Origin of the sequence: Huijunlia imazamoxiresistens (genome assembly GCF_037132455.1) — a bacterium.
GTDB lineage: Bacteria > Bacteroidota > Bacteroidia > Chitinophagales > Chitinophagaceae > Flavisolibacter > Flavisolibacter imazamoxiresistens.
Window position 1 is genome coordinate 114,257 of the sequence record NZ_JBBBEI010000012.1, and the last position, 57,671, is coordinate 171,927.

Consider the following 57,671-nt stretch of genomic DNA (forward strand, 5'->3'; position numbering starts at 1 on the left):
GTGAAAATAGCGGCTGGGCGGAAAAAGGGATTGCATGGGTGTTGAAAAGCCTTTCGATCCTGTTGAATTTCCCCTTCCTTAGGGATAATTTCAATTTCACTTAGGTTGACCGCGAACGGGGAAGCCCGCAGGGCTTCAACAAAAGAAGCCCCGGGTGAAACCCGGGGTCAGCCGTAGTTCACCACCACAACCCCAACGGGGTTGCATGTGTCCTGGTCGGTTTACATCGGGTTTTTATTTCGAAGGATTCTTCGCAAACGCTCCTTGATTGGGTACCGTCTCCGGATCGCGGGTCCCACATTCAACCCCATCCGGGGTTGTGGGAGGTGAACTACGGCTGACCCCGGGTTGCACCCGGGGCTATTCACAGTGAAGCCCTGCGGGCTTCCCCGTTCGCGGTCAACCTTAGTGAGAATGGCGCTACAGCGCATCGGCCACGCAGCGGAAACCTGTATGCTCCAGGCCGGTATCGGGGCTGCTTTTCATTCTTTTGGCCGTACGGTAGCCGCTGCAATAGCTGTCATTGCACAGGAAGGAACCGCCCCGGAGGCATTTTTTCGGCGTATAAGGGTCTTCGGGATCATAGCTGGCGGCCGGCCCCCGGGGGTTGTCGGCCACCCGGTGCGCAAATGTTTGATAGTAGCGGGCATCGTACCAGTCGCTGCACCATTCCCATACGTTGCCCGACAGGTCGAACAGGCCGTAGCCGTTGGGGGCATAGGACCCGACCGGGGCCGTGGTCAGATAGCCATCCTCCAGTGAATTATGGTATGGGAACTGTCCGTCCCAGCTGTTCATTTTGGGCGCTCCCTGGTGCCGGTCTTCCCGGCCCCAGGCATAGACCGCTTCCTGCAGGCCGCCCCTGGCGGCATATTCCCATTCCGCCTCCGTGGGCAGGCGCTTGCCGGCCCACCGGCAATACGCCTGGGCATCTTCCCAGGCCACCTGCACTACGGGATGGGCTTCTTTGCCTTCCAGGTCGCTGCCGGGTCCCTCGGGATGCCGCCAGGAGGCGCCTTGTTTCCAGCGCCACCACTGGCTGTAATGGGCCAGGTCTACGGGTCCGGCGGTAGCCTGGAACACCAGGGAGGCCGGCACCAGCAGGCTGTCGGCGGGCCGGGGCGTTCCGGGAGGAAGCGTTTTTTTCAGCTCCTCCCAGTCGGGCTTCCGCTCGGCCACCGTTACATAGCCGGTGGCGGCAACAAAGGCCGCAAACTGGGCGTTGGTGACTTCCGTGGCATCCATCCAAAAAGACTTCACCCGGACCTGGTGCCGGGGGGATCCGTCTGCCCCGTCCCGGTCGCCACCCCGGAAGAAGGTACCGCCCGGGAGCAATACCATTCCTTTTTTAGAGCTGTCGCCGGGAGTAACAGGCTGGGCGGCGCTGAACCTTAGGGAACGGGCTGGCACTTTCATACACGAAACCAGGCCATCGTTTTTGGCGGCCCTGCCCGAAGGGTTTTCCGTGCAGGCCGGGCACAGGAGCAGCAGGCTTATTAAAAGAGAAAGCAGTGGGGGAAAATGCATTTTGTACAAGCGTTTAGCAGGTATAGGTTGCAGGGGAATAGATTAAACCCGGAAGGACGCTCAACTGTTCCTGCAGCACCTCCAGTTTCCAGGGCTTGGCAAAAAAGTACCGGATTCCGGCCGCATAGGCCGCCGCCACAATGGCGGGCAAATGACCCGTACTCCACATCACCACCGGGATGGCCCGGAAAACCGGGTGGGCCTGGAGCAGCGCCAGCAGTTCAATCCCATTTTCCCGGGGAAGGTTATAATCCATGACGATCAGGGAAGGGCGCCATTCTTCCACCTCTTCCAGCAGGCCATCGCCTTCCGGCAGGCTGCGTAGGGAGACCTGGGGCGCTACGGCCGCCAGCGCTTCCTCGAAAAATCGGCAATCATCCGGGTCGTCATCGACCAGCAATACATGGGTTACAAAAGTTGGTGTGGCCATAGCTTATCGTTTTTGAAGAAAGGATTCCGGCCACGAATGTACCCGGCCCGCCTAAAAACGGGTTTCGATCCTGTCCAAATGCCTTCCGATCCTGGTGAATCTTCCCGCTGCCCGGCCGCTGGCCGTTTACCCGCCTGCTTATTCCGAAAGAAATCCGGCCCTTTCAACCAGCCTTAAAGCATTTCAATCAATAGTGAAAGGGCCTGCCTGCCCGCGCAGATAATTTTACAGCGGTCGTCCAACGATTTCATTTTCAAAAAAACCACACATGAACAGACAATTAAGTACCCTGGTTACCGGCCTCGGCCTCCTGGCCGCCCTTGCCGGCCGCACCCAGGAGACACCGGGCAACGATGCCTGGCTGCTCCATTCGAAGCAGGTGATCGCCCAACAGCTTACCCGGGCAGCCGCCACGTATACGCCCGGCCAAAACCCCCGCTCCATCAACCCCGACGGCTCGGTGCGGCTGGCGCCCTACACCGACTGGACCACCGGCTTCTTCCCCGGATCCCTCTGGTACGGCTATGAACTTACCGGCGCTCAACAGCTGGCGGACCAGGCGCGGCGCTTTACCCTGGCCCTGGATTCCGCCCAGTACCTCACCCATACCCACGACCTCGGCTTTATGCTGTATTGCTCTTACGGCAATGCGCTGCGGATCACCCGGGACTCGGCGGCCTACCTGCCCCCGTTGAAAACCGGCGCGCAAAACCTGTTTAACCGCTTCAACCCTAAAGTAGGCGTCATCCGTTCCTGGGACTTTTCCTGGTGGCATTACCCGGTAATTATCGACAACATGATGAACCTGGAGTATTTATACTGGGCCGCCGGCGCCTTCAACCAGCCCCGGTACGCCGGCGCCGCCACGACGCATGCCCTGACCACGAAGAAAAACCATTTCCGGAAAAATTTCAGCTCGTACCACGTGGTGGACTACGATCCCCAAACAGGCAAGGTATTGCGCAAAGGCACCCACCAGGGGCTGACCGACGAGTCCTCCTGGGCCAGGGGACAGGCCTGGGGCCTGTATGGCTATACCATGTGCTATAAGAACACTAAAAACGCCGATTTTTTGAAACAGGCCCAAAAGATCGCCGCCTTTATCATGCACCACCCCCGCACCCCGGCGGACAAGATCCCGGTTTGGGACTACGATGTCCATAATGCCCTGGAGAACGAAGAACGCTGCCCCCGCGATGCCTCGGCGGCCGCCGTCATCGCCTCCGCCCTGCTCGACCTGAGCGCCCAGGTAACGGACGGCCAGCACTATTTCGATTATGCCGAAGCCATCCTGAAATCCCTGTCCTCGGATGCCTACCTGGCAAAACCGGGAGCGAACCAGTACTTTATTTTAAAGCACAGCGTGGGCGCCCTGCTGTACAATTCCGAGATCGACACGCCGCTGGATTATGCCGACTACTATTACCTCGAAGCCCTGAAGCGCTACGAGGCCCTGAAAAGCAAACAGCCCACGGTGAAACAGTAGCCCTCCGAGGTTCGGCAAGCCCCCTTTCAGGTGCTTGCCGAACCTGCTCTTCGTACCCCAATTCCCCATTCACCTTTCTTAAAAAGATTGCTCATGCACCTGAAAAAAACAACGATCCTCTCCTTTATCCTGTCGGCGGCCCTGCAGTTGCACGCCCAGGAACGGCCGATAGCCAAGGAAAGCTTTGCCCTCCTCAACCTGAATTACCCCGGGCTGGAAAAAGTAAGCCGGCTGGTAGCCGGCGCCCGGTATAACGAAGCCGCCGCGGCCCTGCTCGACTACTACCGGGAGAAAGCCGCCGGTAAAGAAGCGGATTTCAGCAATGCGGAAAAGCCTGCCGACATTCACGAGCCCATCGACAGCGCCACCCGGGAAATGGCCGACAAGGCGCTGTTGCACCAGTTCAAACCGCATAAGGGCTACGGCTTTTTCCCCTACGGACAGGACATCAACTGGCAATTCTGGCCGGTCAAGGACAACGAGGTCCGCTGGCAGCTGCACCGGGTAAAATGGTGGCAGTCCCTGGCACTGGTGTATCATGCCACCAAAGACGAACGCTACGCAAACGAATGGTTTTTTGAATTCTCGGACTGGGCCCGCAAAAACCCCCTGGGACTGTCGGCCGACAACGACAGCTTTGCCTGGCGGCCGCTGGAGATCTCCGACAGGATCCAGAGCCTGGTGCCCACCCTGTCGCTGTTTTTAACCTCCCCGAACATGACGCCGGGCTTCCTGGTGGATTTTTTAAACAGCTACCACCAGCAGGCCGACTACCTGAACGGCCATTTCGCCCAAAAGGGCAACCACCGCTTATTTGAAGCGCAGCGCACCCTGTTTGCCGGCGCCTCCTTTCCCGAATTCAAAAACGCACCCGGCTGGCGCAAACACGGCATCGAGGTGCTGAATACGGAAATCAACAAACAGGTCTTCCCCGACGGGCTGCAGTTCGAGCTGTCGCCGGTTTACCATGTAGCCTCCATCGACATCTTTTTGAAAGCCTACCGGGCCGCCATGTCCGTGCACCTGGAAAAGGAGTTCCCCGAAAGCTATAAAAAAACCGTGGAGAACATGATCATGGCCAATATCCACATCACGTTCCCGGATTACAACGCGCCCATGTTCGGCGACTCCTGGCTCATCAACAAAAAGGACCGGATAAAGCAGTACCGGTCGTGGTCGGAGGTATTTCCTAAAAACGACGTCATCCGGTACTGGGCCACCGAAGGCAGGGAAGGCAAACTGCCGGCTTATTTTTCCAAAGGCCTGACCCACGCGGGGTTTTATACGTTCCGCAACGGCTGGACGCGCCCCGCCACGATCCTGATCCTGAAGGCCGGGCCGTCGGCAGGCTTCCATTCCCAGCCCGACAACGGCACCTTTGAGCTGTGGGTCAAGGGCCGCAACTTCACCCCCGATGCCGGCGTCTACGTGTACAGCGGCGATGCGGAGATCATGAAGCTCCGCGAAGCCTACCGCCAGACGAGGGTGCACCAGACCCTCACCCTGGACAACCGCAACCAGGAGCGCACCCATGCCCGCCTGCACCGGTTTAGCGCCGGCAACGACCTCGATGTGCTGAGCTATACCAATCCCTCCTACGGCAACCTGGAGCACCGCCGCAGCGTGCTGTTCATCGACCGCCAATATTTCCTGATCATCGACAAGGCCGCCGGATCCGCCAAAGGTACCCTGGACGTGCACTTTACCTTAAAAGAAGACAGCCGCCCCCTTTATGATACGGTAAAGAAAAGGGCGGTCACCCGCTACCCGGACGGTAACAATTTGCTCATTCAAAACCTCAACAGCGACAAGGTGGCCCTCCGGGAAGAGGAAGGCAAGGTTTCCTACGCGTACCGGCAGGAACAGCAGCGTCCCGCCTTTGCCTTTGAAAAGACCAAGGGCCGGGAGGCCACCCAAACCTTCGTAACGGTGCTCTACCCCTTCGAAGGGGAGACAGCACCGCCCATCAGCCTGAAGGAACAGGCAGGCAACGACTTCGCCAGCGGCCGGATCCGCCTCAGCCTGACCATCGGCGGACGGGAAAAGACGATCCGCGCCGACCTGGGAAACTAATCTTCCACCGCTTTAACCTCTATACGACATATGAAAAATTTCTAAACAAGCGCCACCATGACAAAACGATTCTTTGCCTTATGCTTCACCCTTGCCCTTTCCCGGGCACAGGCACAAAATACCCAATGGGTATATGATTTCGGCACGGCCGCGGCCGCGCCCTACTCGTCCACCACCTACAGCACCGGCTATTTGCCCGCTCCCCAGGCGGGCGGCGGAACGGCGGGCGTTCGCGCCTGTTCGGCCACGGACGGGCCGGTGGAACTGGTGACCGCCGGCCTGGCCGGCGGCGCCGGGGCCGAACTGAAAATGACCGGGGGCACGACGGTCAACGGCGCCAAATTCGGGCTGGCCGCTTACAGCGGCACCACCGTCGGCACCTTCCAGTGTACCTTGAATATGGCCACCGGCACCAACGGGCGTTACGTCATCTTCTGCGGCAACGGCAGCAATTTTGCCAACGGCAATGGCCTCAATATCGCCCAGGTTTTTGCCGCCCTGCGCCTGTCGCCCAACGCCACCGGGGTAGCGCTCGAATGGCTGTCCAATGCCAGCACCAGCGCTCCCTACACCACCAGCGGGCTTGCCCAGACCAGCATTTCCAAAAACCAGGTATACCTGCTGCGGTTCTTTATGAACAACGGATATACCAACGCCCTTTATACCACCGGCAGCGGCGCCGGACTGGTCACCCACAGCCTGGCGGCCGGGACCTTCGATATCTGGCTGGATGACACAAAGATCCTGGCCAATGCCGATGGGGCCGCCGGCATGCTGCCGCAGGGAACCGCCGTGAACAGCATGAACCTGTTCAACTCGGTTTTGGGCAGCTCCGCCCCCACGCTCCATGTGGACGACATCCGTTATGCGAACTTTTTGCCGGATGCCACGCCGCCCCCGAACCAGGCACCGGCCGTATCCCTTACGGCCCCGGCACCCAATGCCCCCTTTTCCTCTCCTGCCCTGGTCGGCCTGGGCGCCGATGCCGCGGACGCCGACGGGACCATTACCAAAGTGGAATTCTTTCACGGCGCCAACAAGCTGGGTGAGGATATGACCCCTCCCTATAACCTGGATTGGAGCAATGTTCCTTCCGGCACTTATTCCCTGACGGCCAAAGCTACCGACAACAGCGGGGCGGTCACCACATCTGCCCCGGTAACCATAACCGTGGCGGACAACGGACCCCTCGGCGGCATTGGGGCCCGGTACCGCAGCTGGCTGCTGGATGAGGGCGCCGATTACAGCATTGCCGCCGTCAGGGACCGGTACAACCGGTTCATCAGCTCCGGCCTTTCGGCCCGTAACCTGTCGGGTTACGATCTCCTCCAGCCCGGCGCTGCCTGGAACTTTCGCACCAGCAGTGCCGATGAGACTTCCTTTTCCAACCTAGTGGAACAGAAGCTGATCCGGCTGGTGTTCCTCTACCAGTTGAAAGGACCCGCTTCCGCTCCGAACCCGAATTACCACAGCCCCACGCTGAAGGACACGATCCTGTCGGTCTTCAACTACCTCCAGGCAAAGGGTGTCGGCAGCACGACGGATTTCGTGATTGACGAAACCGGGGCCACCGAATCGGTGGACATCAACAACAGCGTGGCGCTGCGCACCTCGTCTTATGCCACGGCGGTCCTGCTGATGAAGGACGAACTGAAGGCGGCGGGCGCCTTCCCCCACCACCTAGCCACCCTGCAGGCGCTCACCTATTTCCTGGACCCTGCGTTTCCAGGCTTCCGTTTTACCTATCCCGGCTTCAACACCGACGTGGTACGGGTGTCCACCCAGCAACGGCTTTGCTACATCCTGGCGCAGGACGACACCTGCAGCAACCGTACGGCCAACATGGACCACCTGAAAAATTTTCTGGACAACGCTGTACAGATCAGCCGGGGCTGGAGCGACTGCATCAAACCGGATTTTTCCACGTACCACCACCGCGGCGTATATTCCAATACCTATGGCGAAAATGCCCTGCACCAGGTGGCGATCCTGAACCTGATGGTAAAAGGGACGCCCTACGAGCTGGACGCAACGGCCCAAAGCAACCTGAAAGCAGCCGCCCTGGCCTATAACCAATTTTGCCAGGGTTTCGAGATGCCCCGAAGCCTCGGCGGACGCTTCCCGTTGAACACCGACGCTGCCAACGATATCCGGCCCACCTATGCCTACCTGTACCTGGCCGACCCGGTTGCCAACGAGGATGCCGGGAGGGAATTTGTACGGCTGTGGAATATTTCGACCGCTGCCAATACCGCCCTCATCCAATCCAACACGCTCAGCATCAACCCGTTTCACAGCGTGGGCGGGATACAGCAAATGTGCGCTGTGCTGAATGCCGGCCTGAGCCCCCTGCCCGAATGCCTGCAGGGACAGTTCAATTTTCCCTACGCCGGCCTGAGCGTCCATAAACACAACGGCTACCAGGTAAGCGTGAAGGGCACCAGCAAGTATATCTGGCATTACGAGAACAGCGCCACGGAAAACATTTTTGGCCGGTACACGTCGGCCGGGTCCCTGGAGATCCTGGCGACCGGAAGCCCGCTGACCCATGAAAGCAACGGCTATACCGAAAACGGTTGGGACTGGTCGCGCACGCCGGGGGTGACCGCCGCCTACCTGCCCCTGAGCGTGCTGGGAACCGGCACCCACCGTCTGTTCAGCGGCAAAAGCTTCCTGGCCCATGCCTCCCTGGACAACGAGGGTGTATTTGCCATGGACTACCAGGATAAGAACTCCGCCACCCCCATGACCGGCCGGAAAACGGTCTTTTTCTTCAAGGATAAGCTGCTGTGCATGGGCTCCAACTTCACCAACCCCGCCGGCACCTATCCCCTGCAAACCACCCTGTTCCAGACCGCGCTGGCCGACACCAACACGACCACCTATGTAAAGGGGGAAGCGGCTACCGGCAGCGCCTACAGCTTTACGCAAACAGGCGGCGGCTTCTGGGCTACCGATGCGGCAGGCAACGGTTATGTGGTGCCGGCATCGGCGGCCAATACCGATTCCATCACCGTGTTCCGTACCATTCAGCAATCGCGCAACCAGGCCAATACCGCCACTACCACCGGCCATTTCACCACCGCCTATATCAACCATGGCGTGGCCCCCGCCCATGCCCGATACGTGTACGGCCTTGCCCTGCAGGCCGGTGCGGCGGGCACCCGCGACTTTGCCGACAACTTCGACACTTACTTTCACGTACTGCAACAAGACAGCTCTGCCCATATTGGGCGCTATGTCCCGGACAGCACGTATGGCTATGCCATTTTCAACCCTGCCGCCCGGTTTTCCTACGACCTCGTCAAAAGCGTGGACAAACCGGCGGTGGTGATGACCCAAAAAACGGAGCACGGCAACCGGCTGAAACTGAGCCTGACCAACCCCGACCTGGGTTTGCTGGCATCCCATGAAAACTACACCTTCAACCAGATCACCGGCAATCCTTCCATCCTGTACCGGACCCCTCCGGTGGAAGTGGTCAGGCTGACCCTTTCGGGTAAATGGCTGCTGGAAAATCCCGTGAGCAATGTAACGGCCACCATCAGCGGCGACAGCACCGAAGTCTCTTTCAGCACCACCAACGGCTTCACCATTCAAACCAGCCTGGTAAAAGCAACGCTGGCGGTGACGGCAATGACCGACCGGTTCAAAAGCACCGATGCCGGCGGCTGCACGTATACCGTCCAGGGCAGCGAGCTGGATATAGCCGCCACCACCAACTGCGGATCCCTCACGTACAGCTATGCCCTGAGTGGCGCCACCACCGCCACCGGCACCCACTCGCTGGCCCATGCAACCCTCCATAAAGGCACCACGCTGGTAACCTGGACCGTGATGGATGGCTGCCAAACGACCATGGCTGCTTCCTTCAACGTAACCGTCAACGATACGCAGGCGCCCGCCATCACCCCTCCTGCGTCCCAAAGCTTCACTTACCAGCCGGGGAACAGCTATACGCTTCCCCCGTTAACCGCCCAGGATAACTGCGGCATTCAATCCACCACCTTTGTGGTGGCAGGGGCCACCACCCGTTCCGGCACCGGCGCCGATGCCAGCGGCACCTTCCACCCGGGGGTTTCGGTAATTCAGTGGACCGTCACCGACTTTTTCGGAAATACGGACACCGCCACCCAATCCGTCACCATTAGCGAGCCTGCATGCACCGGGCCGCATCCTCCCAAAAATCCACCGGGGGGTATCCGGAACGGCCGATCGCAAAAGGCAGGAACCAGCGCCCCCTTCGATATACTGCTGGCTCCCAACCCAAGCCCCGGGGCATTTACGCTGCGGGTGAACAGCAGCAGCGAGGAAGGTATCCGCATACAAATAGCCGATGTGGAGGGACGCATCCTGAAAACCCTGACGGCAGCTCCCGGCAAAACCTTTCACGTTGGCCACGACCTGGGGAGCGGGATTTATTTCGCGGAAATCATCCAGGGAGATCAACGAAAGGTGCTAAAACTCATCAAGCTCTAATTCCCCCGAAAAACGAAGCCGGCTCTTCACCAGGAGCCGGCCTTTTTTGGGAGGGATCGGAACCATGCGCCTGATTTACTTTATCAACCTATGTCATCACCTTACTTACAGAAACAATTGCAATGAAAAAAGTGTCCCTTGGTTTTTTCCTGTCGGCATTATTTTTTGCCGCCGCTGCGCAGCCACGCACGCTGCTGGTATCCAATCCGTCCCCCATGGAAAAGAAGGAGGAGGTAATTGATATCGACTGGCAGCTGGTTACAACCGCCTGCCCCACGCTGGATACCGGTAATTTTAAAGTAGTGAACGCCCGCTCCGGGAAAGAATACCCCTACCAGCTGGAGTATAAAGGAACCTCCCGGGTACACAACCTGCTGGTGCAGCTGACCCTGCCCGCCAACGCCACCGTGCCCCTGCAACTGGCAACAGGAAAACCCCGGCCAGTGGCTGCAAAAACCTATTGCCGTTATGTTCCGGAGCGCAAAGATGATTTTGCCTGGGAAAATGACCGCATTGCGCACCGCGCCTACGGGAAGGCATTGGAAAATACGCCCGCGGAAATGGCCTATGGCGTAGATGTTTGGGTAAAGCGGACCCACCGGCTCATTTTGAACGAACGCTACCAGCGCAAGGGCAACTACCATGAGGATAACGGTGATGGCCTCGACTACTACCATGTGGGCTTGTCCCTGGGTGCGGGCGCCATTGCCCCCTATATCCACGACACCCTCTGGTACCCAAAGAACTACAGGGGCTGGAAGGTGCTGGACAACGGCCCGTTGCGCTCCACCTTTCAACTGTTTTACGAAGAATGGACCGCCGCCGGGATTCCGCTACGGATGACCAAAACCATTTCCATTTCCGCCGGCTCGCAATTGAGCAGGAACGAGGTTAGCTGGGAAACAGGCCGGACCGACTCCCTGCCGGTGGCGGCGGGGATTATTAAAAGAAAAGAACAAGGCGAATTGTTGCTGAACGAACAGGAGGGCATCCTGGCTTACTGGGAACCCAGGCATGGCGCCGATGGCACCACCGGGGTAGCCTGCGTGTTGACCACGCCGGTAACAGCAATGCTGGTCAATAAAGAACACGCTTTGGCGCAAACCTTCACCCGCAACCAGCAAAACCTGGTCTATTACCAAGGGGCAGCTTGGGATAAGGCCGGGCAAATCGCTTCGGCACCGCAATGGTTTCACTATCTGGCCAATTTTAAAAACAACCTGAACCACCCAGTCATTATTTCCCTTAAGACCGGGGAGAGGAATCCTGCCACCCGCTGAGCCATCAAATGGGTGGGTGGGCGATCGGTTTCAAGCCCTTTCAACTTGCAGGTGTCCGCAACCTGTATCGCTCCTAGTACAGCCAGAAAATATTCCTGAAGCCTTCGGGCTTAGAGATCGGGACAGGCGTATTCGGCCAAGACCTTGTGCCGTCAGGCCCTGGTAGCCCTGCATGACGCCGTAAACTTCCAGTCCATGGTAAATACCGGTCCGTACCACGGCCCGGACGGCGGCATTCATGCCGGGGACATCACCACCAGAAGTCAGTACCGCAATGCGGTTCCTTTTCATTTGCATGGTTGCTATAGATCTTTTTATGCGGTACACAGGAAGGTATCCGACGTTTGCTGCAGGGAACAACCATGGTCTTTACCATTCCTTCCATTTCGTTCCCACACCAGGGCACTGGCGCCCAGGATAGCGGCATCCGCTTCCCTGAGCTCACTGAAAAGAAGCTTTACCTTATTCCGAAACACCGGCAGCAGGTTTTTTTCCATATGCTCCCGTACCGGGTTCAACAGCAAGTCGCCTGCTTTGGTCACGCCGCCAAAAAGTATGATCGCCTGCGGAGAGGAAAACATCACGAAATTGGCCAGGGCCTCGCCCAGCACCTGCCCGGTAAACTCATAAACCTTACGGGCCAGTTCATCGCCCTTCCGGGCACATTCGTACACCAACCGGGCACTGAGCTCCTCATCCGGGAAAGACCGCAACAAACTGGGTTGCCCGGCACTGTCAAACAAGATGGCAGAAGTGGGATGGAGCAGTGCCTTTGCAGTCAGTACGATGCCGGTGGCCGAAGCATAAGCCTCCAGTGATCCCTGCAGCCCCGTGGACCAGTGTCCCCGGCCCCCTGGCCGGATAATGGTATGGCCCAGCTCACCGGCAAAGCCGTCATGCCCCAGCACCAGGCGGCCACCGGATACGATGCCGCTTCCCACGCCGGTACCCAGGGTAATGACCATAAAGTCGCTCATGCCTCTTGCCGCCCCGTACAGCCGTTCTCCAACCGCAGCGGCATTGGCATCATTGGTCAGGAAGCAGGGTACGCCGAACTTTTCCCGCACCAGTGCAGCCAGGGGAACAGAGCCTTTCCAGTTCAGGTTCGGCGCCTGTTCGATGGTGCCGGTATAATAATTGGCGTTGGGCGCCCCAATGCCAATGCCTTTAATGTGCTGCTGCCCCACGGCAATAAGGGCAGGCTGTAAAGCGGCATGCAGGGCGTCCACGAAGGCTTCTGCAGTGGCATAGGCAGCTGTGCCCAGGCTGCCGGTGTGGGAGGTTTCGCCCCGGTGGTTCACCACACCAAACTTGGTATTGGTCCCTCCGATATCCACGCCGATGGCGTATGGTTGTACATTGTTGTCCATGATAGGTTCAATTGTCATTAATAAATAGACCCGGCTTCTGGCGTTGCATGTGGCCGGCTTACCCGTAAAGGGTTAGTGTCCGCCCCCGGCCGGCTTATCGTACTGAATACCGGCCCGTTGCAGGATAACCTTAGCCCTGACGGCATAAAAGGCCAGGTAACCAAAGCAGGCGACGCCCACCAGGTACGACCATTGAATGCCCAGCAGGTTCGCCGAGGCCAGGTACCCCTGCAGCAGGCTGATGACCCCGCCTCCCATGATCATCATGATCAGGAAAGAGGCGCCTTGATTGGTATGCCGCCCCAGTCCCGCAATAGCCAGGGTAAAGATGCAGGGCCACAGGGTGGAGCAGAACAGGCCCACGGAGATAAAGGCGTAGACGCTGACCATACCCTCGGAGAGCATCCCCAAAAGCAAAGCCGCAATGCCCAATAAGGAAAAAAGAAGTAACGGAAGAGAGCTTAAACACGAGAGCGGCCAGCAGGAAAAGTCCCCCCAAAATCAGGTAAGGGGTTTTCACCGCCCCTATATCGGCAACCCCTGCCGCTGAGCCGCCAACAGAGCCAAAGATGGCCACCCCTACCAGTACGGGCCCAATGGTAGTGCCAAAATTGTTGATGCCGCCGGCCAGGCTGAGACGCTGCGCACTCTGGTGCCGCGGTCCCATTACGATGACCAGGGGGTTGGCAGCGGTCTGCTGCAGCGAAAAGCCCAGGCCTACGATGAACAGGCCGGTGATCATCAGGGAAAAGGAGGCGGATTGGGCGGCGGGGTAAAACAGCAGTGTGCCCAGGGCCGATATAACGAGGCCCAGACAGATACCGTTCTTGTACCCCAGCTTACTTAGGACATCGCCCTTGCTCCATTTACTGAGGCCAAAATAAAAAAGGGCCCCGACGGTGTAGGCTACATAAAAGGCAAAGGAGATCATTTGGCTCTGCCAGGCCTCGGGCCGCAGCTGCTCCTTGAAAACGGGAATGAGGATGTCGTTGGAGGCAGCTACAAAGCCCCAGAAAAAAAATACGGAAATCAGGACGCCGAACTGCGACCATTTTGTTTGGGAGAAAGACATAAAAATAGAAGTGTTTTAACTTAACGGTCTGGTAGGAAAGGGAAACCACGGAAGCCTTTCTGGGCATTACTTTATTTTGATGATCCGCACGTAATCAAGCAGGGCCTCATTAATGTCGCCGTTCATGTTTTCGTTGTAGGGTTCGAAGCTGAGCGAAAGTGTATGCCGGCCTTTGCTCAACGTAGTTTGCACGGCATTGCTCCAGCCCCAGGCGCTCCATTCCCCTTTGCCTCTTTGCGGCAGCACTACGGTACCTAAAAAGTCGGCGCCACTCTTCAACGTGCGGAGGGCGCACTTGTTCTCCGTATTGATCGGACCATTGCCATTGGCATAGCGGAAATCAATGGCATAAACGCCTTCTTCCGCTATAGTCACCGGGAAGGAAAGGGTGGTATTCTTAGCTTTGCTGATCTCCACGAAGCCCGAACCTGAAAAGCCTTGATGGGGCAGGGAGGCCTTCTCTGCGGCTCGTTCCAGTTCATAGACCACCGCCGCCTTTTGACCTACCACCAGCACCGGCTCGCTGGCGAATGATTCCACTCCCCTTGCATCCACGGCAATCACCCCATACTCGGCACAGGCACTATTATGAACAGGGAAACCGGGTTTTTTCATACGGGCCGCTTCCTTGCCGTTTTGCAGTAATTTGTACGAAACCGCCCCCTTTACTTCCTGCCAGGAAAGGGTGTTGCCTTCCAACCGTACCACGGGCGCGGGCAGCGTCACATAATGGGATACGGTATTTGTTCGCCCCCCCGGTTTGTTGTTTGCCAAAACGATCCGGATACGATGCCGGCCTTCCAGGTCAGCGGGGACAATTGCAGCGGAAGGCTGGCCATCGAGGGTAAAGGACCGGATGGTATTGCCATAGCCCTCCAGTTCAATATCCAGCACCGCTTTGCGATACGTAAAGTTCTTCAGGCTGCGGCCTCCTTTCAGGGCAGCGGGAACAAAAGGACGGAAAGCCAGGCCATCGGCCGTGAACTCCATGCCGAAAATGATCTTGTGTATCAGGCCAATGCTTCCGGAAAGGCTCCAGAGCATGTTGCTGGAATTGATCTGCGTGGCGGAAAAATCGCCATTGGAACCCACAAAGTTCTCTTTGTTGGTCCCCCACAGGGCGGCGGGGCGGTAAATGGCACTGATGCTTTGCAGCACGGCTTCTTCATTGCCCGCCCTGGCTGCTGCCAGGGCCCAGTAGGATTGCACAAAGGGCCAGACGGCATTGTTGTGGTAAGGGGGAATATTGGGGATCTGCGGGTAAATGCAGGGAATACCAAAATTCATTACCGGCGTTTTACGGATGATGTCCTTTTCCCTGTCTTTACCGGCAATACCAAACAGGACGCATAAGGCTTCACCCAAGGCCTCCGAGCGGGGCGACAGGATCTTTGCATGCCGGCCGTACAGGTACTGGCCGTAATACCCTTTGTCGGGCATCCACAGGTATTTGTTGATGCCTTCCTTTATCCTTTGGGCAACACCCGTATACTTTTGGGCAGCGGCCCGGTCTCCCATGCGTTCGGCCATGCGGGCGAGCACCGTATTCACCTGGTAATGCACGGCATTGGTTCCCAGGCATTCGGACTCGTAAATGTCTGCCGGCTGCATCCAGGCCGGATAGGTCTGCTCCCGCCAGTCCAGGAAGGATGATTCTCCTTTTACCAGGCCGGTAGCGGGGTCATAGACAACTTTATAGTCATCTTCCAGGGAGGCCCGGATGATGCTATAGGCCTGTTTCAGCCAGTCCTCATCGCCGGTAGCGGCATACAATTCCCAAGCCGCCACCGCCCAGATCATCCTGTCGGAAGAGGCAGGCCATGCGCCGCCCGTGCCGGTATCCTGGATGATTCGCCCGTTCCTGTTTACTTTGCGCATCAGGCTGTAGCGCGAAACTTTCGGCTGCAGGTGCGCCATGGAAAGAATAATGCTGTAACTGACGTCCCTGGTCCATACGCCCGACCATTCTTTGCCCGTACGGAAAGTACTGTCAGGTTCAACGGCCTTTTGCATTTCCTCCAGCGCTAGGTTGTACAAGGCATCGGAAAGCGGATACCCGGACCGGTAGGCTGGAAAGGCGGAGAGGTCTTTGGAAAGGGTCCAGGCAGCGGAGGTTGATTTTTCTTCTTTAGGATCGTTCAGCATTATAGTGGTTCGAAATATGCCATCGCCATCCTTATCTTCCAGTTGTAACCCGGGCCTGTTCGCCAGGTTGTTAAAATCCCACATCAGGGGAGCTGTACTCCCGGCAACGTAAACTCCTTTGAAATCCTGCTTGTAAATTTTATCTCCATTATAGGTAGTGTAGTATCCCTGGTTTTCGAAAGCCTGGAGCACCGCTCTCATATCCAGGTTGATGGTAAAGGCGGTTTGGGGTTTCAGGTAGGTATTGTCCGGCAGCGGCCGGTCGCCCACCAGCTGCTTTCCAAATGGGATGGGCGGGGTTTCGGCCGGACCCTTATCCACCACGAAGTGATGATCCATGCCGGAGATCATTTCGTTGTCCTTTCCATTGATGCTGAACTTGAAGGTAACGGAAGGCGACAAAAACTCGTTTGCAGGACTTTTATAATTGGAGGTCAGCGCTGTCGGGGACAGGGCCTTGCCAATGAACCGGTTGTTTTGCACCACCCGGTCGGGGAAAACGGCAAATGCATCGTTCTGCCAGAGGGGTTTCAGGACCGTTTGCGCACTGCAGAGAGAGGAAAAGACTACGAGACAAAGGACGAAAAGAGGTTTACCGGGAAATGGCATAATGCAAGCGTAGATTTGTAGTGATGACTTTTACCCTTATCCTGCATCAATCGGAGAACAGGACCGGGAAGTTGCGGACACAAAGGACTCCATTTTTCTTTTTTTAGTATTATCTGGCCGTTTCAATAAGTTTTCAAACCGTATCATTTTTCACCACAGGACATTTTCTGCTATACCCATACCATTAAATGAAGAGGTGCATCAGGCATGAACAAGCCCCCGGCAGAGCCGGGGCTTGTTCATCAGGGCTTTTCTATTTTACCGGTTGGTATTCCGTTTAGTGGCGGAGGAGCACTTTCTTCACAACAGGTGCCTTATTGCCCTGCTGGATCCGGGCGAAGTACACGCCGGCGGGGAAAGCAGCCACATCGATGGTGTGCACCCTTTGGGTGATATGCTTACGGTATACTGCCACACCGGACGCATTCAGTAACACCACTTTTCCGGAACCTTCGGGTACCTCCAGGGTGAGGGTGCGGCTGGCCGGGTTGGGATACAGCTTCACCCCCATGGAGCCGGAAGGCAGTTGCATGCTTTCCGGCATGGTGGCAGCACGGGCCGACACGGGAGCCGGGGCACTTACCCATTCCAGCTTCCATTGCTGGTGCGGCACCGCGGTATAAGTATATTGCTTTACCAGGCCGCCATTATCCTGGGAGGCTCCGTAAGTATCCAGCACCTTCCCGCTGTTGCGGTTCTCTATTTTGAAGTAGCCTTCGCCCACATCCACCAGTTTCCATTGCTGGCTGGGAAAATTGCTATATCCCACCCACTGGTGCACCGTGGTGCCATCGGTAAGCGAATCGCCGGCCACATCCAGCACTTTTCCGCTGTTGCGGTTCTCCACCGTATAATAGCCGTCGCCTGTAGCCGTCAGGGTCCACTGCTGGCTGGGCATGGAGAAGGCCTCCCACTGGTGTATCAAGGCCCCGTTGGCGGTGGACTGGGCCGCCACATCCAGGGCTTTGCCGCTGTGGCGGGCTTTGACCTCATAAATGCCATCGGATATACGTTCGTTCACCACCGCGTACGCCAGCGTCTGGGGGTTGAAGGTGATGCTGTAATACCCCTTGGCGGTCAGGGTGAAGTGGATGTTGGCACCGCCACCCGTTGTGGAAACGGCGGTACCCGACAGCCCCTGGGCCCCTCCCCAGTCGTTGCCGCTCCAGTTTTCGGTATTGGCGAATTTCATATCGTGGTCACCCGGGTTCATCAGCACCCCGCCGATCTTCCAGGCACCATTTTGCAGGGTCATTTCCGAGCCTGCAGCATTCCAGTTGTTAAACGTTCCTCCCACGTACATGGCGGGCGGAGGCTGGGGCGCTACCAGCAGTTCCAGTTTCCACTGCTGGTGCGCACCGCCGGTATAGGTGTACTGTTTCACCGGGGCACCGTTTTCGGCGGAGGCGCCATACACATCCAGCACCTTTCCGCTGTTGCTGTTTTCAATTTTATAATAGCCGTTGTCCAGGCGGGTCAGGCTCCATTGCTGGCTTGTCACATTTACGTTCTGCCATTGGTGCACACCTGCGCCATCGGTGGTAGCACTGGCCACCACATCCAGCATCTTCGCGCTTTTTATATTCTCCAGTTTGAAAGCACCATTACCGGCATCGGTTACACGCCACTGCTGGCTGGTAAAATCGGCAAAAGGCTGCCACTGGTGCACCAGGGCCCCGTCAGCCAGGGAAGTTTCCACCACGTCCAGGGCCTTGCCGCTGTGGCGGGCAGAGAGGCGGTAAATGCCCCCGGAAGTTGGGTCCAGCGACACCTTCAGTACCACGCAGCCATGGGCGGGAACGGTGGTGGTGAAGGACTTCATCTTGCCCAGGTCGGCATGCTGCCACAGGTCTCGCACGTTGGCGGCAAAGCCATTGAAGCCCAGGGTGCGGAAATCAATGCTGCGGGTGCGGGCGGTATTTTCGCGGTTGAACAGGCCAATGACCCAGTCGCCGTTGGACAACTGGCCGGTCCACACCTGGCTTCGGTCATCGGCAGGGTCATTGGTGAGGGGCTTGCCCATGAAGCGGTCAGCGTTCAGGGCCAGCAGTTCCTGGTTCTGATAGAGCCAGAGGTCCTGCCCGATGGTGTTATACCGGTCCGAGACGGAAACCGGGCCGCCGGCGATCAGGTTCAGGGAGATCACGGATTTCTTTTCCTCCACGTTCGCGAAGGTGTTCAGGCTGATAAAGTCCCCGTCCAGGATGGTGCTGTCTTTGCCCGTGAACTGCGACCAGTAGGTGTAGCCGTCGAAAGGGTTATAATACTGCGACCACCAGGTATGCCGGATGCCCCGTTCCAGGTTGTTGAAACGTTCCCAACTGCCGTCTTTACCGGCATCCTCGTTGATGCGGTACATATGGCCATACTTCCGTTCCAGCTCGCCATCGTTTTTGAGGTGGGGCATTACCAGGCTGAGAAACATGCCATTGGCATCGCAGGCTTCGCGCATCCAGCGCAGGGCGGTATCGTAATAAGCCCGCGGGCGCTTGGGCCCTACAGAATCGGGAGGGTTCCTGGAAAACCAGGCTTTGTCGAAGCCGTCCTCGAACCACGACAGGAAGTCCACCCGCAGGAACTTCACCCCCATGTCGGCATAGTACTGGATATACCCCTTCACATACTGCTCCGCCCCGGGCCGCTCCACCTGCACCCATTTGAACCATTCGGAGTCCTCGGACTCGTTCATGATGCTGCTTATCGGAATTTGGGTACCCTTGATCAATTTGCCGGAATCGGCTGCCGTTTTATTGATCCAGAGGGGGTTGTTGTAAATGCCCAGCGTCATGCCCATACGCTGCAGGGTATCGGACCACCATTGATAATCATGGTTCCAGTTGCTGGAGTGGGTGGTGCGGTAACCGTTCTCATTGGTTTTGCTGTCATCGCCCCAGCCGTCGATACAGATCATGTTGTACCCATACGGCTTCAGGCTGTCCCGCATCCAGTAGATGTTGGCCTCCCATTCATTTTCGGGAATGTACCCATCGGTCCTGATGTTGTACTCGTAGGGGTTCCAGTACAGGGGCGGCTTAAAAGGGTTTTGGCGATTTTGCGCCCAACTAAAAGAGCTGAAAAAGCAAAAGAACAGGAGCACCAGAAAACAGAATCGATTTTTTTTCATACTGCAAGTTTTATGTTTAAGAAATCGTTAGGGAATGCAAATCGGTGGTGAGTAAAATTGGATGGGTGCCAGAGGAAAACCCGGCGTAAGTAACTGTAATGAACAGCCGAAAGAATAATAAAAAGTGCGGGCCTGCGCCCCTTCTTCCACCCGCACCTCGCGCACCGGCTCCAGGGCTTCGTTGACCACGGCAAAGGATTCGTTGCTGCGCTGGAACACGCCCGCCGGGGCATACCACAGTTTCACCACCGCCCCGCTGCACAATTGGAGCTGCACCTTGAAATTGTTTTCGCAATGAAAGACCACCAGGCTGCCGCTGGTGGTGTACGACAGGCATTTTCCCGGCCATAGCTGTGCAAAAGCGGCAGAGACAGTAAAGCAAGGGAAGGAAGTTCTGGAATTGCGCCAGGTCCCGGGCCGGGCAAGACAAACCCGCCCGGGAGCCGCTTCTATCAGGGTACGATCTTTACGACCACACAGCCATGGGCCGGCACTTCGGCGGTGAAGAAAGCCTGGCGGCCCAGGTCCTTGTGCTGCCAAAGGTCCCGTACCGCTGCGCTGCCCTTCAGGCCGAGGGAGGCAAAGTCGATGCTCCTTGTCCGGGGCTTGTCTTCCCGGTTAAAGAAACCCACCACCCAGTCGCCGTTGGACAGCTGCCCCTTCCATACCTGGCTGCTGTCCCGGGTGGGGTTATTGGTCAGGGGATGGCCGACAAAGCCGTCCTGGTTCAGGGCCAGCAGCTCGGCATTCTGGTACACCCACAAACTGTTGCCGATGGTATGGTGCTGATCGGCAACGGTTACGGGGGCGCCAGCCATAAGGCAGGCCGAAACCACGCTTTTCCGTTCATCGTCGCTGGCAAACGTGTTCAGGCGCAGGAAGTCGGGATCCAGGATCATTTTACCCTTTCCCGCCAGGTAGGACCAATATGTCAGGCCGTCCAGGGCATTGGCGTAGACCGACCAGCCGAGCCGTTTTTGGCCGCGGTCCTTCTCGCTCCACTTGGTCCATGTACCGGCGTCTGCATCCTCATTGATACGAACCATGTGGCCATACTGCTGCTCGCCCTCCGCCTCATACAGCAGGTTGGGCATCACCAGGCTTAAGAACATCCCGTTCGCGTCCGCTGCTTCCCGCATCCACTTCAGGGCCGTGAGGTATTGCTGGCGCGGCCGGGCCGGGCCTACTTTCCCGATGTAGCGGTCCTGGCCAGTTTCGAACCAGGAAAGAAAATCAATGCGGAAGTACCGGATGCCCATGTCGGCATAATACTTTATGTAGCCCTTTACATACTGCTCTGCGCCGGGGCGGTCCACTTGCACCCACTGGAACCAGGTGGCCTTTTCAAAGGGATTGATCAGGGTGGAAACGGGAATGTTCGTACCCTGGATCTTCGTAGCGGTATCCTTGCTGTCCACGTTGATCCAGAGCGGGTTGCCGTACATACCCAGGGTCATTCCGCGCTGCTGCAGGTGAGCCGACCACCAGGCGTAGTCGTGCTGCCAGTGGCGGGAGTGGGATTTGCGGTAGCCGTTTGCGGAGAGCTGCGAAACATCCCCCCAGCCGTCCATGCAGATCATTTTATATCCCAGGCTTTTGAGGTTTGCATCCATCCAGTCCACGTTGGCCATCAGGTCCTCCTCGGATATATAATTATCCTGGACCCCGGCCTTTTCCTTCACAATGTGGTATTCGTAGGGGTTCCAGTAAAGGGGAGCCTTGTAGGGGTTGGCCGGTATTTCTACCGCAGCAGGTATGGGAGCCTCGGCCTCGCTCTTTTTACAGTTGGTAAAAAGAAGGGCGGCAAAAAGTAAAGGAGAAAAAAGTTTCATATGAAGTAATGAATAAATCGGTTCGTTGCTGATGGGGTTTACCTTTATTGCTTGACTATGGTGATCGTTTCGTACAACTGGTTCAGCGTTACGGTATAATTACCCGCCTGTGTGATCTCCCATTTGTTATCCGGGTTGCCGCCGGCAATGAATTTGACCGTGGTATTTCCCAGGTCCTGGTGATTGACGGCCGGCATGAAATAATCGGTGCCCCAATTGCCGGTGGCCGTAGGGATCTTGAACTCTCCTGCTGCCAGGGGCCCGGAATAGGTAAACACCATCGGGTTGGCCGCATCCTTCACCATTTCGTTGGGATGGTTGATGTCCCAGCCATTAGGGGTGGCACTGCCCACCATCCACAGCTTCCCGTAAGGCGTAAAGGGCTTTATGGAAAGGGTCATATCCCGGATGTTCAGTGTGATCTTATAGGCGCCGGGAGTGGTAATTTTCCATTTATGATCGGGATTGCCGCCCGCTACCAGCCGTACGCCCGTCGTACTCAAATCAGGATGGTTGATCAGCGGCATATAGTAATCCGTAGCGAAGTTTCCGGTGGTTACGGGGATCTTGAACTCACCGGCTTTCAGCACCTCGTTATAGGTAAAGACAAAGGGGTCCGAAGGGTCGACCTGCATTTCTGCGGGGTTGTTGATGTCCCAGCCTTTGGGCGTGGCATCGCCGATGATCCACAGGCGGGCATGTGCGGGTCCGGCCTGCTTTTCCACGCTGATGGACTGGGCTACCAGGTTCACCACGATCTTATAAACGCCGGCCTCATCGATCATAAACGGATCATCGGGCTGACCGAAATCGGTACGGTAGAAAAGGTCGGTATCCTTTGCGCCCTTGTTATAGGAGGGGATCCATTCGCCCAGCCGGGTGATGAATTTGAAGGAACCCTTTTTCAGGGAACCCTGGTAGGTAAACTCTGTAGGATCGGCGGAACCCGGGGTTAACGGGGCCGCCTTGCTGTTGTCCCAGCCATTGGGAGCGGCTTCCCCGACCAGGTACAGGGTGGCGCTCACCTCGAAGAAAGGTTTTATGGACATAGAAAGTACGGGAGAAACCTGGGACGCTGCCGCCTCTTTGGCAACGGTGGCCCTTACCCGCGCTTCCAACTTCCCGGCGACGCCCGGCTGGAAACCAAAATGCTGCAGCACCAGGTCATTCAGCTCTTTGGCGGTAAATTTTTGGTTATATACTCCTTTGCCCAGGTAAACGGAATAGGGCGAAGAAAAGCCGGCGCCCTGCTTATCCAGTTCCAGCGTGTAGGCAATGGATGCATTCGTGCCCCCGTTGGAACCGGTGGTCCAGGCCAGGTCCAGGGCGGTATTGTTCCCGTTCTTTTGCAGCAGCACCAGTTCCGTAGTGGCGGCGGTCAGCTGCAACCGGTCGTCGGGCTGCACTTTTTGCTCCAGCTCTTTTTTACAGGAGAAAAACCCAAGGGAGATAAATGCCAGGAGGAACCACAGTTTTGTCCCCATTGTCCTGGATGGAAATTTATCGCAAACAAAATCAAAAAACATACAGTTGAATATTTGGCGGTTAAACAAGGATCAATAGCCTTCGTTCTGAGTAAGGTTGGGGTTCACGTCGCGTTCCTGTTGCGGAATCGGCAGCAGCAGGTGCTTGGGGGCGGCATTGGATTTGCCGATGGCGTGCAGGAAGTTCAGCCCGTACTGGCCGCCGCTTACCCGCACCAGGTCGAACCAGCGCTGGCCCTCAAACGCCAGTTCCATGCGGCGCTCGTGCAGGATCTTTTCGCGCAGGGGACCCTGGGCCAGACCGCTCACATCGGCCAGGCCTGCCCGGGCACGCACCTTGTTCAGCGTGGCATTGGGATCAGATGCCGGCAACTGGGCTTCGGCCCCTTTGCCCAGCTCGTTCAGGGCTTCCGCCTTCATCAGCAGCACATCGGAAAAACGCAGCACCGGGAAGTTCAGCGGGCTTTTGTTGTACGCCGTGGCAATGGATTTGGGCACCAGGAACTTGCGCAGGTTATACCCGGTCATGGAATAGGTTTTTTTGTATTCCCTGCCGTCGAATTTGGGGCCGCCTTCATAAAGAACGGTGACATCCTTGCGCAGGTCGCCGGGCTCGTAGGAGCTGACGAACTCGGAGGTGGGCTGGTTCCAACCCCAGCCGCCTTCGACGAAGTCCCCGCTGCGCGGACCGGTAAAGGTGCTGAGCCAGGAGGCCTGGTTTTCGTTGGACCAGAAGTCGAACTCCCCTTCCTTGTTGAATTGCACTTCAAAGAGCGACTCTTTGGTGTTTTCGGCCAGGGGGTTGAAATTCTGGCCGTAGGTGTCGTTCAGGGCGTATCCCAGCGCCTGCACCCGGTCGGCGTACGCCACTACTTTTGGCCAGTCGCCCAGCGTCAGGTACACTTTGGCCAGCATGCCCAGGGCCGCTCCTTTCGAGGCACGGCCGATGTCGGCGCCGCTGTACTGCTCGCGCGGGGGTAGCAGGTCCGCAGCCTCCTGCAGGTCCTGGATGATCTGTTGGTATACGTCGGCTTTAGCGGTACGGGCCGGGCGCAGGTCATCGCCGGGATAAAGCGGTTTGAGGATCAGGGGTACATCGCCGAAGAAGCGCACCAGGATGAAGTAGTAATGACCCCTTAGGAACCGGGCTTCACCCAGCACCCGGGCCTTCAGCGCCTCGTCCATTTTGATGGCAGGCACTTTGTCCAGCACCAGGTTGCAGCGCAGGATACCGGGGAAAGGGCCGCGCCACAGGTCCAGCACGCCGGCGTTTTCGGGCAGGGTGGTGAAGTTCGCCTGGTCCTGGGTTTCGATGCCGTCGGTGCCACCGCCGGCACCCACCACGCTGTTGCCCCCCATGATGTCGGTGGTCCACATCCGCATGTTGAACAGCTTGGGCCATTGCAACGGCTGGTAGGCGCCGTTGACGGCCGCGATGGCGTCATCGGCGGTCTGATAGAAGTTGTCGGTGTTGATGGTATCTGCCGGGGCTTTTTCCAAAAATTCTTTCTTGCAGCTGCCCAGGGCGCCCAGGAGCAGAAGGCCGGCTACGTATTTATTGATTTTCATGAGAACAAGCATTGTGGTGAAAGGAATGGTGAATCGTGCAGGTTTTTAAAAATTCAGGTGGAGGCCGAAGGTGACCGTACGGGTCACGGGGTATACCGTCCAGTCGATGCCGTTGCCCGCCACTTCAGGATCGATAGCCTTGTATTTCGTTAAGGTGTACAGGTTCTGGGCCGACAGGTAGAACCGGGCGGAGCCCATGCGGGCCCGTTGCAGCAGGGCCTTGGGCAGGGTGTAGCCCACCGTCAGGTTTTTGAGGCGCAGGTAGGAACCATCCTCAATGTAGCGGTCGGACACCCGGGTATTTTTATTCGGATCGTTGAACACCGCCCGGGGCATCGTGTTGCTGGTGCCGGGGCCGGTCCAGCGCTCCAGCGTGGCTTTGGACCCATTTTGCGCCACCGCCATGGCTTCCAGGCCGATCCGGCTGGCATTGTAAATCTTGTTGCCCTCAATACCCTGCACGAACAGCGAAAGGTCAATGCCTTTGTATTCAAAAGTGTTGGTCAGGCCGAAAATGAGGCGGGGGTTGGGATTGCCTAAAAACTGCCGGTCCTTTTCGTTGATCAGCCCGTCGTTGTTCACGTCCCGGAAGCGGATGTCGCCGGCCGCCGTGCCCGTATAGGTGGTGTTGCCCGGCACCTGTACCGCGCTTTCGTCCACCTCTTTCTGGGTCTGGAAGATGCCGTCCGTCACATAACCGTAGAAAACGTTGATAGGATAATCCTGCTGGAAACGGGCCAGGTAGGCATTCAGGCCGATGCTGTTCACGTCCATGGGGATGGAATCGTATAAGTTCACCAGCTGGTTGCGGTTGTACGATACGTTGAAGCTGGTGTTCCATTTCAACGGTCCCTTTTCGAGGTTTACCGTGTTGAGGGTCAGCTCCACACCCCTGTTCTGCACCTTGCCGGCATTGACCGGGGGCACGAGGATGTCGGAAAACCCGGAGATGGCCGGCACGCGGTACGGCACCAGCATGTCCTTCGTGTTTTTCACATAAGCGTCCAGCACCAGGTTTGCGCGGTTGCCAAAGAGGGAGGCGTCAAGCCCCAGGTTCATTTGCTCCACCGCTTCCCAGCGCACATTGGGGTTGGGCATGAAGGTGGGGAAGACAGCGGTGACAAACTGGTTGTTGAAATTGTACTGGCGGATATCCAGCGTCGAGGCAAAGGTGTACAGCCCGATTTCCTGGTTGCCGGTTTGCCCGTAACCGGCCCGCAGCTTCAGGTCGGAAACAAAGGGAAGGTCGAAAAAGTCTTCCTTGGAGATCCTCCAGGCCAGGGAGCCGGAAGGAAACACGCCCCATTTGTTTTTCGGGCCGAAGCGGGAGGAACCGTCGCGGCGCACCGTACCGGTGAGCAGGTATTTATCCTTCCAGGCATAGTTCAGCCGGCCGAAATAAGACAGCAGGGACCACTGCTCCTGGTTGCCCCTCAGGCGGGCGGGCTCCTGGCTGCTGTTCAGCTGCTGGGTCACATCGGACACAAAGCCCGCGTCGCGGCTGCCGCTGAGGGATTCGAAGACATTTTCCTGGGCGCTGGTACCCACCAGGGCCGTGAGTTTGTGGTCGCCAAAAGTTTTGTCCCATGTAAGGGTATTGTCCCAGAGCCAGTTGGTGCTTTTGTTGGAGGACTGCCCCAGGAAGGATTCCACCTGTGCCGTCGGTTTCCAGTTGTAGCGGGGCGACCAGGTGCGGGTATTCCAGAAGGAGGCCTCGGCCGATACGCTGGAGCGGAACCGCAGGCCCTTCAGCAAGGTTAATTCGCCGTAGACCGAGCCGCGGAGGTTATACCCTTGTGTGGAATTTTCTACCAGGGAGGCTTTGCCGATGGGGTTGATCACATCCCCCACCCACTGGCCCGGGCCTTCGGGGCCTGCCCAGGTGCCGTCCGGGTTGTAGATGGGCTGGGTAGGCAGGGCCACCAGGGCATTGCCGATGCTGTAGTCGCCGCTCTTTTTTACATCGTGGTTCAGCGTCAGGCTGTTGCCGAAGCGCAGGTTGTCCAGCACTTTCGTGTCGGTGTTCAGCTGCACGATAAAGCGCTTAAAGGAAGTGTTCTTCACAATCCCCTCCTGGTCCAGGTAATTACCCGAAACATAGTAATTGGTTTTGGGGGTATTGGCCGAATACGAAAGCGTATAATTCCGCAGGGGCGCTGGGCTTAATAAAGCGCCCAGCCAGTCGGTGCCTTTTCCCAGGGTATCCGGGTTTCCAAATGCGGGGTTCAGCGGCTGGCCGCCCCTGTCCATGATCTCGTTGTGCAGGGCGGCAAATTCTTTTGCGTTCAGCACCTCCAGCCTCCGGGCCACGCCCTGGATGCCGTAATACGCGTTGAAATTCAGCTGGGTGGCGGCGCCCTTGCCCCTTTTGGTGGTAATAATCACCACCCCGTTGGCGCCCCGGGCGCCGTAGATGGCAGCAGCGGAGGCGTCTTTTAAAATCTGGATCGACTCCACGTCGTCCATGTTGATCTGGTTCAGGCCGCTCTGTGTAGGCACGCCGTCGATCACCAGCAGGGGACTGTTGTTGCCGATGGTGCTGATACCCCGGATCCGGATCTCGGGGTTATTGCCGGGAGCCCCGGAAGCGATCACCTGAACGCCGGCGGCCTTTCCCTGCATGGCATCGCCCACGCTGGGGGTAGGCAGCGACTTCAGTTCGCTCATGTTCACGGTTCCCACCGCGCCGGTAATGTCTTTTTTACTCTGGGTGTTGTACCCCACCACCACTACTTCGTTCAGGGTATTGGGAAGCGGGGCCATCCGGATGCGGACCGCACCTTCGTCACGCAAAGGGTATTTAATGGGGGCAAAACCCGTATAGGAAATCACAAGGGTATCACCCGGAAGCACTTTTATACCGAACTGGCCGTTAGCATCGGTGGTGGTGCCCCCTTTGGCCTTCACGGTCTGAACCGAAACGCCGCCCAGGACCTTATCGTCGGCCGAAACCACGGTGCCCGTGACCTGCCGGCTTTGGGCGTGGGTAAGAAAAGGAGCGGCAACAAAAAGAAGCAGGGGGATAACCGGTTTAAAGCAGTTGCGGGGAGGTAATGGCATAAAGCAATCTTTGAAATGTTGAGGTGACTGTTTCTTATTTTTCCTGTTGATCCCGAAGCGGTGCCGGGATAACGATTACAAAGAAATTTCTTTTCCGCCCCAAGAGCTTATCTGTCCGTTTCAATAAATGCTCAAACCGTATCATTTTGCAAAACGGCCCCTGGACGTACGCCCGGTTTGGCTACATTGCATACACAAGCCTCCTGCTTATCTCCAATTTCAAAAAACGTCCAGGTGTTGAAGCATCTATTTTATGTAACGCTGCTCCTTTTGTTACCGGGTGCCGCCCGCCTGCGGGCCCAGCTGTATTTTAAAAATTACGGGGTGGAGCAGGGCCTTTCCAGCAACACCATCACCGCTATGTTGCAGGACCGCAAAGGCTTTATGTGGTTGGGCAGCCGCAACGGGCTGAACCGCTTCGACGGCCATGCCTTCCGGATTTTTCGGAACAACTTTTCCGACCCCGGGAGCATCGGCAGCAACTCCATCTTCACCCTGCACGAGGACGAAACCGAAACCCTCTGGGTGGGTACCACCAAAGGCGTGTACCTGTACGATCCCCGCAGAGAATCCTTTGCGCCCTTTGGCCGCCTGCCGGAAGGAGAAGTGCGGCTGATCAAGGAGGATTTCCAGAAAAACCTGTGGATCCTCTCCAATTCCCGCCTGTACCGCTACAACCGGGTGACGACTAAACTGGACGCTTTTACCGGGGAGGAGTTTTTAAGCCTCTGCATTGCCCCTTCGGGCGCCGTATGGGCCGCCACCGGCAGGGGGGTGATCAAAAAGTACAATGACCGGGCGGCCCGTTTTGAGGACCATGTGCTGCCGGCACTGGCGGCGAATAAAATGGGGAGCCGCATCCAGGAAATTTACCCCCTGACCGACTCTACCCTGCTGGTAGGCACCCTGAACCATGCGTACCTGCTCCATACCGGCACCTTTACCTTAAAAAATATCTTCGAAGGGGATCCGCTGCTGCACAACCTGCAGGTGCACACCTTCCTGCGCCAGTCCGAAACCGACATCTGGATCGGAACGGAATCCGGCCTGTACCGCTACAACCCAAAGACGGGAAAAGGCTCCCGGATGCAAAAGGAGTTCAACAACCCCTACTCCCTGACCGATAACGTTATTTTCTCTTTCTGCAAGGACCGGGAAGGCAACACCTGGATCGGGACCTTTTTCGGTGGGGTCAACTACTACTCGCAGCAACACAACAACTTTACAAAATACTTTCCGCAGGCGGGGCGCAACAGCCTGAGCGGCAATTTGGTGCACGAGATCTGCCGCGACGATTATGGAAACCTCTGGATCGGCACGGAAGATGCCGGCCTGAACCAGCTGGACCTTCAAACCGGCCTTTTTACCCATTACGGGCCCGGCAAGGAGCAGGGCGGCCTCTCCTATACCAATATCCACGGCCTGCTGCCTTTGGGACGGGAATTGTGGGTCGGCACCCTGGAGCATGGCCTGGATGTTTTGGACATTCCCTCCGGCAAGGTTATTCGCCATTACGATGCCGGGGAAGACCCCCATTCCTTCAAGAGCAACTTTATCGTGACACTTTACCGCAACCGGGCGGGCGACCTGCTGGTAGGCACCTGGCTGGGGCTGTATGCCTACAACCGGCAGGCGGATCACTTCTCCCCGGTGCCGTTTTTTACCACCCAGGTGCAGTCGCTGTACGAGGACCGGCAGGGGGTGCTTTGGGCCAGCACCTATGGCAACGGTGTTTACTATTTCAACCCCCGTACCCGCAGGGGCGGCAACCTCCGCTTCCAGGCCGGCAACCGCAACAGCCTGATCAACAATTACGTGAACCACCTGTTCGAGGACAGCAGGGGAACGCTCTGGTTCTGTACCGAAGGAGGGTTGAGCCGGTACCGGCGGGACGGCACCTTCACCCAATACACTATGGAATCGGGCCTGCCCGACAACCAGGTGTTCCGCATCCTGGAAGATGACGCGGGCCTGCTGTGGATCTCTACCGCCCGGGGACTGGTACAGTTTCACCCCCGGGAAGACCGCATGGTGGTGTATACGACATCGAACGGCCTGCCGACCGGGCAATTCAACTATAATTCGGCCTATAAGCATACCGACGGGACCCTGTTTTTTGGAACCGTAAAAGGAATGGTGCGCTTTAACCCAAGGGACTTTTTGAAAAACACCTTTATCCCGCCGGTATACCTTACCGGCATCCAGGTCAACAACCGCGACCTGCCCATCAATGCCGCTTCCCTGCCCACCTCCATCACCTATGCCCAAAAGATCACCCTGCCCTACGACAGCTCCAGTATCAGCCTGGACGTTGCCGCCCTGAGTTACAATACCCCGGACATGCACGCGTACCGCTACAAAATGGAGGGTATCGATAAAGGCTGGACCCTCATGAAGGCCGGCCGGAGCATTTATTACCGCCGGCTGCCGCCGGGTAATTATACCTTCCGGCTGAAAGGATCGGCCGGCAACGGGGTATGGAACCAGCAGGAAACTTTGTTGAAAATCGTGATCCTGCCGCCTTTCTGGGCCACGGCCTGGGCCTGGCTGTTTTACTTTTTGGCAGGCGCCGCCATCGTCTTTACCATTCTGCGGTATTATTACATGGCCTTGAATGCACGGAACAAACGGAAGATCGACCTGTTCGAACGGGAAAAAGAGCGGGAGATCTACAATGCCAAGATCGAATTCTTTACCAATATCGCCCATGAGATCCGTACACCGCTGACCCTGATCAAAATGCCGCTGGACAAGCTGATGAATGGGCCAAAGCTGGACGCGGAACTAAAAGAAAGCCTGAACATCATGAAAAAAAACACGAACCGCCTGATCGACCTCACCAACCAGCTCCTCGACTTTCGCAAGGCGGAAGCCAACAAATTCAGCCTGACCTTCACCAAGGTGGACATCAACGAACTGCTGACCGACATGCAGGCCCTTTTCCGCCCCGCAGCCGAACAGAAGGGCCTGCAATTCCGGGTAGAGGTGCCCCGGATCACCCTGCATGCCTTCGTGGACGCCGAAGCGGTAAAAAAGATCCTTGTCAACCTGATCAACAATGCCGTCAAGTACGCCGAAAAAACGGTATCGGTGCGGCTGCTTCCCTTCTCCAGCGAAGACACGCTTTTCCATATCGAATTCAAAAACGACGGCTTCCTCATCCCGGCGGACCTGAAGGAAAAGATTTTTGAGCCGTTTTTCCGGATAAAGGAAACCGGTAAGGAAGAAGGCACCGGCATCGGGCTGCCGCTGGCCCGGGCGCTGGCCGAACTGCACCAGGGTTCCCTGGAACTGAAGGCGCCCACCGATGGCAAAAACCTGTTTTTGTTGTCCCTGCCCATCCACCAGGATACGGAGATCGACCTGAAAAGCGGGGGCGATGAAGCGGATGCGGCAGAGGAAGCTACGGACGTAAAAGAAACCACCCTGGATGCCTCCCGGCCCACCATCCTGCTGGTGGAAGACAACCGTGAAATCCTCCACTTTATCCGGCGGGAGCTGGCGCATGGTTATAACATCCGCACGGCACAAAACGGGCAGGAAGCCCTGGAGGTGCTGGAGCGGGACAATGTACAACTGGTGATCAGCGACATCATGATGCCGGTCATGGATGGTATCGAACTCTGCCGGCGCATCAAAACCGATATCCAGTACAGCCATATCCCCATCATCTTGCTCACCGCCAAAAGCTCGCTGAACGCCAAGATTGAAGGGCTGGAAGTGGGCGCCGACGCCTATATCGAAAAGCCCTTTGCTTTTGAGCACCTGCAGGCCCAAATCACCAACCTGATCACCAACCGCAATATCGTCAAGGATTATTTTGCCCGTTCGCCCCTGACGCATTTAAAAGGCATGGCCCACTCCAACCCAGACAAGAGCTTTTTGGAACAGTTGAACGCGGTGATCGGGGACAACATCACCGATATGGACCTGGACGTGGACGGGTTGTGCCGGATGATGAACATGAGCCGGCCCACGCTGTACCGGAAGATCAAGGCCCTTTCCAACCTTACGCCCAATGAGCTGATTAATCTTTCACGGCTGAAGAAAGCTGCCGCACTATTGGCGGAAGGGACGTACAAGATCAACGAAGTGGCGCAGATGGTAGGCTACAGCATTCCGGCCAACTTTACGCGGGACTTCAGCCGGCAGTTCGGCCTCACGCCTTCGGCCTACGTACAAAACCTGAAAGGGGGTCGGCCGGCCTGAAGGCATATGCTGAACTTAAAGAACGCGGCAATGAAAAGCCCCCTGTAGAAACAGGGGGCCTAACGATTGCTTGCCATAAGAACTACTGGGCAGACCCGTTCAACAGGCCTGACTATGACATTTACGAACATTTTTTGATGTACCGGCTCCTCATCAAAGGGAAAGCCTGGCGGAGGGGGAAAGGAAAGGCCGGCTAATGCGGTTGTGTTCCAGCACTTTTTCAATTTTTTGAACCCATATCTTTAATTCCCATGGCTTTTCCAGGTACAACTGGACGCCGGCTTTGTAAGCCGCGCTTACAATAGGCTGCAGTCGGGCATTGCTCCACATGACCACGGGAATGTCAGAAAGATCAGAATGGGCTTTTAACCGCTGCACAAATTCAATCCCATTTTCCTTAGGCAACCGGTATTCTATAAAGATCAGGGAAGGCCAGGTACGTTCCATTTCTTCCAATAAGCCGTCTGTATCTTTCTGGAAGATTACCGTAATGCAAGGAGAAATCTCGCTCAACGCTTCTCTAAAGAAATGGCGGTCTTCCCGATCATCATCAACAACCAGGATAACCGGGTTGCGCTCGTTGACAAGCTTCATACACAAAAAGGTTAAGTCGTTAATCAAATTGGCAGCAGGGAAATGGGACCGGCTAAAAGAACTATTCACATATTGTATGCAAGTAAATAAAAATGGAAATAGTGTTCTTATCTGTACATTTCAAAATATATTCATTTTGTATCACTTCCCGTCTGACCTTTCCAGAAAGGGCCAGATGGTATCAGGTTGTTGTACTCAATGTTACTTCCGGTAGAGGTAAAGTCCTACTGTAAAACCAGCCGCGCCTAAATGGAAAAAACGGAAAAAGCTATACCGTGCTGGCGGTTTAGGAATCAAACGAAAATGCGTACCCGGTTTATCCGTATCGTTGTAATGACCACATTATTGTAGGATAGGTGTTCAGGGCTGAAATCAGGAAAAGGACCACCTCTTTCCTTCTCTATTTAAAAACGCTCCCTGATTCTGCCTACCACTTAACTGTCTTGTCAATAAATCGGATCAGCACATTTGCCATCGCCTGTTGCTCCCTTTTATTGGGATGACCCGACGTTTTTTTGTACGGGAAGAAAAGATATTGGCTGAAGTGTTATTGGAAAGTTTGTACAGCTGTAACGAATGCTTTCCCCGGGGAAGCCCGCTCACCAGGGAAACGGTTTTCCGAATACTGTCGGATCCGAACTTAAATGCTTTGGAGGCATCATTATCCACAATAGCATAAAAGAAGCCCTCCTCCCGGAGCGACCGGAGGGTAGCTTTTACTCCTGTACCCGTGAAGTTGATGGTGGCCGAAGAGCCCGGCCAATAAAAAGTTGCGGAGTCTTCCGCCACTGCTACTCTTCCTATATAAGTAATCTGCTTATTACCGGGCTGTACCCGGAGTTGGCCGGAACAGGGAAGGCTTAAACAGAACAGCGCCAGGGCAAGTGTTGCGTTGAAATATTTTATCATTTTCAGATTTAGCAGGTTGCGAAAATAAGGGTACAGGTTGCTTATTGAAGGAGTGCGCTTATCTTTTCCCCGGCCACCTGCACCTGTGGCTGGAACCGGCTGGAGGACATATACTGCTGCAGGCTATGCAACAGTTGCCCCGCTTCCGGCCGTTGCCCTTTATCCGTAAGCAAATCGATACCGGAGACCAATAAACGACCTTTCCCGACCCGGCATTCGAAGATCAGCCCCAGCGGGCGGGCCGTCGCCCAGTCATCCACTACCCGTACGATGGGCTGCAGCCCCGGGGCTACCGAATCCAAGAGCACCGCATCGGAATGGCTCATCGCATCCCACCACTGCCAGTTGCTGTGGTAAGCGGTGGGAAATTCCGCCAGGGCCGGGTGCTGCGGGTTGCAGAGAATGCCCAGCGTGTGCGGGGCCTGGCCTTTGGTACAGGCCGTATTCCAAAAAATGCTCGAAAAGCCGACCGCCACCGATCCGCCCTTTTCCGGTCGAACCGATCCCTTCTTCATGGTCAATAAGACCTTCCCGCCTTTGTCCAATGTCTCCATGGTCTTTTCATCCCATTGCTGCGTCACCAGGATGCCCGTGTCGTTCCGGGGCAGGGACGCAGGATACACGAACAGGTCCCATGAATTTTGATATTCACCCACGGAAACGGTCAGGACCAGTTGGCTGGCCTGGGTGACGGCAGCAAGCGACTGGGAAATCTCCCCCAGTGGAAGGCCATTGCCCAAAGGAATGTTCCCTTTGGGAAGCTGTCCGCGGAACAGGACTTTCCCGGAGGTAGTGGCGATCGTCCAGGAGGGGGAAACCCCCTCCAGCGCCTTTTCCCCGAAATTGGCGACTTCCACCGGCACGGATACCACTTCGTTGTTCCGATAAACCATTTTGGGAAAGCGGGCCAGCGGCACCACCGCATTGCAAAAACGGCGGTATTCTTTTGCCGTAATGTATCCTTTCTCCTCCCAGAACGGGTTCAGCACGCCTACCAGGGCCGTACCCTGGCCGGGAAAATCGCGTAGATCGAGCAGCTGGAAGCCGCCAAAGCCCTTTGTCCGCAAGGCCGCTTCTATATCCGATTTGTAACAGAGGGCCTGCAGTTTCCCCGACGCCAGCAGGAAAGAGTCGGCCAGGTGCCCCAGGCCGTTTTGCTGCAGCTGGTCCCAAAAAATCTCGAAGTTCTTTGCCTGTACTACCCCTGTATATTTTTTGATCTCCTTAAAGTCGGGATAAACGCACCATTGCCCGATCTCGTGGCCGACAACGGGAACCTTCCACCGGGCAATCGTATCCGACCAGTCATAATCCGTCCGGGGCGGCTGGCGGTTGATGACGCTCTTTAAACCGGCTTCCCATAACTGGATCCGGGGCTCGGAAACGACCTGGTATTCATTGTCCGGAAGGGCAGGCCAGGCGGATGCCGCCGTATACAGCCTGCGGTTATCCTTGTTCTTCCAATAGTTCACCCACCCTTTCAGGTAGGGGACATGGTTCGTGCCGGCCGGTTCATTGCCGTAGGTGAGCATACAAAACGAAGGGTGATTGCCATAATCCCGGATCATTCGCTCACTTTCTTCGTAAATATAGGCGTCAACAGGGGCGCCATCACCCAGGGTAGTGCCCCAGTTGGCCCAGGAAGAACATTCCACCTGCAGGTAAAAGCCCGCCCGGTCCGCGGCTTCGAAAGCCGCCTCCGGGGGGCACCAGGAATGGAACCGCATGTGGTTCAACCCAAACGAACGGGCGATGCGGAAGATGCGCATCCAGGAAGCGATGTCCGTTGCCGGGTAGCCCGTCAGGGGAAAAATGGCGCACTCAAGCGTGCCCCGCAGGAAAATAGGGCGTCCGTTTATGTTGAACTGGGTACCCCGGGCAGCAAACTCCCGCATCCCAAAAGGGATGTTTTTCTCTTCCGCCCCGCCGTTCTTCCCGGTCAATTGCACCTGCAACGAATAGAGGTTGGGGTGAAACTCATCCCACAGCAAGGGCGCATCGCCCATGGGATAAACGGCCTCCAAAAGGGCGCTGTCGCCCTTTACGTCCACGCTCCAGGACTTTGCCGCCAGCTTTGGAGCCCCGGGACTAAGGGAAGTGGCCTGCAGGCGGATGGTGGAGGTGACCGGGCTGCCGGAGGCATTTTTGATCCGGATCTTTGCCGCCACTATTTTCTTACGCACATCGGGGTATAGCTGTACCTCTTCGAGGTAAACCGAAGGACGGGTCGCCAGGTAAAGCTGACCTACCATTCCATTCCAGTTGGTTTGCGTATGGTCGGTAATGCTGTGGGAATTCTGGCCCACATTTACCTCTTTTATCCGATTGTCCACCCGGACGGTGAGCCGGTGCGTGCCCGGCGACAAGGCCCCGCCCAGGTCGAACACCTGCGCCGTCCCCAGGCTGTTTTGCATCCCGACCTTCCAGTCGTCCACCCAAACCGTGGTTTCCCAATGGCTGCGTTCGAGATACAGCTCCAGGTGTTTTCCCTTCCAGGAAGCAGGAACGGATACTTCTTTCTGGTACCAGGCCGCCCCCTTGTAATATTTCCGGGGCTGCAGCCAGAAAGGCACCTTGATATTGCCTGGCTGCCGGTACTTAGCATACTGGGGCTTGAAAAACCAGGAGGAGTCGAAAATGGTCCCGGTCCAGGGCGTCTGCAGGCTGATCTCCTCTCCTTTTCCGTTGGTCGCCATGGAACCGGGAAGACGAACCTTATCCGTTAATTCTTTTTGGAACCATTGCTCCTGCTCGCCCTTGTCCCCCGGATCCACCCCAAACCGCCATTCGCCGGCCAGGTTGATTTTACTATCCCCGGTGTTGTTTTGCCACTTACTACGCGGTTGTGCCGCACCGGGATGGAAAAAGAACCCCAGGATGAAGGCAAGGAGGCCTCCCTGTATCGTTTGTCGTTTCATCTCCATGAATTTAGGTGTCCTATATGCAGGTTAATGACTTAATGGGCTCCCATGCTGTGCTCCAGCGCCTCCAGGGTTTGCCCTTTCGTTTCCTTCACTTTTGCCTTTACAAATAAAAACCCCAGCAGGCAAATGCCGGCATAGAGATAAAAGGGGCCATAGGCGCCCAGCTTTTCCGCCAGCACCGGGAAGGTGAATACCAGGATAAAATAGGCGATCCAGAGCGACACAATAGCCACGGAGGAGTCTACGCCCCGGATCTTGTTGGGAAAGATCTCCGAGATCAGCACCCAGGTCACCGGCGCCAAAGAGGGGGCGTAGGTGGCGATGGGCAGCAGCACAAAAAGGGATACCAGCCCTGCACTGGCCTTAGTTTGCAGCAACGGGGAGAGCAGCACGTAGAGCACCGACAAGCCCAGGGAACCGATCAGCATCAGGGGGCGGCGTCCCAGCCGGTCCACCTGCCACATGGCCACAAGGGTAAAGACCAGGTTGACGATGCCGATGGATACGGTCTCAAAAAGTTGCCGGTCGAGGTTGGCGCCTACGGATTCGAAGATGGTATTGTAGGTAATGGGGCCCCCTTTCACCAGAATTGTCGTATTCATAATGGATAGCTTGATCGTTTAAATTGTTGAAGTTTATTTTTCCATTTCCAGGACGGCTTTGTATTCCGGCGTCAGGGTGACAGCATTTACTTTCAAAAAAGTTTTGTTTTTTCCGAATTCCGGGATGGCCGAAGGCTTTAAATCCACCAGGTAGGAAGCGTCCTTCTGCATCGGGCGAAAATAAAATACCATTTCCTTCGCCGCCTGTTTTTCGATAAACTTCCGCAGGCCTATTTCCCAGGGAATGCCCTTGTAAAATTCATCGGTAACCAGTTCACCGTTAATAAAGCCCATGCCGGTATCGCCGGTATAATCCACGGTCAGGAAAATATCGTTTACCCCTTCGGGCAATTCCTGCGGCAGCGGCACTACCAGCTTCCTATTGCCGATTGCCCTGGTCGTGAGGGGCAGGTCAACCGGGGGCAGGGAAACACGAAAGGCGGAAAAGGAGGAATTGCCTTTGGTTGCCGACAGGGTTCCTGTTTGCGCCTTCGGCGCCGCTGGCAGCCTGGGGTAAACGGAGCACTCAAAACTGCTTTTTCCCTTACTTAAAAACTCGATGGAATCCCCGTTTTGAAGGACCACTGCCTCGGAAAAGAGTACGTGTTGCTTTCCGCCCATAGTTACGGAATAAGCTTTTAAAGCCGTTTCCTTATCCACTACCAATACTTTGGTCCGCTTGCCCTCCTTATTTACCGAAAATTCGGAAATACCGTTGGCACGGCAGCTAACCAGCAGTCCCCCCGTACGCTGCTGCACCCGGCAGCCGCTGATATTCTTTATAATGACACCGGGATTTTTAGCGAAAGAAAATTCAGGCTGGGCGCCGGGCGGCACGAAGAATACATAATAAGGGGCTGCCCCGTCCCCTGCTTTCAGCAGCAACTGCGCGGTGGCATAGCGGAGGTTTACCCCGTTCAGGTTGAAGTTGAAGGGGAAGATGGCATGCTCCCCGGCTTTCAGGTCAAACCCGCCCGTTTGGGGCAGGAAGACATCACCCTTAGGGGTGCGGATGCATACCCGGATTCCGGTCTTATCCGCCGTCACCGCATCATCCTGGAAGTTATTGATAAAGAGAAAACCGGAATTGTCCTTTATCCGCACTGCGTACCGCAGGTCAGTAACGTTCTCCGGCTTCAATGTGGCAGCATTCCCGGGCAATACGGTGGCCATCGGCGCCAGCTGTTCCGCGAAATCACGCGTAAAGAAATGGAGCAGCTTCAGGCGATGGAACCCTTCCCGCACCTGGCCGTATTCGCCGATGGGCGCCTGGAAGTCATAGGAGATCTTGGGCAGCCCGTAGGCCTCGTCGCTAAAGTAGGAGTGCTCGCCTCTTGGGGTGGAACCGCCGTGGTACATATAATACCCCATGCCGTTGGCGCCGCTGCCCAGGCAGCGGTTGATCATGGCGTCGAAGCTTTTGTGTTCGGCGATCGGCCGGCGGGTGTAGACCGACATGATTCCCGATCCCAGTTCGGCCGGAAAGGCAGGGTAATCTTCGGGTTGGTAGCGCACCGGCGCGTAGTCGGGCTTTTTGTGCATATCCTTGTACAGGAAAAAAGGCGACACGTCTTTTTTCGGCGTCCAGAAGGGATAGGCATAGGCGGCCGTAACCGGGATGGATTCACCCGGAATAATGGCGGCATTGCCCCAGCCCGTGGCGGTGTACAGGGGTACCTCCATTCCCGCTTTCAGGCATAAGGATTTGAGCACCTTCATGTGGTCGTTGCCCAGGGCCGCATAGGGATTCCCACCCTCGGCGATTCCCACCCCTTCCTGGGTAACGCCCAGGTCGCGTTCCGAGGCCGTCATATCGTAGGGCTGCTGGGGGTAGGTAAGCCCCCAGGGAGCGGCGGAATGCTGGTATTCGTTCTCGATCTGGATGCCCACCACAGGTCCGCCGTCCTTGAAATACAGGCTTTTCAACTGGCTGCCGATGGCGTTATACAGCTTCTCCACGTACGACAGGTAAAGGGGGTCGTTGGACCGGATGGTCAGCGGGCGCCCAAGCAGCCAGTCAGGCAGGCCGCCGCTGCGGATCTCGCCGTGGCAAAAGGGGCCGATGCGCACGATGGCATAGAGCTGGTGCCTGGCGCACAGTTCCAAAAATTTGCGTACATCCCTGTCTCCGCTCCAGTTAAACCGCCCTTCGGTTTCTTCGTGCACGTTCCAGAAGACATAGGTGGCCACGGTATTGACGCCGCCGGCCTTCATTTTTTTCAGGGATTCTTCCCAATAGGCTGCCGGGTAACGGGAAAAATGGAACTCCCCGGTTACCGGAATAAAGGGCTTGTCATTCAGGGAAACGTAGTAATTGTTTACGGCCATCACGTCCCCCCTGTTGTTTTTTCCGCCCAGCTTTAAATGTTCGGAATAGATCTTTTTTCCCGGCACCCCTGCATCGATCTCGTAAACGTTGGGTGCAATGGCTGACTGGCTGTACACGCCTGCCCCCGAAAGCAGCAGCGCCGTGGTGAAAAAAGGAAAACGACAAATTGTTCGAAAGTTCATGGCAGCATTTTTAAGGTGCGTTGTTGACCTATTGTTGAAATAAGAGAAGAGCAGGAATTGGAGCAGCTGGCGGCCCGGTAGGGCCGCGGGCCACTTCCCTTCCACTCCTTAAGTATTTTGCTTATTGTTCGATCAGGGCTAAAAACTCCATCATGGATTTATGGACCGCAGCGCCCTGTTGGTTGGGATAAGTGGGGATCACAAAGTCTTCTGTCCAGACTTTTACCTGGTTATTCATATAGCACAAAATGGTTTGAAATGAACGGAATGATGAAGTCCAAAATAAGAACACAAAAAGCACTTTTTTGTATACTATATTAGGGTTTTGATGGACTATCTTATGGTCGCAGATTATTAATTTTTATCCAGCCATTCAAAGAAGCAAGGCCCGCTGTTGCTTTAGCGGGCCTTATCTATGGAGAATACCCTGATGCTACTGGATTCTCTTTTCCCGGTATTCGGCCGGGGAGGGCCGCCCCGGGCGGGATTGAGGAAATGTCCGGGATGCAGCTGGTGTTGCAAGATGCAGTTCAGCCAGGCAATTTATTTATTATTTGTCTGATGGAGATTGGGCTTCAGCTCATCGGGACTATCTTTAGTAAAGCTGTCCCAGGTTTCCCGCGAAGGAGTTTTCAATAAGTCCTTAATGACGGCAAGGTCGACGGGCTGCGCCGGATCAAAGGAGGACGAAGCCATGTAGCGCCGGATGCTGTACCATAACTGCCGGGCCGCGGGGTCCGTCGCCTCCTCTCCCAGGTTGGCGCTGGAGACCACCAGTTTGCCGTTCCCTACTTTGGCTTCCAGAATAAGGGCCAGCCGCCGGTTCATAAACCAGGTATCTATAGGCTGAACTATGGGCTGAAAGCCCTTGGGAAAATCTTCGAGGTGCATCACCTGCGCCCTGTTGGCAATGGCCCACCACTGCAGGTCGGTATGGGACTCGGTTGGAAACTGCGCCAGCATGGGGTGTTCTTTTTTAATGAGCATGCCCGTGACATGGGGCGGCTGCATTTTGAACCAGGACGTATTCCAGAACACCGGGGTAAAATGCATGACGATCTCTTTGCCCTTGACCACCTTTCCGGCGGCGTTTAAAAACACCTTGCCGCCTTTGCCCAGCACTTCTTCAGCCCTGGCATCCAAGGTATCGGTCACGTACACTTCCATGGTAGCTGCCTGCGGCAGCTGGGCGGGGTACACCCAGAAGTTCCAATCGTTTTGGAACGGGCTACCTTCAACGCTTACGGTTAATCGCAGCTGTGTTGCTTCCGTTATCGCGTGCAGCGGTAAAGAAATCTTACCCACCGCAAGGTTACCTCCGGCGGGATAGGTCTTCGGAGAAAACCTTCCCCCGGCTACCCTTTTGCCATCCTTGCCCGCCAGGGTCCATTGCACCACGCCCCTTTCCAGGGCTTCCTTTCCGTAGTGGTACAATTCCACATCGGCAGCCAGCGTATCGCGGTTCGTATAGACAAAGGTTCCGGTACGCAGCAGCGGCACGGTGGCGTTACAAAAGCGGCGCCACTCCCCTGCCGACACATACCCTTTTTCCTGCCAGAAGGCATTCAGCACCCCGATCATGGCCGACCCCTGGCCGGGAAAGTCCTGCAACCCCAACAGCTGGAAGCCCGCAAGGCCGGGCGTGCGTAGCGATTTTTCGATCTCGTGCTTATAACAAAGGGCCTGCAGTTTGCCGGAAGCCCACAGGAAGTCTTCCGCCTGCCCGTCCATGCCATGGTCGTTCAGCAGTTCGCGGAACAACTCAAAGTTCCGGGCGTGGTATACACCGGTATATTTCTGGATTTCCTTAAAATCAGGGAACACGCACCACTGCCCCATCTCGTGGGTCACATAGGGCACGGTAAACTTTTCGATGGCGGCGCGGTAGTCCGTAACACTTTCGGGCCGGCTTTTCGCCCAGGAAAGCCCCCGGGGACCGGACTTGATCATGTATTCGTTTTCCGGCACCAGCGGCCAGCTCATGGCCACCGAGGCGCCGGTATACACCCGGCGGCTGTCCTTTGCTTTCCAGTAGCGGACAAAGCCGGCCAGGTAAGCGGCCTGGTTGCGCCCGGCAGGCTCGTTGCCGGCCGCCAACATGCAGAACGAGGGATGGCTGCCGTAGGCCGCCACCATACGGTCCGTTTCTTCGTATATATAGCGGTCGATAAAGCGGCCATCTCCTACCGAGGTGCCGTGGTTGGGCCAGGTAGGGGCTTCCGGCTGCAGGTAGATGCCTGCTTTGTCGGCAGCTGCAAAAGCGGCCTCGGGCGGGCACCAGGAGTGGAACCGTACATGGTTCAGCCCGTGCGCCCTGGCTGTTTGGAAAATGCGGCTCCACCCTGCCTCGTCCATGGCCGGGTAGCCGGTCAGCGGTGCTTCGCCGTTGTGCAGGGTACCGCGTAAAAAGACCGGCCGGCCGTTGACCAGCAATTTTGTCCCGTCTACTTTAATCTCCCGCATGCCGAACGACAGCTTTTTTTCCTGCCGGTGCCCTGGCGTGCTCCAGGAGGCGGCCAGTTCGTACAAGGCCGGGCTGAACTCATCCCAGAGCTGCATTTTTTCGCCCATGGGAAGCAGCAGGTCGACCTGCAGGGTATCCCCTCCTTTCAGAGTAACGCTTCTGGTCACCGGCGCCACGGTATGGGCAGTGGCGGTGTTACAGCTTTTGGCCGCGGCCGTGAGGTTGCCGCGAACTGTCTTTACACCGGTATTAATGAGTGTAAACAATACCTTCGCCCTTTTCGCCCGGATATCGGGGTACACCTGCACTTCTTCTATTAAGGCTGCAGGCAGGGCCCGCAGCAGCAGTTTGCCCACCAGGCCGTTCCAGTTTCCCTGGGTGTGATCGGACACGCTGTGCGAATCGGGTCCCACATTGGCGTCCTTTATCCGGTTGTCCACCCGTATGGTCAGCAGGTGTTTGCCCGGTTGGAGCAGGGAGGACAGGTGAAAGCGGTGCGGCGTAGACAGGGAATTGCCTCCACCGGCCCTTTTTCCATCTACCCAGACTGTCGTTTGGAAATGCACCCGCTCCAGGAACAGCTCAATTTCCTTCCCCTTCCAGCCGGCCGGGATGAAAACCTCCTTCTGGTACCAGGCGGGACCAACATAATGCTTAGCCGGCGTGAGCCAAAAAGGGATTTTGAGGTTGCCAGGCTGGCGGTACTTCGCCAGGGAAGGACGGAAGAAAAAAGAGCTGTCGTAGATGCTTCCCGTCCATTTCGTGCGGAGGGTCACCTCATCGCCCTTACCGTTTTGGGCCATGGATCCCGGGAGCTGTATTTCAACGGCCAGCCGTTTGGTGGCCCAGCCCTCTGAAATGCCCCTGTCGCTGCTGTCTACGGCAAAACGCCACTTCCCAGCCAGGGAAATTTGCTGGGCCTTCAATGAGGAATGAAAGAAAAAGAGGAGGCCACAAAACGCCACACGGAAATTCATATAGCAAAAGGTTTGGGATTTGGGAAATTTGGGGACCCAAAGTACGTACACAAAAAAGACTTAGACGTGGAACATATTATGGTTTTGATGGATTATCTTATGGTGCACAAAAGGGAAGCGTAACTTTTATCCAGTTAAAAAGCAGCTACAGCTTCCAAGCTTCAAGGAAAAGGCCAACGGAAAAATGCCATGAGGATTTTTTAACTCCGTGAAGCAAAAACAACCTTTGCCTGCTTCCTCAAAAAATACAATTTCAAAGGGGAGTAAGGATTGTCCCATGAAAAAAATCCAAAAACCCAAAAAGACATCCCAAAAGAACAGGAAAAAAAGGCGCGCAGGTAGCGGTCGGGCCTGCAAGTTCAAAAATCTTCCGGCATAAAGCAGTAGTTCCTGTCTGGAGCAATGGAACCTGCACCGGCTGTAACAAGGGTTTACTTCGGCATCCATCCACGGATTTATTCCTTTTCCATTTTGCCCTTTTGGCCCCGGGCCGCTGATCCCGGAAGCTTTCTATATTCCCTTTTTCTTTTGGGAAGTGTTTACCCCCACCAACAGCCTTGAAGGGTTACAGGCCTGCCCGTTCTGAATATTCTTGCCTCGTGAACCATTCTCCAGCGCCTGGAAGACTATCCCAGATATTTTGAACTTTCATTTAAGCAGGCAAAAGACGAACGGTTTCTGCTGAACTGGCAAAAGATCAGAGTAGGGCCGATCACCCCGTTTTCCGGGGGACCTCAACCCAATTAAAATCCCTACTTGGAAGTGACCCTTTATAAGGGGAAGCCGACATAAGCTCTAAGTCTACCTATTCGCCCTGAACACAACCCAACTCCGTATTCCGTAAGCAGGAATGAGTAGAGAGGTCAAAAAGCATTCGGAACCCGGGATTGAATTATCAGGTAATCCCCGCTGTCTCCCTTCACTACGCGGGAAGGAAACTTTTCTTTATTTCCTGGTAAATCATAATTGAGTTACCTTTGAGGTCCAAACAGTTCTCTGAAAGAAGCCCTTTTAGGCCAATAAAGAAGTAAAGAAAAGGATGGAATAAGCCTTAAAAATTGGCTAAGATGTCCCCCAATTCGCTTTATTGCTTAATAAAAAGCTCAAACGATAGCCTCAAACCAGGAGGCTCAAACATAACGCCGACATAATTTATAATTCATTGAAAATAAATATTAAAAGTCCGGGAAGCAGGGCAATCTTAGAATTCCTCTCTCCGCCGGGCTAGTTCAAAATCCCTAAGACCTTGATAATTAAAAGTTATCAGGGCTTTTTTATTTCGTAAGGCTTCGTATGCTTCCTGCATAAACAGCCCCCTGGTAAAAGAAAGCCGGAAAGAATATACCTGACAAAACATATATGAACAATAATTTAAAACATCTTTCCTTTCTTAAAATCCTATCACGGCCTGGAAAGTCCCTGGTGCTGCTCCTGGCTTTATTAGGATATCCCTACTCTCATCAGCTTGCAGCCCAACCAACCCAGCTGGTAAAAAAGTATGTTGCCAAGTTGGTCAGGGATACTACGGACATAAGGGAGCCCCAATTTATTGTTTATCCTACATTGGCCTACGCACCGGAAACCCGATGGGAATTCGGGTTAAGTTCCTTATTTGTTTATTATGCCAAAAAAGATACGACCAACAGGCTCAGTGAAGTGAATGGATTCACTTTCTATACGCTGGAAAACCAGTACGGCTTCTGGTTTGACCATGCTTTGTACAGCCACCAGAACCGATGGTCCTTTATCGGAAGATTGCGCTACCAGAACTTTCCCCTCTTATATTTTGGCACCGGACCTAATACACCTGCTCAATACCAGGCCCGGGTAGATGCCCGGCAACTCAATATAAAGGAAAGAGCCTTAAAAAAAATAGGCGACAATCTATTTACAGGCGTGGAAGCTGACCTTCAAAGGATCTCCTCCGTAAACTTTGTTGCTCATGAGCCAACCTTTACGGAAAAGCCTTTAGGACATGAAGGATCATTAAACCTGGGTTTCGGGACCGGCATAGTGTACGACAAGCGGCATAACGTGATGAATGTCCGGGAAGGAAGTTTTGCGGAACTGGCCCTGCTGCACTATGATAAAAGGTGGGGAAGTGATTATTCGTTCACCTCCATAATTTCTGATAACAGGTTCTATAAGTCTATTAATGAAAGAGATGTATTAGCGGCCCAGGTATTTGGCCAATTCAGCGTGGGGGCCCCTCCTTTCAACCAGTTGTCCCTGATGGGAGGAGAAAGTTTAATGCGGGGGTATTATTTGGGAAGGTACAGGGACAGGAATCAAATATCCGCCCAGGTAGAATATCGTTTGCTTCCGCTTCCCTTCAGTTTTACGAAGAGATGGGGTGCTGCTGTATTTGGTGGAACCGGCAGCGTATTCAACCGGTTCCATGAATTTTCAACCCGTGATTTTGTCTTTGCAGGAGGAGCCGGATTACGTTTCCTGCTGTTTCCTAAAAAAGATATATTCACAAGGTTGGATGTGGCCTTTACCAAAGAAGGAAGAGGTTTTTATATCTTTATCGGAGAAGCATTCTAAGACGGACCTTCCATTCTACTGGAAGGCCAAACCGATCCTGCGCGCCCTTAATTTATCTGCGATCTCGGTAAGAATCAGCGGATCGTCGATCGTGGAAGGCGGGGAATAAGCAACACCATCTGCAATATGGCAGATGATCTTACGAAGAATTTTTCCGGAGCGTGTTTTGGGCAATCTTTTGATAATGACGGCACTTTTAAAACAGGCAAGCGCACCGATCTTTTCCCGGATCACCTGTACGAGTTCTTCTTCCAGCTTTTCTTCTGCTATAGTAGCGCCATCCTTCAATAAAACCAATGCAATCGGCCGCTGCCCCCGCAACTCATCTGCAATTCCTACAACGGCGCATTCGGCCACCGATTCATGAAGGGCCACCAGTTCTTCCATTTCACCCGTGCTCAAGCGGTGACCGGAAACATTGATCTCGTCATCGATGCGCCCCATGATGTAAAAATAGCCATCGCCGTCCTTATGGCCGCCGTCCCCCGTTACATAATAACCGGGAAAAGATTCGAGGTATCCTTTCCGGAACCGTTCATCATTTTCCCATATGGTGAGTAAACTACCGGGGGGAAGCGGCAATTTTACCACTACCGATCCTTCGCTGTTTTCCGGAAGCGGACTTCCGTTTTCCGAAAGTATCTGTATGTCATATCCGCAAACCGGCATACCTGCCGAGCCGGCTTTCGGGGATAAGGGTTCTACCCCCGTCATGATCCCCAGCATCGGCCACCCGCTTTCCGTTTGCCACCAATGGTCAATGACCGGGCACTGCAACAGCTCCTTTATCCAGAAATAAGTGGGCGGATCACAACGTTCCCCGGCAAGGAACAACGCTTGAAAATGACGGAGGTCATATTGCTTTACCAATTTTCCCAAAAAATCCTCTTTCTTGATGGCCCGAATAGCCGTTGGCGCCGTAAATAAGCTTTTTACTTTGTGTTGTTCAATCACCCGCCAGAAGGCGCCGGCATCGGGTGTTTTCACCGGCTTTCCTTCATACATAACGGTAGTGCACCCCTGGAGCAGCGGTCCATAGATCATATAGGAATGGCCTACCGTCCAGCCAATGTCGCTGGCCGCCCAGAACACTTCACCCGGCTCCACGTTATAAAAATAGGTCATGCTGAATTTCAGGGCGGTGGCATACCCCCCGTTATCCCTAATAATGCCCTTGGGCTTTCCCGTGGTGCCGGACGTATAAATAATATAGAGCGGATCGGTGGCCCGTAGAGGAACGCAACCGGCGGCAGCCCCCTGCTGGAGCAGGTGGGAAAAATCAAGTTCATCAGCACCGTTTAAGGCGTCATAACCCGGCCGGCGCTGGAAAAATACTTTGTAAGCCGGTTTGTGCTGTGCCTGCTGGATGGCTGCATCCACCAGCGGTTTATAGGGGATCACCCGGTCCACCTCGATCCCGAAGGAGGCGGAGAGGATCACTTTAGGCCGGGCGTCATCAATGCGGATGCTGAGTTCATGCGGGGCGAAACCGCCAAACACCACCGAATGGATGGCCCCGATCCGGGCACAGGCCAGCATGGCAATGGCCGCCTCGGGTATGACCGGCATATAGATGACCACCGTATCGCCTTTGGTAATGCCAAGATTTTGTAAACCGCCTGCAAATTTCGCTACCGCATGTTTCAGGTCCGCGTAGGTATATTTTGTGACGATGCCGGTAACGGGTGAGTCGTATATCAGGGCCGCTTGGCTCCCCCGGCCCTGCTCTACCTGGTAGTCAAGGCACAGGTAACAGGTATTCATTTCCCCATCAGCAAACCAGCGGTAAAAGCCTTTTTCGTTTTGACTTAATATGCGGGAAGGCTCTTTAAACCACCGGAGCTGGCGGGCTTGTTCCGCCCAGAACTTTTCCTTCTCATGAATGCTGTAATGGTATAATTCCCTGTAATTCATGACGTGCAGACGTTGGTGCCCAACAACCAGTAATTTACTGAAAAAAGAGGACACCCGCGCTCCTCCGGGAATAGAAAAAGGAGGGCTGTACAGGGCCCTCCTTTTTTCCGGAAATAAAATCAGCTGCCGCGCTATTGAATCAGGACGGTGCTGGTTTGTACAAATGAGCCGACCGCTACGCGCACCAGGTACAGGCCTTTGGGCACACCCTTCAGGTTAAACTGGCGCTGGTACACCTCATCCGACTTTCCTTCGCTGAGGCTTTGCACCACTGCGCCATTGCTGTTGGTCACGGTAAGGTATACGGTACCCATTTGCGTACTGTTCAGGCGCACCTTGAAGGCTCCGTCATTCGGGTTGGGAAATACCTTCAGTACTTCCAGGGTTTGCTGGGCACCGCCGCCGTTGCTGTTGGAAAACAGGGCCGTGGCGCTTTCGGGCGAATGATTTTCCGCCGCATCCGAGGCCAGCACCGTGTAGCCATACACCAGGCTGCCGGAAGGCGCATCGGTCAGGAAGGAAGTCCCGGTGATGGGCTCCGCATTGAGTTGTTTGCCGTTCAGGAAAATAGCGTAACCGGCCACGCCGATATCGTCGGTAGCCGCCTGCCACATCAGCAAAACTTTGCCGTCGGCGGTCTTGCTGGCGGTCAGTGCCTGCGGCTGGCTGGGAGCAACCAGGTCCCGGACCGTCAGTACCTGCACGACGGCCGGGGCAGGCCGGTACCGGTTGTCGCCGGGTTGGGAAGCCCATATCTCCGTTGTACCCAGCCCGGTGATGTGCACGGTACCGTTTATGATGGTCGCCACTCCGGCGTTGGAGGAACTGTATTGCACCTGGAGGTCAGAAGAAGCCGTGGCACCGGCATCGAAGTCGGCCGCGCCAAAAGCTTTCACGCCCAGTTCATTAAAGGTGATGGTTTGCCCGGCTTTCACCCGTGTAAATCCTTCGCCGGCGGTAAAGCCCCCGGCCTGGGCATTGCCCGAAGCATCGGCGATCGCGGTCGCTTCCCCTTTCAGGTCGAGGCGCAGCCCGCCTTCTCCGGTCAGGTCCTCCACCCTTACTTCATAAACCGCAGGAGCCACGGCGGTTACCGAGGCAATGGTGCCGGCCAGGTCGCCGGTGGTGACCAGGGTAAAATCGGAGGCATCCACACCGTTCACGTCCTCGGTAAAGACTACCCGGTAGGTGACCGAGGTGGCATTGGAGGCGGCCGTATCGGGAGCGAGGCGGGTGATCAGGCTCGCTTCGGGCGCCACGATATCCTTAACGGCAATCTGGGGCGTGGGCGGGGCCGCCATGCCGGTGCCCAGGAAGAAGCCCGGGTGCGGCGGCTGGTTGTAGGCCGAGTTCTGCCAGGCAATCGCCGTACGGTACTGGGGGTCGTGCATCAGGGTATAGATGCGGTGCTCCGTGGGAATGGTGGTGGTAAACACCAGCAGTTGGGTATTGTCGCTGCTGCGCAGGATCATTTCCTCGCGCCAGTCGCCAAGAAGGTCGGCGGTGAGCCCGGCGTTGGCCTTCGTGGTGTTGTTGGTCTGGGCCGAACCGTTTTCCGGCAGGCTGGGGGTAAGCAGGCGCTGCAGGGAGTTGGTGGCCCCATTCCATTTTTCCAGGCGTACGGTGCTGGAGTTGGAAGTAGCGTTATAGCCGGCGTCCAGCAATTCCCGGCTCAGGTCGCCATCCCACCAGATGCCGGCATTGATCGTGGGCCGGGAGGTGGAAATCTGCTGGCCTTTGCTGGAAAACAACCCGCCGGAGGAACCCCACATTTCGGCGCCCGGGTAGCGGGGGTCGATATCGGCGGCCATGGCACGGCCGATGTCGCCGGTGGTGGTCACGCCAAAGATGGTCTCGCCTGTCCGGGCATCTTTCAGCCGCAGCCCGTAAGGAGCATAGTTGTCTTCCTCTTCGTGGCAGCTCCACAGCTCCAGCCCGGGACGTTCGGGGTCCAGGTCGCTTAAATGCAGGGCGTCGCCATGGCCCTTGGCGTTGGCCCAAAAGCGCCGGCCGTTGTCGTTGATGGCCGAGGAACCGTTGAAGACCTCGTCCTTGCCATCGCCGTCCACATCGGCTATGCTCATCTGGTGGTTGCCCTGGCCGGCATAGGCGCCGTTGCCCGGTTCATTGGAGTCGAATACCCAGCGGTTGGTGAGCTGGCCATTGCGCCAGTCCCAGGCCGCCCGTACCATACGGGTATAGTAACCGCGGCCGAATACCAGGCTCGGGCGTTGCCCATCCAGGTAGGCCACTGCGGCCACAAAGCGGTCTACGCGGTTGCCGTAGCTGTCGCCCCAGGAGGCAACCGATCCGCGGGCCGGCAGGTAGGCCGTAGTGGCCATGGCCGCACCGGTCTGACCGTTGAATACGGTAAGGTATTCCGGGCCCGACAGGATATAACCACTGCTGTTGCGGTAGTCGGCCGCCGGGTTGCCGATGGCCAGGCCGTTGCCGTCCACGGTGCCGTCGGCGGTTTTGCAGGCCATCTCGGCTTTGCCGTCGCCGTCCAGGTCGTATACCATGAACTGGGTGTAGTGGGCGCCGGCGCGGATGTTGCGGCCCAGGTCGATGCGCCACAGGTGGGCACCGTTCATTTTATAGCAATCGATGTACACATTGCCGGTATAGCCGCTTTGGGAGTTGTCCTTGGAGTTGGAAGGATCCCACTTCACAAAGATCTCGTAGGCGCCGTCACCGTCCACATCCCCTACCGAGCAGTCGTTGGCCGAGTAGGTATACGCCACGCCATCCGGCGTGGTGCCGCCGGCAGGCACCTGGAGCGGAATGGATAAATACTGCTGCCCCCAAATGGAAACGGGAGCGGAAGGAGCCCCTTCCACCCCGCCCAGCACGGGCCGTACGGTATAAGTGCCGTTGGTGGCGGTGGTGTCTACATAGTTGGTGGAGGTGGCCAGCGGGGCGGCGTTCAGCTTCACGCCATCGCGATACAGGTTGAAGGCAATGCCGGAAGGGTCGGTACCCAGCAGGCGCCAGCTTACAAACACTTTGTCGGCGGCCGACCGCACGGCCACCACGCCCCGGTTGAGGTATTCCATTTGCCGGGGAGCGTTCACGACGGCATCGGGCAGATCGGGAGTGGTAAAGCTGATATTTTCGCTATATGCCGTTCCGCTGCTGTTGGTGGCATAGGCCCTCAGGAAATAAGTGGTATAAGGGGCTAATCCGGTTAAGGAGAAGCTAAAGGCACCCGTGCCCCCCGACGGATCCAGCACTTTGGCATCGGCAGTGGTGGGATTGGCGGTGGTGCCGTACACCAGACCACGCTCGGTGACGGTACTGCCCCCATCGCTCACCACATTGCCGCCTGCAGTGGCCGTTGTCGCCGCCAGGTTGCTAACGGACGGTGTGGCCAGGGCGGGCTTGGGCGAGGTGGCCTGGCCGGAAACGACCAGGTTGTTCAGCAGCAGGGTGCGGACGCTGGTGCTGCCATTCCAGGCGTAAATACGCAGGTACAACGTTTTATCCGAGGGTATGGTCAGCCCCGAAAGGGCAAAGCTGAAGGGATACAGGACGTCTCTGGCGACAAAAGCAGTGCTGCCGCCCGGGTGGCCGCCTATAATGACGGGAGAAGAAAAATCACTGTTCAGGGAATACTCAATGGAATAACCGTTGGAGTTGGCGCCTGCGGATCCCATGTTGAACGAAACGGTGTTGACGGTAAACTCGTAACCGGCCTGGGGGGTTACCGCAAATTGCACATAACCGCCGTTGAGGTGGGCGGTCGTGGAAGAAGTGCCCACCCCTCCCGGGTTTACGGTGAAGTGCTGGGTACCGACCGAGGTACTGGTACCGGAAAGGGTGCGGTTCGTGTACGTGGGCGCAGGAAAAACAGGACCCCTGCCTTCAGCAGACGCGGTAATGCCGCCTGTTGTGGTGGGAGTGGTGGTGGCGGCGGACGTCAGCGGCCAGGTCGCCACGGCCGATTGCGCATACAGGTCAGCCGATAGGCACCCGACCAGTGCCAGGATAAAAAAGTGTATTCTTTTTTTCATACAGCAAGCTTTATTAATAGATTTTGCTTAACAGGTTCAGGGGAAACAAAAAGCATCCTGCCGGCCTTCTGCAGCAGAAGCCAGATCGGCAGGGCACCATGCAGTCACCGTTCCTGGAAATCCCGGGAACAGCAATAGTGGAAACGCCTTAAAAATGGTTATAAGGAGGAAAGACGGAGGACCTAAAGTCGGGAGGACGAAAAACAGAGGACCGGAACTTTGCCCGGAGCGTGCGTAAAGTTGTTTTCATGTGCAAGCGTAGTTAATGAAGCAATACAAGGACCAGCGGATCAGCTGATGAAGGAACAACAATACGACGAAACCTTTGTCCAACTGCCCTGAGCTGTCCTGCTCCATCCTGCCTGCCGGGTCGGCAACTCCCAAAACAGGCAGTTCTTATTGGGTGAAGCTTTGCCCCCCACCGAAAATGTAAAACAGGCAGCATCCATCCACCGGTTTATTCCTTTTTCCCATTCCTGAAACCGCTTCCGGACTATTCCGTGACCTTTAGCCGGATGCTGTCGGTCTTTTCGGAGGAGGTACCCACCATCAGGAGGAAATCGCCCGGCTCTACCCCCCACTTCATGTCCCGGTCATAGAAGGCCAGTAAATCCGGGGCAATGGAAAAGGTGACGGTTTGCGCCTGGCCCGGCTCCAGCCAGATCTTTTGAAAGCCTTTCAATTCCTTTACCGGCCGTGGAACCGAGGAAAATTCATCGCGGATATAGAGCTGTACCACTTCCGCTCCCCTGTGGGCACCGGTATTTTTTACCTCCACGCTGAGGGTGACGCTACCGTTCTTCGGCATGGAGGAGGCACTCAAGCGCAACGGCCCGTACCGGAAGGTGGTATAGCTCAGCCCATGGCCAAAGGGGAACAGCGGCCCTGTGGGGAACCCTAAATGGTAGCCCCGGCGGGCGGAAGGCTGGTGGTTATAGTAAGCAGGAATATGCCCGGCGGTTCTTGGGAAACTGATGGGCAGCTTGCCCCCGGGGTTCACGGCGCCAAAAAGCGCATCCACCATAGCATAGCCGCCCTCCTGCCCCAGGTACCAGCATTGCAGCACGGCAGGCACCGCCTCCACCAGGGGGCCAATTTCCAGGGGCGGACCGCTGTTGACAAAGGCGCAGGTAGGCTTGCCCAGGGCCGCCACCCGGCGGACCAGTTCGTTTTGCCCGGCCAGCAATTCCAGGGTAGGCAGGTCGCCCAGGTGTTTTGGGGCCCAGCCTTCCCGGTTGGTGCTTTCATTGCCGCCCACGAACAGCACCACCACATCGGCCTGGGCGGCCACAGCCACCGCTTCTGCGATCCGTTTTTCGTTTTCCTGTTGGGAAAGCAAACGCACCTTATCGGCAAACCAGCTGTTGGTATCGGTAATCCGGACGCCTTCGGCATAGAGGACTTTCATTTGTCCGCCGTGCTTTTCTTTCAGGGCCTGCAGCGGCGAGACCGCAACCCTTGGCAGGGCCGAATAGCCTCCCAGCACGCACCGGTCCGCATTCGGACCGATAAAGGCGATCGTGTTGACCTTGCTTTTGTCCAGGGGTAGGAAGTTATGGTCGTTTTTCAGCAGCACCAGGGACTCGGTGGCCGCTTTATAGGCCAGGGCCCTTTTCTGGTCGTTGCCGACCACTTTTTCCGATTGTTCGGGGTCGACATATGGGTCGTCAAACAAACCCAGCCGGAATTTTTGGACCAGGATCCTGCTGACCGCCGCATCCAGCTCTTTCACCGGGAGCTGGCCATCCCGCACATATTGCTTCAGGTTTTTGAATCCGGCCACAGCCGGTGTTTCCAGGTCCACGCCCGCCCGGAACGCCAGCAATCCCGCTTCGTCAAGGGAAGGGGTCAGCTGGTGCAGGGTGTGCAAATCACTGACCGCGCCGTAATCCGAAACGATCACGCCTTTAAAGCCCCATTCGCCCCGCAGGATGCCGCTGAGCAGTTTTTGGTTGCTGTGCGCCGGCTGGCCCCAAAGTTCATTGTAGGTGGCCATAACGTTCATAGCGCCGGCCGCTATGCAGGCCTGGAAGGGCTTGAAAAAGATCTCGCGGGCCGTGCGCTCATCCACGTGACTGGGGGCGATATTGAGGCCGCCCTCGCTTTGGCCGTGCACGCCAAAGTGCTTCAGGGTGGTGGCTACATGCCGTTTATCCAGGTACACGCTGTTGCCCTGGTATGCCCTGACCTGCGCCACCGCCAGGCGGGAAATAAGGAACGGGTCCTCCCCCATCGTTTCCTCGGTCCGCCCCCACCGGGGGTCCCGCACCACGTCCACTACGGGCGCCAGCACGTGCTGGCCGCCCCGGGCCCGCACTTCTTCGGCCACCGCGGAATAAATTTCCGTCATCAGCGCTTCGTTCCAGCTGCTGGCCAGGCCGATGGGCACGGGAAAGTTGGTGGCATCCTGGGACTGCTGCCCGTGCAGGCTTTCCTCGTGCACTATCACGGGGATGCCCAGCCGCGTATTTTCAATAAAATATTTTTGAACCTGGTTGTACAGCAGCGCCGCCTCCCGGGGCCGGTAGGTCAATGGCCCCAGCGTAGCCCCTTCGTTGATGCGGGCAATTTCCCCCAGCCCGTTTTTAAAGACCTTTTCCGCCCCGGCCCGGTCAAAACTCCCGTTCGGGGCATAGATGGATTTATCCCACAGGCACTGGGTTTGCATCAGTTTTTCCTCCAGGGTCATCCGGGCTACCAGGTCCTTTGCCCGGGCTTCGGGAGCGAGCTTTTTGTTTTTATAGGCAGGCAGCTGGGAGAAGCCGATGAACGGAAGGCCGCTGGCTGCCAGCAGCAGGAGGATGATTCTTTTCATATGGTGTACCATCTTTGAGAGCGGGAATTTCCATCAAAAACAAATAAGCATTCCTATTTTTTTTCGCTCCTGCCCGGTCATAGCCTGTTCCCGAACGTTATAGGCTCTTGGGGGCCAGGAAGAAGAGAAATTTTCTATAAACTGCAGGCGCGGGAAAAGAGCAGGCTTGATGTTCTTCGTGCCCAGTTCTTCGGCTTCCCGGCGGGCAGGCTGGAAAATTTTTTATATTGATGAGCTTGGCCTATATTTATTTTCATGCATATAAACCCTGCCCGGCACCAACAGGCCTGGCAAGGTGGTGCTTTAATACTTTACCCCATATGGTTTTTATCCTTGCTATCGATTATGGCTATATCCGCATGGCCACGGCCGTCATCAACGGCTTGAATCATTATCACCATCTCCCCCGGATCATCGTTTATACCTTAAAAGCCGATACGGAAAAAATAGCGGATCATTTTAAGCGCTCTGCCAATGTGGAGGTGATTGAATTTACCGATGGAGGGCTCCATTATGGCCAATGGCACCCGCTGATATGGGCCAAAATAGAGGCGTTCCGCCTGGATATCCAGGAGACCGTCCTGTTCCTGGACGCGGATATGATCATCTATTCGAACCTTCAAAAATATTTCGATGATTTTACGGCTTCCAAAAAATTGATCGGCGCTTCCCCCGATTTTGCGCCCTTTGTCAAACAATTCAATTCGGGGTTCGACTTCCGGCAGTTCTTCTTCCGGCATTTTTTCAACAGTAACAATTACCTGATGGAAGCAGCTTTTAACGCCGGGGCGCTGCTGTTCCGGCCGGACAAGGCGGTTTACCAGGAACTCATGGCCCTTGCCCGGGCTTTCCACGAGGTGGCCTTTTACCCGGAACAGGCCATTTTGAACCTGCTTTGCCTCCAAAGGGACGGCTGGCACCGCATGGATGACCTGAGCATCATGCCCTTTTCGCCGCGTATCCTTTCGGGAAAGGATTATGGCATGCTGCATTTCTTTACGCCAAGGCCCGCCGTGATGCAGGCACCGATTATCCGGGACGGCGAACCCGGCTTGCAGGAAATGATGGCCTGGTTCGAGGAGTGTTACGGGGTTCCCTACCCGCTGGAAAAGATCGAGGACGACTTCAAAAGACGGCTGGAAAATACCTGGAGTGTACCCGACCACCCACGATCCTTCCCCGGGATGCCCAACATTGCCCTGCCGCCGGTGAAAAACCTGCAAGCGGCATTCGACATCTAGGGGTCCTTATAACCACCTAAAGAAATTGCCTGGAAGGTAAACAGGTTTACAGGGCCGGTATCTTTGCCCTGCCCACCGCCTCCCGGCTGCCGGGAACGCAACCCCCAAGGGCAGGATGTAGAAAACAACGATATCATGAGAAATACAATCATAGCAGCCTTTTTATTCGTTTCGCTAGCGGCGGCCGGCAGTTGCCGGGCGCAACAGGGCGACCTGCCCGTAACCGATTTTCAAAAAGGAACCACCGGCGAGGGCATCCAGCTGTTGGACGTACGCACCCTGGCGGAGTACAACGGCGGGCACCTGAAAAATGCCTTTCTCGCCGACTGGACCCGCCCGGAAGCGTTCCGGGACCGGACCGGGGCGCTGGACAAATCCAGGCCGGTATACGTCTACTGCCTGAGCGGCGGAAGGAGCCGCGCGGCAGCGGCAGCGCTGCGGGAGCAGGGATTTACCCAGGTGTACAACCTGGTGGGCGGCATCACTGCCTGGAAGGGCGCCCGCCTGCCGGTGGAAGGCAAAGCGACAACAAGGCAAATGACCCTGGAAGAATTCCGCCTGCAAATTCCTTCGGATAAAACCGTGCTGGTGGATGTGGGCGCTGCCTGGTGTCCGCCCTGTAAAAGGATGGAACCCCTGGTACAGGAAGTACTCCGCGAAAGAGGGGCCGGCCTCGTCTTCCTGCGGGTAGACGGTGGCGAGCAGGAAAAGCTGGCAGCCGATTTAGGGGCGGAAACCTTTCCCACCTTTATCGTGTACAAAAACGGCAAGGAGGTGTGGCGGCAAAGCGGCCTGCTGCCCAAAGAGGCTTTGCTGAAGCCCCTTCAATAAAGCAACAACCGTGAAGGCGCGAATGCCTAAAAATTAGTTGCATTACAGATGAGCTTTGCCGATATTTATTTTTCAGAAAACCGCCTTTTTTTGTTTACCGGTGCGGAGTCCAATTCGACTAGACACCGCTGGACGGGGGAAACGACCGGGAGCTTCCGGCTGAGCAAAACCAAGCCGGAAGGCAAACGATTTAAAAGCACTAAAACCAACTGAAATATGAAAAGTATCGGCATTATCGGATCCGGCATCGCCGGCCTGCAGCTGGCACTGATGCTGCAACGCCAGGGCCTGGAGGTGACGCTGTACAGCGACCGGACACCGGACCAGATTAGGGAAGGGCGCCTGTCCAGCCTCGTGGTACGTTTTGACCACACCCGGGAGCGGGAACGGGCGCTGGACGTGGACCATTGGGACTTCCCCGACTTTGGCGTCCATGGCGTGCACATGCACATCGGCGTCGAGCCCGCCATTGTGTGGAAAGGAGCGCTCAACCGGCAGGCCAGCGCCGTAGACATGCGCCTGTACCAATCCACCCTGCTGGAGGATTTCAGCAATCGGGGCGGCGACGTGGTGGTAGGCAACTTCCAGGCGGCGGACGTTTCCCGCCTTTCTGAAAAACACCAACTGATGGTAGTGGCTGCCGGGAAAGCCGGCCTGACGGAACTGTTTCCCACGGATCCCGAAAAGTCGCCCTACTCCCAGCCGCAACGCCTGATCACCGGCGCCTTTTACAAGGGCCTCCGTATCCCCGACCCGATCAGCGTCCTGTACAATATCGCCCCCGGCCATGGAGAAATCTTCCTGATGCCCTTTACTACGTTTGGCGGCCGTGTCTGCAGCATCCTCATCGAAGCCATTCCCGGCGGGGCCTTAGCACCCATCGCCTCGATGCGCTACGAAGACGACCCCGAAACCTTCAATGCCACCGTGCTCGACCTGGTGCGCCAGCACGCCCCTCCTATCTATGAACTGATCGATCCCGACGAGTTCGGCATCAACCGTCCCCAGGATATCGTGCAGGGAGCCATCACCCCCACGGTTCGCCGCGGTTATACGGCACTGGGAGCGGGCAAATATGCCCTGGCCCTTGGCGATATGCATATCGTGAACGACCCGGTCCTGGGACAGGGTGCGAATACGGCTTCCAAATGCGCCTGGGTGCTGGGCAAGGCGTTGCTGGAAAACGAAGTTTTCGACGAAGACTTTTGCCGCCGGACCGAGCAAAAACTTTGGGAAGCTGCCCAGGCCGTGACCGAATGGACCAACATGACCCTGCAGCCTCCCCCGCCCCATGCCGTTCAACTATTTATTGCCGCCGCCCAAAACCGCGAGCTGGCCAACGAACTGGCGGATAATTTCAACCAGCCGGAAAAGAACTGGGAGATCTTCCGGTCACCGGAAGGGGCAGCCGCTTTCCTGGCCCGGCACGGGGCCTACTAGAAACATTTCGGATGTCGGATTTCGTCTCGCCTGGGGCGAGACGAAATCCGACATCCGAAATTGCCTCATTCCTTCCTGACTTTCAGCACCTGCTGATCGCACAACAATACCTTTAAAACGAAGGGCTTTTCCTGGTCGTG

At 56.2% G+C, this 57,671-nt stretch carries 31 protein-coding genes and 1 pseudogene (1 of these 32 cut by a window edge); 9 read left to right on the plus strand and 23 right to left on the minus strand.

The window, feature by feature from the left end:
* Nucleotides 1-420 precede the first annotated feature (420 nt).
* Nucleotides 421-1,527, minus strand: coding sequence for a formylglycine-generating enzyme family protein (locus V9K67_RS15635; RefSeq protein WP_336723980.1), 1,107 nt, complete (start codon nt 1,525-1,527; stop codon nt 421-423).
* 13 nt (nt 1,528-1,540) lie between these two features.
* Nucleotides 1,541-1,957, minus strand: a complete 417-nt coding sequence (locus tag V9K67_RS15640) for a response regulator (protein WP_336723981.1) — start codon at nt 1,955-1,957, stop codon at nt 1,541-1,543.
* A gap of 268 nt (nt 1,958-2,225) precedes the next feature.
* On the opposite strand from V9K67_RS15640, the gene V9K67_RS15645 reads away from it, so the two are divergent.
* The 4 genes from V9K67_RS15645 to V9K67_RS15660 all read left to right on the plus strand — a co-directional run bounded on the left by V9K67_RS15645 (nt 2,226) and on the right by V9K67_RS15660 (nt 11,275).
* Complete coding sequence (locus tag V9K67_RS15645) at nt 2,226-3,443, plus strand: glycoside hydrolase family 88 protein (RefSeq protein WP_336723982.1); 1,218 nt, start codon at nt 2,226-2,228, stop codon at nt 3,441-3,443.
* Nucleotides 3,444-3,536: 93 nt separating this feature from the next.
* A complete protein-coding gene (gene hepC, locus V9K67_RS15650) occupies nt 3,537-5,516 on the plus strand; it encodes a heparin-sulfate lyase HepC (RefSeq protein ID WP_336723984.1) in 1,980 nt (659 codons plus the stop codon).
* A 57-nt stretch (nt 5,517-5,573) separates the two neighbouring features.
* Nucleotides 5,574-9,995, plus strand: a complete 4,422-nt coding sequence (locus tag V9K67_RS15655) for a polysaccharide lyase family 8 super-sandwich domain-containing protein (RefSeq protein ID WP_336723986.1) — start codon at nt 5,574-5,576, stop codon at nt 9,993-9,995.
* A 122-nt stretch (nt 9,996-10,117) separates the two neighbouring features.
* The gene (locus tag V9K67_RS15660) at nt 10,118-11,275 is read left to right on the plus strand and encodes a BT3233 family polysaccharide utilization protein (RefSeq protein ID WP_336723987.1); all 1,158 of its coding nucleotides are present in this window, start codon (nt 10,118-10,120) and stop codon (nt 11,273-11,275) included.
* Nucleotides 11,276-11,305: 30 nt separating this feature from the next.
* Here the strand turns inward: V9K67_RS15660 and V9K67_RS27250 are convergent, their stop codons facing one another.
* The 11 genes and pseudogenes from V9K67_RS27250 to V9K67_RS15715 all read right to left on the minus strand — a co-directional run bounded on the left by V9K67_RS27250 (nt 11,306) and on the right by V9K67_RS15715 (nt 27,540).
* Nucleotides 11,306-11,572 (minus strand): 6-phosphofructokinase, encoded by a 267-nt coding sequence (locus V9K67_RS27250; RefSeq protein WP_336723988.1) that lies wholly within the window; start codon nt 11,570-11,572, stop codon nt 11,306-11,308.
* A 17-nt stretch (nt 11,573-11,589) separates the two neighbouring features.
* On the minus strand, nt 11,590-12,645 hold the full coding sequence (locus tag V9K67_RS15670; protein ID WP_336723990.1) for an ROK family protein: 1,056 nt from the start codon (nt 12,643-12,645) through the stop codon (nt 11,590-11,592).
* A 72-nt stretch (nt 12,646-12,717) separates the two neighbouring features.
* The gene (locus V9K67_RS15675) at nt 12,718-13,050 is read right to left on the minus strand and encodes an MFS transporter (protein ID WP_336724051.1); all 333 of its coding nucleotides are present in this window, start codon (nt 13,048-13,050) and stop codon (nt 12,718-12,720) included.
* A gap of 118 nt (nt 13,051-13,168) precedes the next feature.
* Nucleotides 13,169-13,717, minus strand: a pseudogene (locus tag V9K67_RS15680) (MFS transporter); the annotation flags it as partial.
* A 66-nt stretch (nt 13,718-13,783) separates the two neighbouring features.
* On the minus strand, nt 13,784-16,471 hold the full coding sequence (locus V9K67_RS15685; RefSeq protein ID WP_336723991.1) for an alpha-L-rhamnosidase-related protein: 2,688 nt from the start codon (nt 16,469-16,471) through the stop codon (nt 13,784-13,786).
* A gap of 277 nt (nt 16,472-16,748) precedes the next feature.
* A complete protein-coding gene (locus V9K67_RS15690) occupies nt 16,749-19,595 on the minus strand; it encodes an RICIN domain-containing protein (protein WP_336723992.1) in 2,847 nt (948 codons plus the stop codon).
* A gap of 27 nt (nt 19,596-19,622) precedes the next feature.
* Nucleotides 19,623-19,871, minus strand: a complete 249-nt coding sequence (locus V9K67_RS15695; protein ID WP_336723994.1) for a hypothetical protein — start codon at nt 19,869-19,871, stop codon at nt 19,623-19,625.
* Nucleotides 19,872-20,047: 176 nt separating this feature from the next.
* The gene (locus V9K67_RS15700; protein ID WP_336723995.1) at nt 20,048-21,427 is read right to left on the minus strand and encodes a hypothetical protein; all 1,380 of its coding nucleotides are present in this window, start codon (nt 21,425-21,427) and stop codon (nt 20,048-20,050) included.
* A gap of 44 nt (nt 21,428-21,471) precedes the next feature.
* A complete protein-coding gene (locus V9K67_RS15705) occupies nt 21,472-22,911 on the minus strand; it encodes a SusE domain-containing protein (protein ID WP_336723997.1) in 1,440 nt (479 codons plus the stop codon).
* A 72-nt stretch (nt 22,912-22,983) separates the two neighbouring features.
* Entirely contained in the window at nt 22,984-24,480 is a 1,497-nt protein-coding gene (locus V9K67_RS15710) for a RagB/SusD family nutrient uptake outer membrane protein (RefSeq protein ID WP_336723998.1), read from the minus strand.
* A 45-nt stretch (nt 24,481-24,525) separates the two neighbouring features.
* Nucleotides 24,526-27,540: a SusC/RagA family TonB-linked outer membrane protein gene (locus V9K67_RS15715; protein WP_336724000.1), complete on the minus strand. Its 3,015-nt coding sequence runs from the start codon at nt 27,538-27,540 to the stop codon at nt 24,526-24,528.
* Between the two features lie 237 nt (nt 27,541-27,777).
* Between V9K67_RS15715 and V9K67_RS15720 the strand changes: the two genes are divergently transcribed.
* Nucleotides 27,778-31,749 (plus strand): hybrid sensor histidine kinase/response regulator transcription factor, encoded by a 3,972-nt coding sequence (locus tag V9K67_RS15720; protein ID WP_336724002.1) that lies wholly within the window; start codon nt 27,778-27,780, stop codon nt 31,747-31,749.
* 153 nt (nt 31,750-31,902) lie between these two features.
* On the opposite strand, the gene V9K67_RS15725 is transcribed toward V9K67_RS15720, so the two are convergent.
* The 6 genes from V9K67_RS15725 to V9K67_RS15750 form a co-directional block, all read right to left on the minus strand.
* On the minus strand, nt 31,903-32,343 hold the full coding sequence (locus V9K67_RS15725; RefSeq protein WP_336724004.1) for a response regulator: 441 nt from the start codon (nt 32,341-32,343) through the stop codon (nt 31,903-31,905).
* A gap of 459 nt (nt 32,344-32,802) precedes the next feature.
* Entirely contained in the window at nt 32,803-33,252 is a 450-nt protein-coding gene (locus tag V9K67_RS15730; protein ID WP_336724006.1) for a hypothetical protein, read from the minus strand.
* 41 nt (nt 33,253-33,293) lie between these two features.
* Nucleotides 33,294-36,170 carry a DUF8487 domain-containing protein gene (locus tag V9K67_RS15735; protein WP_336724008.1) on the minus strand — a complete coding sequence of 959 codons (2,877 nt, stop codon included), beginning with the start codon at nt 36,168-36,170 and terminating at the stop codon, nt 33,294-33,296.
* A 38-nt stretch (nt 36,171-36,208) separates the two neighbouring features.
* Nucleotides 36,209-36,778 carry an MFS transporter gene (locus V9K67_RS15740; protein WP_336724010.1) on the minus strand — a complete coding sequence of 190 codons (570 nt, stop codon included), beginning with the start codon at nt 36,776-36,778 and terminating at the stop codon, nt 36,209-36,211.
* A gap of 33 nt (nt 36,779-36,811) precedes the next feature.
* Nucleotides 36,812-39,289, minus strand: a complete 2,478-nt coding sequence (locus V9K67_RS15745) for a beta-galactosidase (protein ID WP_336724012.1) — start codon at nt 39,287-39,289, stop codon at nt 36,812-36,814.
* 543 nt (nt 39,290-39,832) lie between these two features.
* A complete protein-coding gene (locus V9K67_RS15750) occupies nt 39,833-42,730 on the minus strand; it encodes an exo-beta-1,4-galactosidase (RefSeq protein WP_336724013.1) in 2,898 nt (965 codons plus the stop codon).
* Nucleotides 42,731-44,089: 1,359 nt separating this feature from the next.
* On the opposite strand from V9K67_RS15750, the gene V9K67_RS15755 reads away from it, so the two are divergent.
* Complete coding sequence (locus V9K67_RS15755; protein ID WP_336724015.1) at nt 44,090-45,277, plus strand: BamA/TamA family outer membrane protein; 1,188 nt, start codon at nt 44,090-44,092, stop codon at nt 45,275-45,277.
* Between the two features lie 15 nt (nt 45,278-45,292).
* Here V9K67_RS15755 and V9K67_RS15760 read toward each other — a convergent pair whose 3' ends face one another.
* From V9K67_RS15760 to V9K67_RS15770, 3 genes are all read right to left on the minus strand, one after another.
* Nucleotides 45,293-47,191 (minus strand): AMP-binding protein, encoded by a 1,899-nt coding sequence (locus tag V9K67_RS15760; RefSeq protein ID WP_336724016.1) that lies wholly within the window; start codon nt 47,189-47,191, stop codon nt 45,293-45,295.
* A 131-nt stretch (nt 47,192-47,322) separates the two neighbouring features.
* Nucleotides 47,323-51,204 carry a rhamnogalacturonan lyase family protein gene (locus V9K67_RS15765; protein ID WP_336724017.1) on the minus strand — a complete coding sequence of 1,294 codons (3,882 nt, stop codon included), beginning with the start codon at nt 51,202-51,204 and terminating at the stop codon, nt 47,323-47,325.
* Between the two features lie 493 nt (nt 51,205-51,697).
* Nucleotides 51,698-54,019, minus strand: coding sequence for a glycoside hydrolase family 3 N-terminal domain-containing protein (locus V9K67_RS15770; RefSeq protein ID WP_336724019.1), 2,322 nt, complete (start codon nt 54,017-54,019; stop codon nt 51,698-51,700).
* Nucleotides 54,020-54,339: 320 nt separating this feature from the next.
* Between V9K67_RS15770 and V9K67_RS15775 the strand changes: the two genes are divergently transcribed.
* The 3 genes from V9K67_RS15775 to V9K67_RS15785 all read left to right on the plus strand — a co-directional run bounded on the left by V9K67_RS15775 (nt 54,340) and on the right by V9K67_RS15785 (nt 57,531).
* Nucleotides 54,340-55,260: a glycosyltransferase gene (locus tag V9K67_RS15775; RefSeq protein WP_336724020.1), complete on the plus strand. Its 921-nt coding sequence runs from the start codon at nt 54,340-54,342 to the stop codon at nt 55,258-55,260.
* Between the two features lie 135 nt (nt 55,261-55,395).
* The gene (locus tag V9K67_RS15780) at nt 55,396-56,091 is read left to right on the plus strand and encodes a thioredoxin domain-containing protein (RefSeq protein ID WP_414696778.1); all 696 of its coding nucleotides are present in this window, start codon (nt 55,396-55,398) and stop codon (nt 56,089-56,091) included.
* Between the two features lie 216 nt (nt 56,092-56,307).
* Nucleotides 56,308-57,531 (plus strand): styrene monooxygenase/indole monooxygenase family protein, encoded by a 1,224-nt coding sequence (locus V9K67_RS15785; RefSeq protein WP_336724022.1) that lies wholly within the window; start codon nt 56,308-56,310, stop codon nt 57,529-57,531.
* Nucleotides 57,532-57,596: 65 nt separating this feature from the next.
* On the opposite strand, the gene V9K67_RS15790 is transcribed toward V9K67_RS15785, so the two are convergent.
* On the minus strand, nt 57,597-57,671 hold the 3' end of the coding sequence (locus V9K67_RS15790) for a hypothetical protein (RefSeq protein ID WP_336724024.1). It continues 384 nt past the right edge of the window; 75 of the gene's 459 nt are visible here — the last part of the coding sequence; the start codon falls outside the window, past its right edge — the gene reads right to left on this strand; it ends in the stop codon at nt 57,597-57,599.

Coding starts and splice junctions, on each gene's coding strand:
- V9K67_RS15645 (WP_336723982.1), top strand. CDS start 2,226: ATGAACAGACAATTAAGTACCCTGGTTACCGGCCTCGGCCTCCTGGCC.
- V9K67_RS15765 (WP_336724017.1), bottom strand. CDS start 51,204: ATGAAAAAAAGAATACACTTTTTTATCCTGGCACTGGTCGGGTGCCTA.
- V9K67_RS15675 (WP_336724051.1), bottom strand. CDS start 13,050: ATGCTCTCCGAGGGTATGGTCAGCGTCTACGCCTTTATCTCCGTGGGC.
- V9K67_RS15690 (WP_336723992.1), bottom strand. CDS start 19,595: ATGAAAAAAAATCGATTCTGTTTTCTGGTGCTCCTGTTCTTTTGCTTT.
- V9K67_RS15705 (WP_336723997.1), bottom strand. CDS start 22,911: ATGGGGACAAAACTGTGGTTCCTCCTGGCATTTATCTCCCTTGGGTTT.
- V9K67_RS15660 (WP_336723987.1), top strand. CDS start 10,118: ATGAAAAAAGTGTCCCTTGGTTTTTTCCTGTCGGCATTATTTTTTGCC.
- V9K67_RS15700 (WP_336723995.1), bottom strand. CDS start 21,427: ATGAAACTTTTTTCTCCTTTACTTTTTGCCGCCCTTCTTTTTACCAAC.
- V9K67_RS15640 (WP_336723981.1), bottom strand. CDS start 1,957: ATGGCCACACCAACTTTTGTAACCCATGTATTGCTGGTCGATGACGAC.
- V9K67_RS15745 (WP_336724012.1), bottom strand. CDS start 39,289: ATGAACTTTCGAACAATTTGTCGTTTTCCTTTTTTCACCACGGCGCTG.
- V9K67_RS15655 (WP_336723986.1), top strand. CDS start 5,574: ATGACAAAACGATTCTTTGCCTTATGCTTCACCCTTGCCCTTTCCCGG.
- V9K67_RS15715 (WP_336724000.1), bottom strand. CDS start 27,540: ATGCCATTACCTCCCCGCAACTGCTTTAAACCGGTTATCCCCCTGCTT.
- V9K67_RS15775 (WP_336724020.1), top strand. CDS start 54,340: ATGGTTTTTATCCTTGCTATCGATTATGGCTATATCCGCATGGCCACG.
- V9K67_RS15685 (WP_336723991.1), bottom strand. CDS start 16,471: ATGCCATTTCCCGGTAAACCTCTTTTCGTCCTTTGTCTCGTAGTCTTT.
- V9K67_RS27250 (WP_336723988.1), bottom strand. CDS start 11,572: ATGCAAATGAAAAGGAACCGCATTGCGGTACTGACTTCTGGTGGTGAT.
- V9K67_RS15785 (WP_336724022.1), top strand. CDS start 56,308: ATGAAAAGTATCGGCATTATCGGATCCGGCATCGCCGGCCTGCAGCTG.
- V9K67_RS15710 (WP_336723998.1), bottom strand. CDS start 24,480: ATGAAAATCAATAAATACGTAGCCGGCCTTCTGCTCCTGGGCGCCCTG.
- V9K67_RS15670 (WP_336723990.1), bottom strand. CDS start 12,645: ATGGACAACAATGTACAACCATACGCCATCGGCGTGGATATCGGAGGG.
- hepC (WP_336723984.1), top strand. CDS start 3,537: ATGCACCTGAAAAAAACAACGATCCTCTCCTTTATCCTGTCGGCGGCC.
- V9K67_RS15740 (WP_336724010.1), bottom strand. CDS start 36,778: ATGAATACGACAATTCTGGTGAAAGGGGGCCCCATTACCTACAATACC.
- V9K67_RS15755 (WP_336724015.1), top strand. CDS start 44,090: ATGAACAATAATTTAAAACATCTTTCCTTTCTTAAAATCCTATCACGG.
- V9K67_RS15770 (WP_336724019.1), bottom strand. CDS start 54,019: ATGAAAAGAATCATCCTCCTGCTGCTGGCAGCCAGCGGCCTTCCGTTC.
- V9K67_RS15780 (WP_414696778.1), top strand. CDS start 55,396: ATGAGAAATACAATCATAGCAGCCTTTTTATTCGTTTCGCTAGCGGCG.
- V9K67_RS15750 (WP_336724013.1), bottom strand. CDS start 42,730: ATGAATTTCCGTGTGGCGTTTTGTGGCCTCCTCTTTTTCTTTCATTCC.
- V9K67_RS15725 (WP_336724004.1), bottom strand. CDS start 32,343: ATGAAGCTTGTCAACGAGCGCAACCCGGTTATCCTGGTTGTTGATGAT.
- V9K67_RS15730 (WP_336724006.1), bottom strand. CDS start 33,252: ATGATAAAATATTTCAACGCAACACTTGCCCTGGCGCTGTTCTGTTTA.
- V9K67_RS15735 (WP_336724008.1), bottom strand. CDS start 36,170: ATGAAACGACAAACGATACAGGGAGGCCTCCTTGCCTTCATCCTGGGG.
- V9K67_RS15760 (WP_336724016.1), bottom strand. CDS start 47,191: ATGAATTACAGGGAATTATACCATTACAGCATTCATGAGAAGGAAAAG.
- V9K67_RS15635 (WP_336723980.1), bottom strand. CDS start 1,527: ATGCATTTTCCCCCACTGCTTTCTCTTTTAATAAGCCTGCTGCTCCTG.